The 57,671-nt window shown below is 70.0% G+C and carries 48 protein-coding genes and 3 rRNA genes (1 of these 51 running past the window's edge); 19 read left to right on the forward strand and 32 right to left on the reverse strand.

Going from position 1 to position 57,671, the window contains the following annotated elements; translation table 11 throughout:
• The first annotated feature begins 548 nt into the window (after positions 1–548).
• Together B5557_RS19195 and B5557_RS19200 are read left to right on the forward strand one after the other, a co-directional pair.
• A complete protein-coding gene (locus B5557_RS19195) occupies positions 549–1,364 on the forward strand; it encodes a DUF4253 domain-containing protein (RefSeq protein WP_079660624.1) in 816 nt (271 codons plus the stop codon).
• A gap of 136 nt (positions 1,365–1,500) precedes the next feature.
• A complete protein-coding gene (locus tag B5557_RS19200) occupies positions 1,501–1,749 on the forward strand; it encodes a hypothetical protein (protein WP_079660625.1) in 249 nt (82 codons plus the stop codon).
• On the opposite strand, the gene B5557_RS19205 is transcribed toward B5557_RS19200, so the two are convergent.
• Positions 1,689–3,122, reverse strand: coding sequence for a helix-turn-helix domain-containing protein (locus B5557_RS19205; protein ID WP_173877706.1), 1,434 nt, complete (start codon positions 3,120–3,122; stop codon positions 1,689–1,691). The genes B5557_RS19200 and B5557_RS19205 overlap by 61 nt on opposite strands.
• Before the next feature lie 170 nt (positions 3,123–3,292).
• Here B5557_RS19205 and B5557_RS19210 point away from each other — a divergent pair, with 170 nt between their 5' ends.
• Complete coding sequence (locus tag B5557_RS19210) at positions 3,293–4,030, forward strand: DUF4232 domain-containing protein (protein ID WP_107472610.1); 738 nt, start codon at positions 3,293–3,295, stop codon at positions 4,028–4,030.
• Between the two features lie 11 nt (positions 4,031–4,041).
• On the opposite strand, the gene hemB is transcribed toward B5557_RS19210, so the two are convergent.
• Positions 4,042–5,034 (reverse strand): porphobilinogen synthase, encoded by a 993-nt coding sequence (hemB, locus tag B5557_RS19215; RefSeq protein ID WP_079660627.1) that lies wholly within the window; start codon positions 5,032–5,034, stop codon positions 4,042–4,044.
• 253 nt (positions 5,035–5,287) lie between these two features.
• Between hemB and B5557_RS19220 the strand changes: the two genes are divergently transcribed.
• Entirely contained in the window at positions 5,288–7,570 is a 2,283-nt protein-coding gene (locus B5557_RS19220) for a peptidoglycan recognition protein family protein (RefSeq protein WP_079660628.1), read from the forward strand.
• A 65-nt stretch (positions 7,571–7,635) separates the two neighbouring features.
• Here B5557_RS19220 and B5557_RS19225 read toward each other — a convergent pair whose 3' ends face one another.
• From B5557_RS19225 to B5557_RS19245, 5 genes are all read right to left on the reverse strand, one after another.
• Positions 7,636–9,342, reverse strand: coding sequence for a uroporphyrinogen-III synthase (locus B5557_RS19225; protein ID WP_079660629.1), 1,707 nt, complete (start codon positions 9,340–9,342; stop codon positions 7,636–7,638).
• Entirely contained in the window at positions 9,339–10,313 is a 975-nt protein-coding gene (hemC, locus tag B5557_RS19230; RefSeq protein ID WP_079660630.1) for a hydroxymethylbilane synthase, read from the reverse strand. The genes B5557_RS19225 and hemC overlap by 4 nt, the downstream gene beginning before the upstream one ends.
• Positions 10,314–10,318: 5 nt before the next feature.
• Positions 10,319–12,058, reverse strand: a complete 1,740-nt coding sequence (locus tag B5557_RS19235) for a glutamyl-tRNA reductase (RefSeq protein ID WP_079660631.1) — start codon at positions 12,056–12,058, stop codon at positions 10,319–10,321.
• Positions 12,055–12,819 carry a redox-sensing transcriptional repressor Rex gene (locus B5557_RS19240; RefSeq protein WP_079660632.1) on the reverse strand — a complete coding sequence of 255 codons (765 nt, stop codon included), beginning with the start codon at positions 12,817–12,819 and terminating at the stop codon, positions 12,055–12,057. The genes B5557_RS19235 and B5557_RS19240 overlap by 4 nt, the downstream gene beginning before the upstream one ends.
• 272 nt (positions 12,820–13,091) lie before the next feature.
• Positions 13,092–13,373, reverse strand: coding sequence for a glutaredoxin family protein (locus B5557_RS19245; protein ID WP_079660633.1), 282 nt, complete (start codon positions 13,371–13,373; stop codon positions 13,092–13,094).
• A 93-nt stretch (positions 13,374–13,466) separates the two neighbouring features.
• Here B5557_RS19245 and B5557_RS19250 point away from each other — a divergent pair, with 93 nt between their 5' ends.
• From B5557_RS19250 to B5557_RS19260, 3 genes are all read left to right on the forward strand, one after another.
• The gene (locus B5557_RS19250) at positions 13,467–14,405 is read left to right on the forward strand and encodes an HAD family hydrolase (protein ID WP_079660634.1); all 939 of its coding nucleotides are present in this window, start codon (positions 13,467–13,469) and stop codon (positions 14,403–14,405) included.
• Between the two features lie 359 nt (positions 14,406–14,764).
• Complete coding sequence (locus B5557_RS19255; RefSeq protein ID WP_079660635.1) at positions 14,765–15,544, forward strand: ECF subfamily RNA polymerase sigma factor, BldN family; 780 nt, start codon at positions 14,765–14,767, stop codon at positions 15,542–15,544.
• A 246-nt stretch (positions 15,545–15,790) separates the two neighbouring features.
• A complete protein-coding gene (locus B5557_RS19260) occupies positions 15,791–17,035 on the forward strand; it encodes a DUF5667 domain-containing protein (RefSeq protein WP_079660636.1) in 1,245 nt (414 codons plus the stop codon).
• 80 nt (positions 17,036–17,115) lie between these two features.
• Here the strand turns inward: B5557_RS19260 and B5557_RS19265 are convergent, their stop codons facing one another.
• The 12 genes from B5557_RS19265 to B5557_RS19320 form a co-directional block, all read right to left on the reverse strand.
• Positions 17,116–18,198, reverse strand: a complete 1,083-nt coding sequence (locus B5557_RS19265; RefSeq protein ID WP_079660637.1) for a lysophospholipid acyltransferase family protein — start codon at positions 18,196–18,198, stop codon at positions 17,116–17,118.
• A 14-nt stretch (positions 18,199–18,212) separates the two neighbouring features.
• Positions 18,213–19,286: an NAD-dependent epimerase/dehydratase family protein gene (locus tag B5557_RS19270; protein WP_079660638.1), complete on the reverse strand. Its 1,074-nt coding sequence runs from the start codon at positions 19,284–19,286 to the stop codon at positions 18,213–18,215.
• Between the two features lie 311 nt (positions 19,287–19,597).
• On the reverse strand, positions 19,598–19,696 hold the full coding sequence (locus B5557_RS19275) for a 30S ribosomal protein bS22 (RefSeq protein WP_003948845.1): 99 nt from the start codon (positions 19,694–19,696) through the stop codon (positions 19,598–19,600).
• Positions 19,697–19,851: 155 nt separating this feature from the next.
• The gene (locus B5557_RS19280) at positions 19,852–20,064 is read right to left on the reverse strand and encodes a helix-turn-helix domain-containing protein (RefSeq protein ID WP_004984898.1); all 213 of its coding nucleotides are present in this window, start codon (positions 20,062–20,064) and stop codon (positions 19,852–19,854) included.
• A gap of 145 nt (positions 20,065–20,209) precedes the next feature.
• On the reverse strand, positions 20,210–21,025 hold the full coding sequence (locus B5557_RS19285; RefSeq protein ID WP_079660639.1) for a phosphatase: 816 nt from the start codon (positions 21,023–21,025) through the stop codon (positions 20,210–20,212).
• A 198-nt stretch (positions 21,026–21,223) separates the two neighbouring features.
• Positions 21,224–22,396 carry an acetoin utilization protein AcuC gene (locus B5557_RS19290; protein WP_079664878.1) on the reverse strand — a complete coding sequence of 391 codons (1,173 nt, stop codon included), beginning with the start codon at positions 22,394–22,396 and terminating at the stop codon, positions 21,224–21,226.
• Positions 22,347–23,588 carry an MFS transporter gene (locus tag B5557_RS19295; protein WP_079660640.1) on the reverse strand — a complete coding sequence of 414 codons (1,242 nt, stop codon included), beginning with the start codon at positions 23,586–23,588 and terminating at the stop codon, positions 22,347–22,349. Before B5557_RS19295 ends, B5557_RS19290 begins: the two co-directional genes overlap by 50 nt.
• Positions 23,589–23,693: 105 nt before the next feature.
• The gene (locus B5557_RS19300) at positions 23,694–24,425 is read right to left on the reverse strand and encodes a VC0807 family protein (RefSeq protein WP_079660641.1); all 732 of its coding nucleotides are present in this window, start codon (positions 24,423–24,425) and stop codon (positions 23,694–23,696) included.
• 92 nt (positions 24,426–24,517) lie between these two features.
• Complete coding sequence (locus B5557_RS19305) at positions 24,518–25,162, reverse strand: HAD family hydrolase (RefSeq protein WP_079660642.1); 645 nt, start codon at positions 25,160–25,162, stop codon at positions 24,518–24,520.
• 100 nt (positions 25,163–25,262) lie between these two features.
• A 5S ribosomal RNA gene (gene rrf, locus B5557_RS19310) occupies positions 25,263–25,379 on the reverse strand.
• A 93-nt stretch (positions 25,380–25,472) separates the two neighbouring features.
• Positions 25,473–28,593 (reverse strand): 23S ribosomal RNA (locus tag B5557_RS19315).
• A gap of 303 nt (positions 28,594–28,896) precedes the next feature.
• Positions 28,897–30,422 (reverse strand): 16S ribosomal RNA (locus tag B5557_RS19320).
• The 16S, 23S and 5S rRNA genes sit together here, the layout of an rRNA operon.
• An 862-nt stretch (positions 30,423–31,284) precedes the next feature.
• Between B5557_RS19320 and trpS the strand changes: the two genes are divergently transcribed.
• Complete coding sequence (gene trpS, locus B5557_RS19330) at positions 31,285–32,340, forward strand: tryptophan--tRNA ligase (RefSeq protein WP_079660644.1); 1,056 nt, start codon at positions 31,285–31,287, stop codon at positions 32,338–32,340.
• Here the strand turns inward: trpS and B5557_RS19335 are convergent.
• Positions 32,250–33,278, reverse strand: coding sequence for a GlxA family transcriptional regulator (locus B5557_RS19335; protein ID WP_079664879.1), 1,029 nt, complete (start codon positions 33,276–33,278; stop codon positions 32,250–32,252). The genes trpS and B5557_RS19335 overlap by 91 nt on opposite strands.
• Positions 33,279–33,410: 132 nt before the next feature.
• Between B5557_RS19335 and B5557_RS19340 the strand changes: the two genes are divergently transcribed.
• Entirely contained in the window at positions 33,411–34,001 is a 591-nt protein-coding gene (locus tag B5557_RS19340; protein ID WP_079660645.1) for a cysteine hydrolase family protein, read from the forward strand.
• 100 nt (positions 34,002–34,101) lie between these two features.
• Here B5557_RS19340 and proC read toward each other — a convergent pair whose 3' ends face one another.
• From proC to B5557_RS19355, 3 genes are all read right to left on the reverse strand, one after another.
• Positions 34,102–34,914 carry a pyrroline-5-carboxylate reductase gene (proC, locus tag B5557_RS19345; RefSeq protein ID WP_079660646.1) on the reverse strand — a complete coding sequence of 271 codons (813 nt, stop codon included), beginning with the start codon at positions 34,912–34,914 and terminating at the stop codon, positions 34,102–34,104.
• 119 nt (positions 34,915–35,033) lie between these two features.
• Positions 35,034–35,834: an ABC transporter permease gene (locus B5557_RS19350; RefSeq protein WP_079660647.1), complete on the reverse strand. Its 801-nt coding sequence runs from the start codon at positions 35,832–35,834 to the stop codon at positions 35,034–35,036.
• Positions 35,831–36,652: an ABC transporter ATP-binding protein gene (locus tag B5557_RS19355; RefSeq protein ID WP_079660648.1), complete on the reverse strand. Its 822-nt coding sequence runs from the start codon at positions 36,650–36,652 to the stop codon at positions 35,831–35,833. Before B5557_RS19355 ends, B5557_RS19350 begins: the two co-directional genes overlap by 4 nt.
• Before the next feature lie 379 nt (positions 36,653–37,031).
• Between B5557_RS19355 and B5557_RS19360 the strand changes: the two genes are divergently transcribed.
• Entirely contained in the window at positions 37,032–38,468 is a 1,437-nt protein-coding gene (locus B5557_RS19360) for a SulP family inorganic anion transporter (RefSeq protein ID WP_079660649.1), read from the forward strand.
• On the opposite strand, the gene B5557_RS19365 is transcribed toward B5557_RS19360, so the two are convergent.
• The 3 genes from B5557_RS19365 to B5557_RS19375 all read right to left on the reverse strand — a co-directional run bounded on the left by B5557_RS19365 (position 38,432) and on the right by B5557_RS19375 (position 40,464).
• Complete coding sequence (locus tag B5557_RS19365; RefSeq protein ID WP_079660650.1) at positions 38,432–39,220, reverse strand: class I SAM-dependent methyltransferase; 789 nt, start codon at positions 39,218–39,220, stop codon at positions 38,432–38,434. The genes B5557_RS19360 and B5557_RS19365 overlap by 37 nt on opposite strands.
• Positions 39,221–39,522: 302 nt before the next feature.
• Positions 39,523–40,080: a hypothetical protein gene (locus tag B5557_RS19370; protein ID WP_079660651.1), complete on the reverse strand. Its 558-nt coding sequence runs from the start codon at positions 40,078–40,080 to the stop codon at positions 39,523–39,525.
• A 60-nt stretch (positions 40,081–40,140) separates the two neighbouring features.
• Entirely contained in the window at positions 40,141–40,464 is a 324-nt protein-coding gene (locus B5557_RS19375) for an SH3 domain-containing protein (RefSeq protein WP_079660652.1), read from the reverse strand.
• Between the two features lie 183 nt (positions 40,465–40,647).
• Between B5557_RS19375 and B5557_RS19380 the strand changes: the two genes are divergently transcribed.
• Positions 40,648–42,858 (forward strand): serine/threonine-protein kinase, encoded by a 2,211-nt coding sequence (locus B5557_RS19380; RefSeq protein ID WP_079660653.1) that lies wholly within the window; start codon positions 40,648–40,650, stop codon positions 42,856–42,858.
• Positions 42,859–42,914: 56 nt separating this feature from the next.
• On the opposite strand, the gene ilvD is transcribed toward B5557_RS19380, so the two are convergent.
• From ilvD to B5557_RS19400, 4 genes are all read right to left on the reverse strand, one after another.
• Positions 42,915–44,768 carry a dihydroxy-acid dehydratase gene (gene ilvD / locus B5557_RS19385; RefSeq protein ID WP_079660654.1) on the reverse strand — a complete coding sequence of 618 codons (1,854 nt, stop codon included), beginning with the start codon at positions 44,766–44,768 and terminating at the stop codon, positions 42,915–42,917.
• A 141-nt stretch (positions 44,769–44,909) separates the two neighbouring features.
• Complete coding sequence (locus B5557_RS19390; protein ID WP_079660655.1) at positions 44,910–45,515, reverse strand: TetR/AcrR family transcriptional regulator; 606 nt, start codon at positions 45,513–45,515, stop codon at positions 44,910–44,912.
• Complete coding sequence (locus tag B5557_RS19395; protein WP_079660656.1) at positions 45,512–46,345, reverse strand: sugar phosphate isomerase/epimerase family protein; 834 nt, start codon at positions 46,343–46,345, stop codon at positions 45,512–45,514. The genes B5557_RS19390 and B5557_RS19395 overlap by 4 nt, the downstream gene beginning before the upstream one ends.
• A gap of 125 nt (positions 46,346–46,470) precedes the next feature.
• Positions 46,471–47,403 (reverse strand): Ppx/GppA phosphatase family protein, encoded by a 933-nt coding sequence (locus B5557_RS19400; protein WP_079660657.1) that lies wholly within the window; start codon positions 47,401–47,403, stop codon positions 46,471–46,473.
• A gap of 71 nt (positions 47,404–47,474) precedes the next feature.
• On the opposite strand from B5557_RS19400, the gene B5557_RS19405 reads away from it, so the two are divergent.
• Positions 47,475–48,323, forward strand: a complete 849-nt coding sequence (locus B5557_RS19405; protein WP_079660658.1) for a hypothetical protein — start codon at positions 47,475–47,477, stop codon at positions 48,321–48,323.
• 85 nt (positions 48,324–48,408) lie between these two features.
• On the opposite strand, the gene B5557_RS19410 is transcribed toward B5557_RS19405, so the two are convergent.
• On the reverse strand, positions 48,409–50,202 hold the full coding sequence (locus tag B5557_RS19410) for a hypothetical protein (RefSeq protein WP_079660659.1): 1,794 nt from the start codon (positions 50,200–50,202) through the stop codon (positions 48,409–48,411).
• Between the two features lie 219 nt (positions 50,203–50,421).
• Here B5557_RS19410 and radA point away from each other — a divergent pair, with 219 nt between their 5' ends.
• Positions 50,422–51,831: a DNA repair protein RadA gene (gene radA / locus B5557_RS19415; protein ID WP_079660660.1), complete on the forward strand. Its 1,410-nt coding sequence runs from the start codon at positions 50,422–50,424 to the stop codon at positions 51,829–51,831.
• Positions 51,832–51,911: 80 nt separating this feature from the next.
• Complete coding sequence (disA, locus tag B5557_RS19420; protein ID WP_079660661.1) at positions 51,912–53,036, forward strand: DNA integrity scanning diadenylate cyclase DisA; 1,125 nt, start codon at positions 51,912–51,914, stop codon at positions 53,034–53,036.
• A 59-nt stretch (positions 53,037–53,095) separates the two neighbouring features.
• Here the strand turns inward: disA and B5557_RS19425 are convergent, their stop codons facing one another.
• The gene (locus B5557_RS19425; protein ID WP_079660662.1) at positions 53,096–53,941 is read right to left on the reverse strand and encodes a hypothetical protein; all 846 of its coding nucleotides are present in this window, start codon (positions 53,939–53,941) and stop codon (positions 53,096–53,098) included.
• Positions 53,942–54,198: 257 nt separating this feature from the next.
• On the opposite strand from B5557_RS19425, the gene B5557_RS19430 reads away from it, so the two are divergent.
• The 5 genes from B5557_RS19430 to cseC all read left to right on the forward strand — a co-directional run.
• Positions 54,199–55,137, forward strand: a complete 939-nt coding sequence (locus B5557_RS19430) for an A/G-specific adenine glycosylase (protein ID WP_079660663.1) — start codon at positions 54,199–54,201, stop codon at positions 55,135–55,137.
• Between the two features lie 326 nt (positions 55,138–55,463).
• Complete coding sequence (locus B5557_RS19435) at positions 55,464–56,006, forward strand: SigE family RNA polymerase sigma factor (RefSeq protein WP_079660664.1); 543 nt, start codon at positions 55,464–55,466, stop codon at positions 56,004–56,006.
• Positions 55,991–56,653: a hypothetical protein gene (locus B5557_RS19440; RefSeq protein WP_079660665.1), complete on the forward strand. Its 663-nt coding sequence runs from the start codon at positions 55,991–55,993 to the stop codon at positions 56,651–56,653. The genes B5557_RS19435 and B5557_RS19440 overlap by 16 nt, the downstream gene beginning before the upstream one ends.
• A 272-nt stretch (positions 56,654–56,925) precedes the next feature.
• The gene (cseB, locus tag B5557_RS19445) at positions 56,926–57,627 is read left to right on the forward strand and encodes a two-component system response regulator CseB (protein WP_079660666.1); all 702 of its coding nucleotides are present in this window, start codon (positions 56,926–56,928) and stop codon (positions 57,625–57,627) included.
• A 19-nt stretch (positions 57,628–57,646) separates the two neighbouring features.
• Positions 57,647–57,671, forward strand: partial view of a two-component system sensor histidine kinase CseC gene (gene cseC / locus B5557_RS19450; RefSeq protein WP_079660667.1) — the 5' portion only. It continues 1,319 nt past the right edge of the window; only the first 25 of its 1,344 coding nucleotides appear in the window; the start codon lies at positions 57,647–57,649; the stop codon falls past the right edge of the window.

Genomic DNA, 57,671 nt, shown 5'->3' on the forward strand with positions numbered 1-57,671 from the left:
TTCACCACGTCTCTCCAGTAGAAGCCGACCCGCTCAGCCCCGAATGGCCTTGCTGAGGGGGCACAGGGCCAGCGATGGTGGGCCGGTGCCAGGACAGCGGAAGAGGAAGCGTCAGCAGCAGGACGCGAGTCGGCGGGCCACCGCTCGTACCACTCCCGCCTCAGGCCACTGGGAGGTGCTGTTCGAGACTCAGGACGAGCCGGAGTGGCGTGCTCACCTTCGCCGTCTGCGTTCCGCAGAAAAACCGAACACGAACAGGCTCAGTCGATAGGTAGTTGGCTGCACCAGTCGTCCGCAGAGTGTGTCGATCCGGGTCAGCGCCCAGTCGATACACACGGATCTACAACCCGTCGCGGACGAACACCAACGCCCCGGTGAAAACCGTCCTGGCGGTGGACTGGAACACGGTCAAGACCTGCGGCTGGCGCCGGCGACCCGCTCCCACGCCCACCGAGGCCCGGCCGCCCCCGCGAAGGGGCCGCCGGGCCTCGGCCGTCGCCGCCCGCCCGCACACGGCAATGTCAGTGGCTGCCCCTACAGTCACCTCCATGGCGACTCTTCCCAACCCGCTGCCCAGGCTGGCCACCGACCCGAGCGGCCGTTCCCTGGGGCTGCAACTCCCGCCCGGGAGACTGATCGACACGACCGACGACGGTCCGTGGCACGAGCCGTTGCTGTGGCATGCGGAGAAGGCCGCCTCGCCCGGCACCTGGAAGGCCATCGGCGCGCAGGCCGCCCGCGCGGGTCTGCTCCCGGTCCTCGTGGACGTGGGCGACCCTCAGGGCGGCCCCACGGACTGGGAGTTGATGCCCGACGAGCCGTCCTACCCCGGGGACCACGACGCCGACGACGTCCTCGCGGAGTACTGGGAGGACAACGCCGAGGAGGAACTCGCCGAGGGCGCCGATCCCTTCGGCCCCGACTGGCCCGGCCTCGCGCCCGAAACCTCCCCCACCGCCACCCCGGACGCCCGCGCGGCCGCAATCGCCGACTCGCTGACGGACGGCACCCGGACCTGGCTCAAGGAGCCGCACCTCGCCCTGGTCGCGGCCCGCCGGTCCGCCGACATCCCGGCTGCGATCGGCTGGACCGGCCCCCTGAACCACGAGAACGACGTGGCCCGCCTCTGCGCCGTCCTGCGCTCCTGGGAGGACCGCTTCGGCATACGGGTGGTCGCGCTCGGCTTCGACACTCTTGTCGTGTCGGTCGCGGCCCCGCCGGCCACCCTCGCGGAGGCCGAGGCGGTGGCGGCGGAGCACTTCGCGTTCTGCCCCGACACCATCACCCGGAACGGCCCGGACGCCCTGCGCGCCTACGCCGAGGAGCTGATCGGCGAGCCCGCCTGGTCCTTCTGGTGGGACTGACCCGGGGGAACGGCGTCCCACATCCCGTCCCGACAGGACGCCGTTCTCGCAGGTCAGACATGGTGGGACCGGACCGGCGTCCCGAGTTTCGCCGCGCAGGTGGAAGACGGCGGGCCCTACGCCCCAGGCTTGCCCCATGCCCACTCGCCCCACCCCCCGCACCCGCACCCGCACCCGCACCCGCGTCCGCCTGCTCGCCGCCGCGCTGACGGCCGTCGCCGCGCTCGCCCTCACCGCGTGCAACGACGGCCAGGGCCTGCGCGACGAGGGCCCCTCAAGCGCCGGCACCCTGACAGGCTCCTGCCCTCTGACCGGCTCCGCCTCCTACGACGCAGGAGATGCCCCCGCCCGCTGCCACGCGGAACCGCCGAGCGGGAACTCGTAGTCGGGCCGCCCGTTCGAGCCGCTCGTGCGGAACGGCTTGCCCTCGTCGTCGATCGTCACCGTGCCGTGCCGCGAACCGCTGGACCAGGACAGCTCCAGATACCAGCGCACGTCATAGGCGGAGGCGTCGGCGGTGATGTAGTAGGCCTCCGGGTCGGACTCGCTCACCGTGAACGGGAAGTCCCGGTGCCCCGCCTCGGGCACCAGCGCCGGCCGCGCCGCGTCGAGGGCGACGGAGAAGGCCCGCGTCGGCATCCCGCCACCGCAGCCGACGCCCGGGTAGCCCATGGCGTAGTCGTTCCAGGCGAGCGGCACGCCCTTGCCGACCGTGCGCACGGTCAGCTTGTCCACGACCACGGTCTGCGCACCGGTCCCCTGCACGGTGATCTCCAAGAGCTGCTCCCCCGCCGACACGGCTCCGTGCGCGGACACCCACGCCGGCGCGTCCTGCTCCACGGGCGGCGGCGCGACCTTCTCCGGCCCGCTCCGGATCAGATAGTGCTGGCTGCAGGGGTTCACCCAGGCGTACGGCCGGGTGTTGACCGTCAGCGGTACGGAATCATCCGCCTGCATCCCGGAACCCGCGCCGGGTGCGGCGGCCGACCGGGACGCCGACCCCGAGGCCGAGGCGGAGCCCGACGGCCTCACCGTCGCGGACGCGGAGGCTGAGGCGGACACGGACGCCGACGGCGACGGCGACGGCGACCCGCTCCCCTTTCCCTTCCCCTGCACGGACTCCCCGGCTGCCGCGGCGCCCCCGCCGCCGCCCTCGCCCGATGCGTCGGACGGCAGGGTCAGCGACAGCACCAGCGCGACGGACCCGAGGGCGGCCACGACACCGACACCGGCCAGCACCAGGGAACGCCGCACACGACGCGCGGGGCGGGGAGTTCGCGCAGGCCGGGGAGGACCGATCTCCTCGCCGCTCACACCACCGTCCCCTTCAGGAACCGTTGCCTCACCGCGAACCGTTTCCTCAACGACGGCTTCCAGGCCGCCGGCCTCCACGCCGCCGGTTTCCACGACGCCGGTCTCGACGGCACCGCCCTCCGCCGCACCGCCCTCCGCCGCACCGCCTTCCGCCGCACCGCCTTCCGCCGCGCCCGCCGTCTTCCTCCCGCGCCCCGCGTCCGCCAGCACCCATCGCCGATGCAGATCGACGAGCTCCTGCGGGGACGCCTTGCAGAGCCGGGCCAGCCGCTCCACGGGCGCGTAGTCCGTGGGGATCGCGTCCCCGTTGCAGTAGCGGTGCAGCGTCGACGTACTCATGTGGAGCCGTTTGGCGAGCGTCCCGTAGCTCAGCCCGGACCGCTCCTTAAGCTCCCGCAGCAGCTCGGCGAACTCGCTCGCAGACACCGTTTCCCCACTCTCCATGTCCCATCCCCGCGTTCCAGGGACGGTTTGTTTCCCCTGGTCAAACCCGTTGTGGGCATTCCAGCGTCCCTGATCGACCGCAGGTCATGGCGGCCGGGACGGATCCCCTCACAAGCTTTGGCCATCGAAGCACATCGCTTCAACTCGCCATCCCGGAAGAGGACTTCATCATGCGTATCCGCCGCACCCGCCACCTGCTCGCCCTCACCGCCCTGACCGCCCTGGCGCTCACGGCCTGCGAGAACGGAACCGGCGTGAAGGACGAGGGCGCGTCGCACCCGGCGTCATCGACGGCGGCGGACTCCGCCACCCGGCCGACGCAGTCCGCGACGACGTCGGCAGGCACCTCCGAGGACCCGGCGAAGACCCCCGCGAAGGACACCACGGGTTCGACCGGCACCGGCGCTCACACCGGCAAGGGCACCGGCACCGGTACCGGCAAGGGCAAGGGGACGGGGGCCGGCTCCGACGCCGCCCCGACCCGCGTCCTCTGCAACGGCTCCAACACCAGGGTCACCGCCCAGCCGATGTCCCGCCCGCTCAACCACATGCTGCTCACGGTGACCAACACCGGCTCCAGGACATGCGATCTGACCTACTACCCGATCCTGCGCTTCGACGAGATGCAGTGGGCCCCGCAGGCCGACAAGGAGACGCAGCCGCAGGCGGTGACGACTCTCACCCCCGGCGAGTCCGGCTACGCGGCCGTTCTGTTGTCGGCCGCCGACGGCAGCGGCGACGGCGGCATGACGGCGAAGAAGCTGACCGTCGCCTTCCAGGGCTACACCCCGAACAGCGACGGCGGCGCGTCCGCGATGCCGTCCCTGCCCGCCAAGGGCGTCTACTACGACAGCTCGCTGAAGGTGACGTACTGGCAGCAGAACCGGGACGACGTGCTCGGCTGGTAGGGGCGGGCGGACTACCGCAGTTTCCGGGCCGCTTCGGTGGCCCAGTAGGTGAGGATGTTGCGCGCCCCGGCCCGCTTGATGCCGGTCAGCGCCTCGAAGATCGCCTGGTCGCGGTCGATCCAGCCCTTCTCGGCGGCGGCCTCGACCATCGAGTACTCGCCGGAGATCTGGTAGGCGACGACGGGCACGTGCACCGCGTCCGCCACCCTCGCCAGGATGTCCAGGTAGGGCCCGGCCGGCTTGACCATCACCAGGTCGGCCCCCTCCTCCAGGTCGAGCGCCAGCTCGCGCATCGACTCGCGAACATTGGCGGGGTCCTGCTGATAGGTCTTCCGGTCCCCCTTCAGGGAGGACCCGACCGCCTCCCGGAAGGGCCCGAAGAAGGCCGACGAGTACTTGACGGTGTAGGCGAGGATCGAGACGTCCTCCCGCCCGATCTGGTCCAGAGCGTCCCGGACGACCCCGATCTGCCCGTCCATCATCCCGCTGGGCCCGACGACATGGGCCCCCGCGTCGGCCTGCACCTGCGCCATCTCGGCGTACCGCTCCAGGGTGGCGTCGTTGTCGACGCGCCCCTCGGAGTCGAGCACGCCGCAGTGCCCGTGATCGGTCGTCTCGTCGAGACACAGGTCCGACATGACGAGGAGGTCGTCCCCGACCTCGGCCCGCACGTCCCGGATGGCGACCTGGAGAATCCCGTCCGGATCCGTCCCCGGTGTGCCGAGCGCGTCCTTCTTCGACTCCTCCGGCACCCCGAAGAGCATGATCCCGGAGACCCCGGCCTCCACGGCCTCCAGCGCGGCCTTCTTCAGGCTGTCGCGCGTGTGCTGCACGACCCCGGGCATGGCCTGGATCGGCACCGGCTCGCTCACGCCCTCCCGCACGAACGCGGGCAGGATGAAGTCGGCCGGATGCAGCCGGGTCTCCGCGACCATACGCCGCATGACGGGGGTGGTCCGCAGCCGCCGAGGACGCGAACCGGGGAAAGATCCGTACTTCGTCATGCCCCTACGCTACGCCCGCCCCGGCCCCGCCTTTGCCGACGCGGAGTCGGCCCGCGAGCCCTGCGCCGGCGAGTGATCTACATCATCCCGACCCGGACAGGTGTGACGTTTTTCGGCCAGACAGCGCTCTCTGTACTGGCCACCTGTGTGTCAGGTGCGCCCTATGTGACCAGCGTTTGTGACTACAGGGGTGGATTTCGTCGTGAGTCGACGTCGGCGTCGGGGTGGAACGCGCGCGTACAGACCGCTGAGCATGAAGAGACGGGCCTGGCTGACGCTCGGTGCGGTGGTCCTGGGCGGCGGAGGCGTGGTGACCTACGCCGCCGCCAATCCGTCCCCCGATCACTCGGCACGGCCCAAGCGGCCGGTGAAGGTCTACGACCTCGCGCTGAAGGCGTCCTCGGCCGACCGGCGGGAGATGCCGCGCACGGACACCGAGCGGTTCTCGCTGCTGGGCGTCACCTGGACCGGCGGCGCCAAGCGACTCGTCGGCACCGCGCAGGTGCGCACCCGCAGCGTGGCCACCGGTCAGTGGAGTGCCTGGCACGACCTGGAACTGGACGTCGACCCGCTGGACAGGCCGGGCCCGAAGGTGCGCGGCGCGTCCGAGCCGGTCTGGGTCGGCCCGTCCGACGGTGTCCAGGTGCAGGTGGTCCGCAAGAACGGCACCAGCGCCGCGCTGCCCAAGGGGCTGCAGGTCAACCTGGTCGACCCCGGCGTGGCGACCGCCGCCGAGACGAAGACCGGCGCCGAGCCGGCCGGCTTCGTCATGGACGGCACGCCCGACCCGACGGCGTCCGACACCACGAACCCCGACCCCTCCGCGTCCTCCTCGCCCGGTGACACGGCCTCGGCGTCGCCGTCCGACACGGTCTCCGCCGCGCCCACCGACACCGTCTCCGCGTCGCCGACGGACACCGCGCCCGAGGTCACGGCGAGCGCCTCGACGGGCACCGCGTCCCCGACGACGACCCCGTCGGCCACCGTCGCGCCCCCGCCCACCGCGCCGAAGTCCACCGTGCCCGAGCCGCCGATCCGCTCGCGCGCCGACTGGGGCGCCGACGAGTCGATCAGCCCCGACGCGCCGGAGTACAACAACGACGTCAAGGCGATGTTCGTGCACCACACGGACGGCACCAACGACTACACCTGCGACCAGACCCCGTCGATCATCCGCAGCATCTACGCGTACCACGTGCAGGTCAGCGGCTGGAAGGACATCGGCTACAACTTCCTCGTCGACAAGTGCGGCACCCTGTACGAGGGCCGCAAGGGCGGTGTGGACCTGCCGGTGCTCGGCGCCCACACCTACGGCTGGAACCGCGAGGCCGACGCCGTCGCCGTCATCGGTGACTACACCCAGACCACCGCCACCAACGCCGCGCTGACCTCCATCGCCCGCCTCGCGGCCTGGAAGCTCGGCCAGTACGGCGCCGACCCGGCCGGGACCGTCCAGCTCACCGCGGGCGCCACCCAGACGAACTTCTTCGGCAAGAGCTTCACCTCGGGCAGCCTCTACACCTTCAACCGCATCTCCGGCCACCGCGACGGCTACAACACGCAGTGCCCCGGCGGGCTGCTCTACGACCAGCTGCCGACGATCCGCGCGTGGGCGGCCGGCCCGGTGCAGGGCCTGAAGGTCACCTCGGTGGCCGGTGGCGCGAGCCTGTCCGGCTCGACGTACTACACCAAGGGCGCGCTCACGGTGAACTGGACGGCCACCACGCCCGGCTCGCTGATCTCGAAGTTCGAGCTGCTGGCCGACGGCAAGACCGTGGCCACCACCGCCGGGACCGCGACCTCCGCGAGCGCCACCCTGCCGCTGGGCAGCCACACCGTCGCCGTGCGCGCGGTGCACCAGTCGGGCAGGACGACGACGACCGCCGCGCTGAACGTCGTGGCGGAGACGACGGCGCCGACCTTCACCACCGCGCCGACGCTGTCCCTGCGCACCGGCACCGTCAGCACCACCGCCGTCCCGGTCACCCTGGGCTGGAAGGCCGCCGACGACAAGGCCCTGCGCTCCGTGCAGCTGCTCGCGCCCACTACCGCGACCTTCGGCCCGACCGTCACCAGCTCCGTCCGCACGGCCAAGCCCGGCACTGCCACCACCTGGTCGCTGCGGGCCGACGACTACGCCGGCAACTACCGCACGGCCTCCCTCTCCTCGACCCCGGTGATCCTTCAGGAGACCTCCGCCGTCAAGTCCGGTAGCTGGACCGCCCGTTCCAGCACGAGCTACCTCGGCGGCAAGTCCTACTCCAGCGGCTCCAAGGGCGCAGCCCTGACCTGGACCTTCACCGGTCGCTCCGCCGCCTGGGCAGTCTCCCGCGCGACCACCTCCGGCCAGGCGTACGTCTACGTCGACGGCACGAAGGTCGCGACGGTCGACCTGAAGTCGGCCACCACGCTGTACCGCCAGGCGATCTGGACCAAGACCTGGTCGAGCAGCGCCAAGCACACGATCAAGATCGTGGTCGTGGGCACCAGCGGCCGCCCCACCGTCACCACCGACGGTCTGGTCTACATCAAGTAGTCCCCGAAAACAGGAAGTGGCCTTCACGATCACAAGCGATCGTGAAGGCCACTTCCTTTTCGAACTCAGGTGGCGCGGCGCCGCCGGGCCCCCGGCCTGCGCTCGCTGGGCCGGCTGACCTGGTCGCCCGCCTCCTGGGCGGCGGCGCGACGCCGCAGCCCGAAGTCGGCCAGCGCCTCCGCCAGCGCCTGCACGGACGGCTCCGGAGCCATCACATCGACCCGCAGCCCGTGCTCCTCGGCGGTCTTCGCCGTGGCGGGGCCGATACACGCGATCACCGTCACGTTGTGCGGCTTGCCCGCGATGCCCACCAGGTTCCGCACGGTGGACGACGACGTGAAGAGAACGGCGTCGAAGCCACCCCCCTTGATCGCCTCGCGGGTCTCCGCCGGCGGCGGCGAGGCCCGCACGGTCCGGTAGGCGGTGACGTCGTCGACCTCCCAGCCCAGCTCGATCAGCCCGGCGACCAGCGTCTCGGTGGCGATGTCGGCACGCGGCAGGAACACCCGGTCGATCGGATCGAACACCGGGTCGTACGGCGGCCAGTCCTCCAGCAGCCCGGCAGCGGACTGCTCGCCGCTCGGCACGAGATCCGGCTTCACGCCGAACGCGACCAGCGCCTTGGCCGTCTGCTCGCCCACCGCCGCGACCTTGATCCCGGCGAAGGCCCGCGCGTCGAGCCCGTACTCCTCGAACTTCTCCCGCACCGCCTTGACGGCGTTGACGGACGTGAAGGCGATCCACTCGTAGCGCCCGGTGACGAGGCCCTTCACGGCCCGCTCCATCTGCTGCGGGGTCCGCGGCGGCTCGACGGCGATCGTCGGCACCTCGTGCGGCACGGCCCCGTACGACCGCAGCTGGTCGGAGAGCGACACCGCCTGCTCCTTCGTGCGCGGCACGAGGACCTTCCAGCCGAACAACGGCTTGGACTCGAACCAGGCCAGCTGGTCGCGCTGGGCAGGGGCGGAACGCTCGCCGACCACGACTATGACCGGCCGGCCGCCCTCGGGCGAGGGCAGCGCCTTCGCCTGCTTCAGCGTCTGCGCGATGGTCCCGAGGGTCGCGCTCCACGTCCGCTGCCGGGTCGTCGTACCGGCCACCGTCACCGTCATCGGCGTATCGGGCTTGCGGCCCGCCGACACCAGCTCACCGGCGGCGGAGGCGACGGAGTCGAGCGTCGTCGAGACGACCACGGTCCCGTCCGACGCCCCGACCTCGGTCCAGCAACGGTCCGAAGCCGTGCGCGCGTCCACGAACCGGACGTCCGCGCCCTGCGCGTCGCGCAGCGGCACCCCGGCGTAGGCGGGCACGCCGACGGCGGCCGCGACACCGGGTACGACCTCGAAGGGAACGCCGGCCGCCGCGCACGCGAGCATTTCCTCCGCCGCGTACGTATCCAGTCCCGGGTCCCCGGACACCGCACGGACGACCCGCCTGCCGCCCCGCGCGGCCTCCATGACAAGATGTGCGGCATCGCGCACAGCGGGTACCTCAGCGGTTGTTGACGTGCCGTCAACGACCGTCGGGAGGGGCGCGCCCGTGCCCGGAAGAGGGTCCGACGAAGGACCCGCTTCCGCGTGTACGACGGCGACGCCCGGCCTCGCGTGCGACCGTACGACGTCGAGCACCTCGTGCTCGGCGACGAGGACGTCCGCGTGCGCCAGCGCCTCCACGGCGCGCAGAGTCAGTAGTCCCGGATCCCCGGGTCCGGCACCCAGGAAGGTGACGTGCCCGTGTTCAGGACCAGCGGCTGGAAGAGTGGTGGGGCTCACTGTGCTCGCTCCCCCATCAGACCGGCCGCGCCCTGGGCAAGCATCTCGGCGGCGAGTTCGCGACCGAGCGTCATTGCCTGGTCATGCGTCTCGGGCACGGGACCGGTGGTGGACAGCTGCACCATCCGGGTGCCGTCGGTGGTGCCGACGACGCCCCGCAGGCGCATTTCCTTGACAATCTGCCCGTCGGCCAGCAGGTCGGCCAGCGCGCCCACAGGGGCGCTGCAACCGGCCTCCAGGGCGGCGAGCAGTGACCGTTCAGCGGTCACGGCGACCCGGGTGAAGGGGTCGTCGAGCTCTCCTAGCGCGGCGATGAGGTCCGCGTTGTCCGCGGCGCACTCGATCGCCAGTGCTCCCTGGCCGGGAGCCGGCAGAACCGTGTCTATCGACAGGAAGTCGGTGACCTCGTCGAGGCGGCCTATGCGGCTGAGGCCGGCCGCTGCCAGCACCACCGCGTCCAGCTCGCCGTCCTGCACGTACCGGATCCTCGTGTCGACGTTCCCGCGGATCGGCACCGTCTCGACGTCCAGCCCGTGGGTGCGGGCGTACGCGTTCAGCTGGGCCATGCGGCGCGGCGAACCGGTCCCGATGCGTGCGACCCCGTTCGGGGAGGACGCGGCCAGGTCGGTGAACTTCAGCGCGTCCCGGGCGACGATCACGTCGCGGGGGTCCTCGCGCACCGGTACGGCGGCCAGGACCAGGTCCTCGGGCTGCGTGGTCGGCAGGTCCTTCAGCGAGTGAACCGCGAAGTCGACCTCGCCCCCCGCCAGCGCGTCCCGCAGCGCGGTGACGAAGACACCGGTGCCGCCGATCTGCGCGAGGTGCTCGCGGGAGACATCGCCGTAGGTGGTGATCTCCACAAGCTCGACGGGCCGGCCGGTCACCTGGCTCACGGCTTCCGCGACCTGCCCGGACTGGGCCTTGGCGAGGGTGCTTCGCCTGGTCCCCAGTCTCAGTGCTCTCGTACTCATGCCGCTCATGCCGGCCCTCGGTTCTCTGCGTTCTTCTCGGTGCTGTCCTCGGCCCGGGACACGGCGGCCACCGTCTCCGGGTCGAGGTCGAACAGGGTCCGCAGCGCGTCCGCGTACCCGGCGCCGCCGGGCTCGGCCGCGAGCTGCTTGACCCGTACGGTCGGCGCGTGCAGCAGCTTGTCGACGACCCGCTTCACGGTCTGCGCGATCTCGGCGCGGTGCTTGTCGTCCAGGCCGGGCAGCCGCCCGTCGAGCCGGGCGATCTCGCCGGCGACGACGTCGGCGGCCATGGCGCGCAGGGCGACCACGGTCGGTGTGATGTGCGCGGCCCGCTGCGCGGCGCCGAACGCGGCGACCTCGTCGGCGACGATCCGCCGCACCTGGTCGACGTCGGCGGCCATCGGCGCGTCGGCGGAGGCCTCCGCGAGCGCCTCGATGTCGACGAGCCGTACCCCGGCGAGCCGGTGCGCGGCCGCGTCGACATCGCGCGGCATCGCCAGGTCGAGCAGGAAGAGGACCGGCTCGGGCCGCACCGGCGTGGCGACGGGCTCGGGCCTGCGGCGCTCGGGGATGCGGCCGACAGTGGCGGCGAGCGCGGCGAGCGCGCTGATCAGCTCGGCGTCGGCCTCGGGGCTGCGGCGGGTGGCGAGGCGCCGGTCCACGGTCGCGTTGTCGACCCAGGCGGCGTGCTGCTCCAACGTCGCCGCGTCCAGGCCGGCCACGGCGGCCTCCCCCATCACCGAGAACCCGGACTGCTGCACGGGAGCCTGCGGTACGGCGGCCTGCGGTGCGGGGGCCAGGTCGAGCGGGCAGTTCTCGTCGGCGCCGACGGAGGTCGGCGGCAGCGGCCGTACGTCCCCGCCCGTGGTCACGGCGTCCTCGGCGAAGGCGACGGGCGCGCCCGTGCGGCCCTCGACGGCCGTCGCGACCGCTTCCGCGGTCAGGACCAGGCCCGTCGCCCCGGTACAGGAGACGGCCACATCAGCACGTGTCAGCTCGGCCGGCACCGATTCCATCGGTACCGCGCGGGCGGACACGTCCGTGCCGTCCGCCTCGGTGAGTATCTGGGCGAGCCGCTCGGCCCGGTCCAGGGTGCGGTTGGCGACGACGACCTCGGCGACCCCGGCGCGCGCGAGGGTGGCGGCGGCCAGCGAGGACATGGAACCCGCGCCGATGACGAGGGCCCGCTTGCCGCGCGCCCAGTCCCGCACGTCCGCACCCGCGGCGAGCTGCTCCAGGCCGAAGGTGACCAGGGACTGCCCGGCGCGGTCGATACCGGTCTCGGAGTGGGCGCGCTTGCCGACCCGCAGGGCCTGCTGGAACAGGTCGTTCAGCAGCCGTCCGGCGGTGTGCAGCTCCTGCGCCCGGGCCAGCGCGTCCTTGATCTGCCCGAGGATCTGGCCCTCGCCGACGACCATGGAGTCCAGGCCGCAGGCCACCGAGAAGAAGTGGTGGACGGCGCGGTCCTCGTAGTGCACGTAGAGATAAGGAGTGAGCTCCTCCAGGCCGACCCCGCTGTGCTGGGCGAGCAGCGTGGACAGCTCGGCGACGCCCGCGTGGAACTTGTCCACGTCGGCGTACAGCTCGATGCGGTTGCAGGTGGCGAGGACGGCGGCCTCGGCGGCCGGTTCGGCGGCGACCGTGTCCTGGAGCAGCTTGAGCTGGGCGTCCGCAGACAGCGAGGCCCGCTCCAGCACGCTCACGGGGGCGCTGCGATGGCTCAGTCCGACGACGAGGAGACTCATGCCGGCATCACGGCGGGTACGTCCCCGTCGGGCCCCTGGTCGGTGGTGTCGTCGCGGCTGACGGCGGTGGGTACGACGCCGTCGCCCGCCGCGGCCTCCTCGCCGGCCTTGCGCTGCTCGTGGAAGGCGAGGATCTGCAGCTCGATGGAGAGGTCGACCTTGCGCACGTCCACGCCGTCCGGGACGGTCAGCACGGTCGGCGCGAAGTTCAGGATGGAGGTGACGCCGGCGGCCACGAGCCGGTCGCAGACCTGCTGGGCGACGGACGGCGGGGTGGTGATGACGCCGATGGAGACGCCGTTGTCGGAGATGATCTTCTCCAGGCCGTCGCTGTGCTGTACGGCGATCCCGGCGACCTGCTTCCCGGCCATCGCCGGGTCGGCGTCGATGAGGGCCGCGACCCGGAAGCCGCGCGAGGCGAACCCGCCGTAGTTGGCGAGCGCCGCGCCGAGGTTTCCGATGCCGACGATCACGACCGGCCAGTCCTGGGTGAGGCCCAGCTCGCGGGAGATCTGGTAGACGAGATACTCGACGTCGTAGCCGACACCCCGTGTTCCGTAAGAACCCAGGTAAGAAAAGTCCTTGCGCAGCTTCGCGGAGTTGACCCCCGCGGCGGCGGCGAGCTCCTCGGAGGAGACCGTGGGCACCGAGCGCTCCGACAGTCCGGTCAGCGCGCGGAGGTACAGCGGAAGCCGGGCGACGGTGGCCTCGGGAATCCCTCGGCTACGGGTCGCCGGTCGGTGAGTTCGGCCAGTTGCCACGGTGCTCCTGCGGGTAGAGCGGGGCTGTAGGCGGTCACACGTACCCAGACCGCCCCGTCGACAGCAGGCTATGTCTTTGTGAACGCGTGCACAAAGATGGTGTCCGTTTTGCCCGGCCAACGTGACCGGGGTCACGCACATCATTCCAGGGGGCAAAACCGCCACTCTCCTCGTGAATCCCGCCCCCGAGACAAAACCGCCATCGATCCTAAGCGACGTTCGGTCCGCCCTTGTACTGCTCGGTCAGTTGCCACGCGCCTCGCCCGCGCCTCCTACCCGGCCAGCTCCTTGCGCAGGCGGTCCTCGTCGACTCGCCAGAAGGTGTGTTGTCTGCCGTCCACCAGGACGACGGGGATCTGCTCCCAGTACTCGTCGTACAGCCGGCGGTCCTCGGCGATGTCCTTCTGTTCCCAGGGCACGCCGAGTTCCGTGCAGACCTTCTCGATCACGCGCTCCGCGTCGTCGCACAGATGACAACCGGACTTGCGGATGAGGGTGACCACCCGCTCGTGCGGGGCTGCCTTACGTCGAAAGAGGGGACTCATGTGGGCCATTCTCGCGCTCTTTAACTGCGCGGTCGCGGAGTGTTCACACCCTTCAAACCTCTCGACTCCGGAACCACCGAACAGACTGGCTATGCTCACGCCATGGCCGCTCTAGGATGGCTCACTCCCCGTAGGCGCTCCGCCACGGCGCGGAGCGTGTTGGCAGGCGAGGCCTCGGCGGAGGCAGCCCGCAAGTCGACCCAGGAAGCCCTGGAGTCCCAGGAAGCCCTGGACACCGCCGACCGGGAACCGCAGTTCCCGGTGCACGGCGACACGATGGCCGCCGCCTTCTTCGACCTCGACAACACCGTGATGCAGGGCGCGGCGCTCTTCCACTTCGGCCGCGGTCTGCACAAACGGAAGTTCTTCGAGACCCGCGACCTGGTCCGCTTCGCCTGGCAGCAGGCGTGGTTCCGGCTGGCCGGCGTCGAGGACCCCGAACACATGCAGGAGGCCCGCGACTCGGCCCTGTCGATCGTGCAGGGCCACCGCGTCGCCGAGCTGATGTCGATCGGCGAGGAGATCTACGACGAGTACATGGCCGAGCGCATCTGGCCGGGCACCCGGGCGCTGGCCCAGGCCCACCTGGACGCGGGCCAGAAGGTGTGGCTGGTCACCGCCGCCCCGGTGGAGATCGCCCAGGTGATCGCCCGCCGCCTCGGTCTCACCGGCGCGCTGGGCACGGTCGCCGAGTCGGTCGACGGCGTGTACACGGGCAAGCTGGTCGGCGAGCCCCTGCACGGCCCGGCCAAGGCGGAGGCGGTGCGCGCGCTGGCCGCGGCGGAGAACCTGGACCTCTCCCGCTGCGCCGCCTACAGCGACTCGCACAACGACATCCCGATGCTCTCCCTGGTCGGCCACCCCTACGCCATCAACCCCGACACCAAGCTCCGCAAACACGCCCACAACCTCGACTGGCGGCTGCGCGACTACCGCACGGGCCGCAAGGCGGCGAAGGTCGGCATCCCGGCGGCGGCCGGCGTGGGCGCGGTGGCGGGCGGCACGGCGGCGGCGATCGCCCTGCACCGGCGCCGGCGGTAACGAGGGGCCACTGCGCGCGGGCGCCCGTACCCATACCGCCACCCATCCCGTACCAGCGCCAATAGACGGTCGTACCCCCCAGGGCGGCCGTCTATTCGCATTGTCCGCGCACAGCCACAACACGCCCCAGACCGCCTCGAAACTCGATCCTTTCCGATCAACAACCGCTCACTCCCCGCGACTTGATGTGGCATCAATCAACCACAGAAGCGACGTAATCGAAGTTTTGAGCAACTCGGTGTAGCAGGGCCTGCACGAAGCGTTATTCTCCTCAGACGCAATCCGGTACCCCTCCTGTCGCTACGACGGGTGAAAGGTTCCGCACTGCACGTGATGGAAGCTCTGCCTCTGGGAGTCCCGTGTACCCACACGTCGGGGTTGACACCTCGGGCCTGGCTACGCTGCGCGCAACGGTCGCTACGGTCCAGGACCTGTTGCGCGGCTTCGTCCCCACCGCGTACGCCGTCCCCGCCTTCGCCGCCGCCGCGCCCGTCGGCCCGTGCTATGCACTGGCCGACGGCACCGCCGCGGTCGGCAGACGGGGACGTGCGACCGGCACGGCCACCGCCCGTCGGCCGGCCGCCGACAGCGACAGCGCCCGGATGATGGACCTCGTCGAACGCGCCCAGGCCGGCGAGGCCGACGCGTTCGGGCGCCTGTACGACCAGTACAGCGACACGGTCTACCGCTACATCTACTACCGGGTGGGCGGCAAGGCGACCGCCGAGGACCTCACCAGCGAGACGTTCCTGCGCGCCCTGCGCCGCATCGGGACGTTCACCTGGCAGGGCCGCGACTTCGGCGCCTGGCTGGTCACCATCGCCCGCAACCTCGTCGCCGACCACTTCAAGTCGAGCCGCTTCCGGCTCGAGGTGACCACCGGCGAGATGCTCGACGCCAACGAGGTCGAGCGCTCACCCGAGGACTCCGTCCTGGAGTCCCTCTCCAACGCCGCGCTCCTGGACGCCGTACGGCGGCTCAACCCGCAGCAGCAGGAGTGCGTGACGCTGCGCTTCCTGCAGGGCCTCTCCGTCGCCGAGACCGCGCGCGTGATGGGTAAGAACGAGGGCGCCATCAAGACGCTCCAGTACCGGGCCGTCCGCACCCTCGCCCGGCTCCTGCCCGAAGACGCCCGCTGACCGGACCGGCCCGGAGTCCACTGCCGGTCATCCCCAACTCACCTTCAGTGAAAGTCCGTTGCCTTCCCGAGCCGATCATCAGCCGTCCGTAACCCAAGTGCCACGCCAGTCGTTGTGCGGGATACAGGCTCCCTGTGGTCACGTCCCGGCCAACCCCGATCACTCGATCGTGTGGAATCGGCCCGGGGCGTGCAACCCTCAGGACCCCAAGGGAGTCGACCGTCATGACGAGAGGAGGTGCCGCCAGTGATCGCGAACGTATCGGCGCACCGGCGGGCGAACGCCTTCGCCCAGGCTTTGGAGGAGCAGTCCGACTGTTCCTCCGAGGGCACGGCGGCCGAGCAGACCGAAGGACCACCGCCGGCACCGGCCGCTGCGGACCAGACCGGACAGGGCCGTCTCCTGGCCCTCGCCACGAGTCTCGCCGAGCTGCCCAAGCCGACACTCGATCCCGAGGTCAAGGTCGTCCAGCGGGCCCAGTTGGTCGCCGCTATGGAGGCCATGCTGCAGGCGGGCACCGCGGGAGGCGAGGCGGCGGACCCTTCGGTGCCGGAGCAACGCTCCCACCGGGCGAGGGGCACGCACCGGGCCAGTCCATTGGGCAAGTTCCGACCGCGTTCCCGCCTCGCCAAGGGCCTCACCGCGGGCGGCCTCAGCGTCGGCGTCGCGGCGGGCGCCTTCGGCGGGGTCGCCGCCGCGAGCTCCGACGCCCTCCCCGGTGACGGGCTCTACGGGCTGAAGCGCGGCATCGAGGACTTCAAACTCAACTACCTGGCCGACGGCGACGACGAACGCGGGCGCACCTACCTCGACCAGGCCTCCACCCGGCTGAGCGAGGCCCGCCGGCTCATGGAACGCGGCCGCAGCGGCGACCTCGACCACGAGTCCCTCGGCGAGGTCCGCCGCGCCCTGAACGGCATGCAGCACGACGCGACGGAAGGCCACCGCCTCCTCCACGAGGCGTATGAACGCGACCCGAACTCCCTGGGCCCCATCCAGGCCCTCGACGCGTTCTCCCGCTCGCACCGCGAGGCCTGGGGCGCCCTCCGCGACCGCCTGCCGGTCCAGCTCGGGGACGTCAGTCAGCAGGTCTCGTCGGCGTTCGAAGCCATAGACGAAGAGGTCGCCCCGCTGCAGTCCCTGCTCCCGCAGCCCCCCGCCCAAGGCGGCGGCACCCGCCACGGCTCGGGCTCGACAGCCCCCGGCACCTCCGACACCGGCCACTCGACCACCCCCGGCAGCACCGGCCAGGGCACCTCCGACAGCACCGGCGGCACCACCTCCGGCAGCCCCAGCAAGCCGGCCACCTCCGGCACGACCGATGACGGCCTCCTCGGCGGCAACACCGGCGGCCTCCTCGATCCCCCGAAGGATCCCCGCACCACCGCCCCGACCCCGGCCCTCCCCAGCACCCAACCCGACGTCACCCTCCCACCCCTCCTCCCCGGCCTCCTCCCAGGCCTGGGCATCGACAGCGAGGACGCGGAGTAAACCCGTCCATTACGGCGGTGGGGGCGCCCCTCTGGAGAGGGGCGCCCCCACCGCCGTAACAACGAAAAACACCGGACCCGTCAAAAGAACACCGACCGCCGCTGCACCAGCAGTTTGTAGAGGGTGTGCTGGATCTGTTCGCGGACCTGGTCCGTCAGGTTGAACATCAGCATCGGGTCCTCCGCCGCCTCCGGCGGATAGCCGTCCGTCGGGATCGGCTCGCCGAACTGGATCGTCCACTTCGTCGGCAGCGGGACGGCGCCCAGCGGGCCCAGCCACGGGAAGGTCGGCGTCAGCGGGAAGTACGGGAAGCCCAGGACCCGGGCGAGGGTCTTGGCGTTACCGATCATCGGGTAGATCTCCTCCGCCCCGACGATCGAGCACGGGATGATCGGAGCGCCCTGGCGCAGGGCCGTGGAGACGAAGCCGCCCCGGCCGAACCGCTGGAGCTTGTACCGCTCGCTGAAGGGCTTGCCGATGCCCTTGAAGCCCTCCGGCATCACCCCGACCAGTTCGCCCTGACCCAGCAGCCGTTCGGCGTCCTCCGCGCACGCGAGGGTGTGCCCGAGCTTGCGGGCCAGCTCGTTGACGACCGGCAGCACGAAGACGAGGTCGGCGGCCAGCAGCCGCAGATGCCGGTCCGCCGGGTGATGGTCGTGGACGGCGACCTGCATCATCAGGCCGTCCAACGGCAGCGTCCCGGAATGGTTGGCGACGATCAGCGCGCCCCCCTCTGCCGGGATGTTCTCGATGCCCTTCACCTCGACCCGGAAGTACTTGTCGTACACCGGCCGCAGCAGGGACATCAGGACCTGGTCGGTCAGTTCCTCGTCGTAGCCGAAGTCGTCGACCTCGTAGTCGCCCGTGAGACGCCGGCGCAGGAACGACAGCCCGCCCGCGATCCGCCGCTCCAGGCCCCCGCCCGCGCCCTCGCGCGCCCGTTCCTCACCCGTCACAGAAACATCATCCTGCCCAACCGCCCTGGTGGGCAGGGGCTGGACCTCACCGACCTCACCGGCCTGGCCGATCTCGCCGATCTCCCGGACCGGCGCGGGCTCACCGTTCTTGCGCCGGCTCCCCACACCCCGGCGCCGCGGCGGCCGCGCCACGGCGCTTCCCCGGGTCCGGTCGTCGTCGAACGGAATGACCTTGGCGTCCGCCATCGTTGATGCGCTCCTCAGTTGGCGCTCGGCGTCGGGGGGTGAGCCGGGGCGCGCCCGCCGCCCGGCAGCGGCAGGGCGGCGATCCGGTCCACAGCCCCGGCGACGGCCTCGGGCGGCAGGAGCCCGGGGCCGTGACTGCGCGCGAAGTCAGCGAAGGTCTCGGCCGTCGTGTACCGCGGCATGAACCCCAGCGTCTCGCGCATCTGGTCCGTCGACACGACCCGGCCGTGGGTGAGCAGCCGGATCTGCTCGGGCGAGAAGTCCGTCATGCCCAGCGTACGCACCAGGGACCCCGCCCAGGTGACGGCGGGCAGCAGCAGCGGCACGGTAGGCCGCCCCAGCCGCCGCGAGCACTGCGACAGCAACAGCACCCCGTCCCCGGCGATGTTGAACGTGCCGCTGTTGAGCGTGCCGCGCTCCGGCTCGTGCGAGGCGATCCGCAGCACGTCGATCACGTCGTCCTCGTGCGCGAACTGCAGCCGCGGGTCATAGCCGAACACGGTGGGCAGCACGGGCAGCGAGAAGTACGAGGCGAGCGGTGTCTCGGCGGTCGGCCCCAGGATGTTGGCGAACCGCAGCACGCACACGGCGACATCGGGCCGCCGCCGGGCGAACCCGCGCACATACCCCTCGACCTCGACGGCGTCCTTGGCGAAGCCGCCGCTGGGCAGCGACTTGGGCGGGGTCGTCTCGGTGAACACGGCCGGATCACGCGGCGCGGACCCGTACACGTTGGTGGAGGACTTGACGACCAGTCGCTTCACACTCGGCGACTTCTGACACGCCCCCAGCAGCTGCATGGTGCCGATGACGTTGGTCTCCTTGACCGTGGTCCGGCTGCCACTGCCCAGCGCCGTCGCCGTCACGTCCAGGTGGACGACCGTGTCGGCGCCGGTCTCGGCGAGAACCCGCGCGATGGTGGGCTGCCGGATGTCGGCCTCGATGAAGTCGGCGCCCCCGAGATGGTGCTCGGGCCGCACGGCGTCCACGGCGATCACCCGGTCGACCCGTGGGTCACGCTGGATCCGTCGTACGAACCGGCCCCCCAGCTGACGGGCCACTCCGGTAACGAGCACGACCTTCCCCAAGATCAGCGCCTTCCTTCCGTCCTGGAACCGCCCTCGAACCATCCTGGTACTGCTCGGCCACCCTGCCGTGTTCCCCGCCCGCGGGCCAACTTAGCGGGTCGATGTTGCGCCGTGATGACCACCCGACGCACGACGTCACCACAACCTTCGGTCGTACGACCAGATCAGCCATGGTGCCAGTCCAGGCATACGCACGGCGTTCAACCGGCCGCACGACACCCGGACATACGTGTGGCCCCCCACCGACAACACGGTGGGGGGCCACACCACGCCTACGCGGCTCGCGTCGGCGAAGAAGTAAGGACGTGCGCTTACTTCTTGTTGCGACGCTGAACGCGCGTGCGCTTGAGCAGCTTGCGGTGCTTCTTCTTGGCCATCCGCTTGCGCCGCTTCTTGATAACAGAGCCCACGACTACCCTCGCTCACTTCTCATCACTCGGTGCTGGGCGCCATGGGCCCATACGACCTACGAGGGGCTAGCCTACCCGCCCGAGCGCTGAGGTCGTAATCGAGGCGGATCGGGGAGATCCGGAAGAGCCCTGAGGATCCCCCCGGCCCACTGCCGTCAGGCTGTTTCCACCCCCACATAGCTCTCGCGGAGGTACTCGTGAACCGCTTGCTCGGGGACGCGGAAGGACCGCCCCACCCGGATCGCGGGCAGATGACCACTGTGCACCAGCCGGTACACGGTCATCTTCGACACTCGCATCACCGAGGCGACTTCCGCCACGGTAAGGAACTGAACCTCGTTCAGAGGCCTCTCGCCAGCTGCAGCCATGACACACCTGAACCTTCCGCACTCGACTCGACGGCCACCGGCTTCCCCTTCCGGTGACTCTTCGTCGCTGCGTGCTCACTCCCCAATGTAGGGGCGGGTGATGCGAGTGGGGAAGAGGTGCACCCATCGCATACCTATCGCAGGCCTACTGTGACAGACACGCTCGATTGAGTACGTAGCGGGTAAGCGGCCTGTAGTAATCCGACCGCACACCGTCATCAAGTGGAACGGCCACGGAGACGACCCCCTCGGCCTCCCCGACGAACAGCGCGGGGTCGTCGGTGTCGGCCGGCCCGATGGCCTCGAACCCCAGCTGACCTGCCCCGCAGACCCACCCGTGGTCCCCGATGACGAGCTCGGGCAGCCGCCCCGCGCCCTCGGCCGCCGCGTCGAGAGCCACCCGAACCGGCAGCGGCGAATGACTGTGCACACCCGTCGCACAACCGGCGCGTTCACCCCCCGCCTCCCGGACGACCGCGACTCCCCGTACGTAGTCCAGGGTGTGCGTGCGTAGACCGAACCGGGTCGTTATGTCGACACAGTGACCCTGCGCCGGGGTGAGGACTTCACATCCCGCCGCCGACAAAGCGTCCGCAAGAGCGGCGTAGAACCCCAGCAGCCGATGCGGATGCCCGGTGCCGAGCAGCACGGCAGCACCACGCTGGGCTACCGAGGCGAGCCGATCCGCGAACGCGTCGAGCGCGGCCACCGTCCGCTCGGGGTCGATCACATCATGCCCGGACACGCATCGAGGATCGGCCGAAACCCCGCACTTGTCCGCCATCAACGCGATCAGATCCCGCTGCCCCCAGCTCCGTTCGGGATCAAGCCCGATCAGCACCCGAGGATCCCGGGCGGCGAAGAGCCGATAACTCCGCAGACTCTCCTCCCGAGAGGTAGCCACCACCCCGGCCAGCCGCGCAGCCAGCAGATGCGCCCGAATCCCCCCAGAACTCAACACGCCAGCGATGCTGACGGACGGAAGCGGGGACCGGGACGGAAACGGGGGAACACCGCACAGTTGGCGTAAGCACTCCAGCCCGTTGGGGGTCCCCCCGCTGGGGGAGTTTGAGGACGAGGCCCTCAGGGGCCGAAAGCGGGGGTCTGGGGGCGCAGCCCCCAGGGGATGGGAACGGGTAGGGGCGGCGGGGGCGAAAAACTAGGCCAACAGCCCCCGCAGCGGAAACACGGCCCGCCGAGCAGCCAGCACAGCCTGATCCAGCCGATCCGCGGGGTCGTACCCCGCCTCCCACCCGGCCCACCGCACCGGCCACCGCCCATCAGTCATCCGCGCCGGCCCCAACTGCCGCGTACGAGCGAAGACCTCCTGCCGCCACCCCTCAGGAATCACCGTCTCCGGAGCCACCGGCACCCCCGCCGCCACCCCCACCAGGTGCGTCCACGACCGCGGCACCACCTCCACCACCGCGTATCCACCGCCGCCCAACGCGACCCACTTCCCCCCGGCGTACTCGTGCGCCAGCTCATGACAGGCCACCTGCACAGCCCGCTGCGCATCGAGCGACACCGCGAGATGAGCCAGCGGATCCTCGAAGTGCGTGTCGGCCCCGTGCTGGGTCACCAGCACATCGGGCCGGAAATCGGCGATCAGCTCCGGCACCACCGAGTGAAACGCCCGCAGCCACCCCGCGTCCCCGGTCCCCGCCGGCAGAGCGACGTTCACCGCGGACCCCTCCGCCCCCTCCCCACCGGTCTCCTCCGGCCACCCGGTCTGCGGGAACAACGTACGGGGATGCTCGTGCAACGAGATCGTCAGCACCCGCGGGTCCTCCCAGAACGCCGCCTGCACCCCGTCCCCGTGGTGGACGTCCACATCCACGTACGCGACCCGCTCGGCCCCCAGCTCCAGCAGCCGGGCGATCGCCAATGACGCGTCGTTGTAGATGCAGAACCCCGACGCGCCCCCCGGCATGGCATGGTGCAGCCCGCCCGCGAAGTTCACCGCGTGCAGCACCTCCCCCCGCCACACGCTCTCCGCGGCCCCCACCGACAGCCCTGCGATGAGAGCGGACACCTCGTGCATCCCCGCGAAGGCCGGATCGTCCATCGTCCCCAGACCGTACGACTGGTCCGCCGCCCCCGGATCCGCCGACGCCGCCTTCACGGCCTCGACGTAGTCCTGCCGGTGCACGAGCCGCAACGTCGACTCCCCGGCGGGCTTCGCCGAGACGACCTCCACCTCCCGGTCGAGCCCCAGGGCGCCGACCAGCCTCCGGGTCAGATCCAGCCGGACCGGATCCATCGGATGCTCGGGCCCGAAGTCATAGCCCGTTACTGCCTCGTCCCACATCAGCTGTGCGCGGCCGCTCATGCCCGCCACCGTATCGGTCCGGTTGAGCCTCGAACGACCGGGCGTACACCAACGTCACCAGCACCAACACCATCGGCACCACCATCGCCCCCCGATAGGTCCAGGCGTCCCCCAACGCCCCCACCAACGGCGAACCGATCAAAAACCCGACGTAGTTGAAAATATTCAGGCGCGCGATCGCCGCATCCGAAGCCCCGGGGAACAACCGCCCCGCCGCCGCGAACGTCTGCGGCACCAGCACACACAGCCCCAGCCCGACGAGCGTGAACCCGAGCATTCCCACCCAGGCCCCGGGCGCGCCCGCCACCACCGCGAACCCGCCGGCCGCCACCAGCGCCCCCACCCGCACCACGGCCGCCGCCCCGAACCGCCGCACCCCGAAGTCCCCGATGGCCCGCCCCAGCAGCGTGGTCACCATGTACACGTTGTACGGGACGGTCGCCAACTGCTCCGAGCTCCCCAGCACGTCCTGCAGATACTTCGCACTCCAGTTGGAGACGGTCGAGTCCCCGATATAGGCGAACGACATCACCAGACACAACGGCAGCAGAAGCTTGAAGACGACACCCGTACCGCCACTCCCCGCACTGCCCTCATCGACAGCCCCGGCCGCACCCCCCTCGCCGACCCCGTCCACCCCGTCGACATACCACCGGCTCCCCACCAGTGCGGCCGGCAACAGCACACCCACCACCGGCAGATACGACACCCACAACGCGAGATGCCAGTGCGCCCCCACCCACGCCAGCGAGGCCCCCACGATCCCGCCCAGGCTGTACACGGCATGGAAACTGAGCATGATGCTCCGCCCGTACGCCCGCTGCAGACTCACCCCCAGCATGTTCATCGACGCGTCCAGCGCCCCCACGGCGAGCCCGAACGCCGCCAGGGCCACCCCCAGCTCGACCATCCCGCGCCCCGCCCCGACGCCGAGCAGCGCCAGCAGCACGACCGGCTGGGACCAGCGCAGCAGCCGGCTGGGCGGTATCCGCTTCACCAACTGCTCGGTCGTCACGCTCCCGACCCCGGCCAGGACGGGCACCGCGGCGAGGAAGACGGGCAGCAGCCCGTCCGACACCCCGTACCTGTCCTGGATGGCCGGGATCCTCGTCACGAGCAGCGCAAAGGCGGCCCCCTGCGCGAAGAAGCTGAACGCCAAAGAGGCCCTACCGCGCCGCAGCACTTCTGTCATGGCGGCGAGCGTAGGGCCCCTGCGTACTCATGGGTAGATCCAGCCAAAGATGAATTCTCTTCAGCTTTCCCGGAGTCGGCGGCGTCTCCGGCGGCGGCACCGGAGTTACCGGGCGAGGACGACCTCGGACATCTCGACCTGGGCTGCGGCCCCTGCCTCCCCGGACTCCCCCGTCTCCCCGGTCTTCACCTCGGAACGGAGCATCGCCTCCATCGGCCCGGCGCCGAGCGCCCCGCCGACCACGATCCCCATGCCGATCGCCACGACCATCACCACGGACCCCAGCCACACCATGGTGTCCACCGGCACCGTGTACGCCCCCACAACCCGCAGCACGCACTCGGCGAGCAGCACCACACCCCACACGACGGAGAAGGCGCGCTCCCGACGCCGGAAGTCCGCCGACGCCGCCGCCACACCACTCTCCAGCCGCTCCCACGCGGCCTCCCTGACCGCGTCGCCCTTCACCAGGAACGGCTTGAGCCCGGCGGTCATCATCGGCCGCCCCAGCGCCACGGAGACCAGGATCCCGATCCCGACCGTGCTGCTGACCCCGCTGTCCTTGGCCAGCATCAGCCGCGGATCCCCGGAGACGAAGCTGAGCGCCAGCCCGACGACGTTGACGACGAGGATGAGCCCGGCCAGCCCGTTGAGCGTGCGCTCCCTGACCGCACTCCACACGGTCCGCCCGGCCGGCACGACGCTGCTCCAGGCGAGAGCGGCGAAGGTGCTCATCCCGAACGCGCCCTTGAACAGGTAGTACGACCCGAGCGGCACCGCCACGTCCAGGAGGAGCGGAGCGAAGGCGTTCTGCTTCTTGTGCTGGTTCGTCGTCATGCCCTCAGCTTCGCCGCCGGGAGGGGTCCCCCAGTAGAAACGAACGTCCGGAGCTACGCATGACAAATGTCAGCCCGCCACCCGATCGTCCGTCAGATCAGCAGGTCAGCCAACTCGCCCATGTCGGAGAAGAGTTGAGTGGCTCCCGCAAGCTTCGCGGCCGGCGTCATCGCCGTGAACCCGAGTACGTCCATCCCGGCCGCCACGGCCGCCTGCACGCCCAGCGGGCTGTCCTCCACGACCACACAGCGCCCCGGTGCCACTCCCATCCGCTGGGCCGCGTACAGGAACAGATCCGGCGCCGGCTTCCCCTTGCCCACGTCCTGCGAGCTGAAGATGCGGGCGTCCTCGAACCACCGGTCCAGCCCGGTCGTCCGATGCCCCACCCGAATCCGCTCATGGCTCCCCGAGGAGGCCACGCAGTACGGCACCCCGTCCGCGGACAGCTTCGCGAGGACGTCCACAGCACCCGCCACGGGCTCGAGCTCCCGCTCGAAAGCCGCGAACACCCGCCGGTGGAACGTGTCGTCGAACTCCGCCGGCAAGCGTTCCCCCGTGCGCTCCTCGACCAGGTCGTGGATCCGGTGCATTGCGGATCCCATGTAGTCCCGGATGGAGTCCTCGTAGGAGGTGGGGTGCCCGAGCTCGGTCAGATAGGCGGCCAACAGCCGGTTCGAGATCGGCTCGCTGTCCACGAGGACACCGTCGTTGTCGAAGATCACCAAGTCGTAGCGCATGACTCGACCCTAAACGAGTCCTCAAAACAGGTCCCCGAACGCAAGTCCCGAACGCAGAAAACCCCCGTGCCGAACGGCACGGGGGTTTTCTTCAATATTTGTTCGGCGGTGTCCTACTCTCCCACAGGGTCCCCCCTGCAGTACCATCGGCGCTGTAAGGCTTAGCTTCCGGGTTCGGAATGTAACCGGGCGTTTCCCTCACGCTATGACCACCGAAACACTATGAAACTGTTTCAGCCGCACCACACCCGTGACCATGGGCATGGGGCCGTTCGTGGTTTCAGAACCAACACAGTGGACGCGAGCAACTGAGGACAAGCCCTCGGCCTATTAGTACCAGTCAGCTTCACCCATTACTGGGCTTCCACATCCGGCCTATCAACCCAGTCGTCTACTGGGAGCCTTACCCTCTCAAGGAGGTGGGAACACTCATCTCGAAGCAGGCTTCCCGCTTAGATGCTTTCAGCGGTTATCCCTCCCGAACGTAGCCAACCAGCCATGCCCTTGGCAGAACAACTGGCACACCAGAGGTTCGTCCGTCCCGGTCCTCTCGTACTAGGGACAGCCCTTCTCAATGTTCCTGCGCGCGCAGCGGATAGGGACCGAACTGTCTCACGACGTTCTAAACCCAGCTCGCGTACCGCTTTAATGGGCGAACAGCCCAACCCTTGGGACCGACTCCAGCCCCAGGATGCGACGAGCCGACATCGAGGTGCCAAACCATCCCGTCGATATGGACTCTTGGGGAAGATCAGCCTGTTATCCCCGGGGTACCTTTTATCCGTTGAGCGACGGCGCTTCCACAAGCCACCGCCGGATCACTAGTCCCGACTTTCGTCCCTGCTCGACCCGTCGGTCTCACAGTCAAGCTCCCTTGTGCACTTACACTCAACACCTGATTGCCAACCAGGCTGAGGGAACCTTTGGGCGCCTCCGTTACTCTTTAGGAGGCAACCGCCCCAGTTAAACTACCCATCAGACACTGTCCCTGATCCGGATCACGGACCCAGGTTAGACATCCAGCACGACCAGAGTGGTATTTCAACGACGACTCCACCTGAACTGGCGTCCAAGCTTCACAGTCTCCCACCTATCCTACACAAGCCGAACCGAACACCAATATCAAACTGTAGTAAAGGTCCCGGGGTCTTTCCGTCCTGCTGCGCGAAACGAGCATCTTTACTCGTAGTGCAATTTCACCGGGCCTATGGTTGAGACAGTCGAGAAGTCGTTACGCCATTCGTGCAGGTCGGAACTTACCCGACAAGGAATTTCGCTACCTTAGGATGGTTATAGTTACCACCGCCGTTTACTGGCGCTTAAGTTCTCAGCTTCGCCACACCGAAATGTGACTAACCGGTCCCCTTAACGTTCCAGCACCGGGCAGGCGTCAGTCCGTATACATCGCCTTACGGCTTCGCACGGACCTGTGTTTTTAGTAAACAGTCGCTTCTCGCTGGTCTCTGCGGCCACCCCCAGCTCGAGCAGCAAGTGCTCTCACCAAGCGTGGCCCCCCTTCTCCCGAAGTTACGGGGGCATTTTGCCGAGTTCCTTAACCATAGTTCACCCGAACGCCTCGGTATTCTCTACCTGACCACCTGAGTCGGTTTAGGGTACGGGCCGCCATGAAACTCGCTAGAGGCTTTTCTCGACAGCATAGGATCATCCACTTCGCCACAATCGGCTCGGCATCAGGTCTCAGACTATATGAACGGCGGATTTGCCTACCATTCGCCCTACACCCTTACCCCGGGACAACCACCGCCCGGGATGGACTACCTTCCTGCGTCACCCCATCACTCACCTACTACAAGTCTGGTCCGTCGGCTCCACCACTTTCCATTCCCCGAAGGGTCCGGAACGGCTTCACGGACTTAGCATCGCCTGATTCAATGTTTGACGCTTCACAGCGGGTACCGGAATATCAACCGGTTATCCATCGACTACGCCTGTCGGCCTCGCCTTAGGTCCCGACTTACCCTGGGCAGATCAGCTTGACCCAGGAACCCTTAGTCAATCGGCGCACACGTTTCTCACGTGTGAATCGCTACTCATGCCTGCATTCTCACTCGTGAACCGTCCACAACTACCTTCCGGTGCTGCTTCACCCGGCACACGACGCTCCCCTACCCATCACAGCCGCCGTTGGGCGTATTGCTGCAATGACACGACTTCGGCGGTACGCTTGAGCCCCGCTACATTGTCGGCGCGGAATCACTAGACCAGTGAGCTATTACGCACTCTTTCAAGGGTGGCTGCTTCTAAGCCAACCTCCTGGTTGTCTCTGCGACTCCACATCCTTTCCCACTTAGCGTACGCTTAGGGGCCTTAGTCGATGCTCTGGGCTGTTTCCCTCTCGACCATGGAGCTTATCCCCCACAGTCTCACTGCCGCGCTCTCACTTACCGGCATTCGGAGTTTGGCTAAGGTCAGTAACCCGGTAGGGCCCATCGCCTATCCAGTGCTCTACCTCCGGCAAGAAACACACGACGCTGCACCTAAATGCATTTCGGGGAGAACCAGCTATCACGGAGTTTGATTGGCCTTTCACCCCTAACCACAGGTCATCCCCCAGGTTTTCAACCCTGGTGGGTTCGGTCCTCCACGAAGTCTTACCTCCGCTTCAACCTGCCCATGGCTAGATCACTCCGCTTCGGGTCTTGAGCGTGCTACTGAAACGCCCTGTTCGGACTCGCTTTCGCTACGGCTACCCCACCCGGGTTAACCTCGCAACACACCGCAAACTCGCAGGCTCATTCTTCAAAAGGCACGCAGTCACGAGATATATGCAAGCACATATCCGACGCTCCCACGGCTTGTAGGCACACGGTTTCAGGTACTATTTCACTCCGCTCCCGCGGTACTTTTCACCATTCCCTCACGGTACTATCCGCTATCGGTCACCAGGGAATATTTAGGCTTAGCGGGTGGTCCCGCCAGATTCACACGGGATTTCTCGGGCCCCGTGCTACTTGGGTGTCTCTCAAACGAGCCGCTGACGTTTCGACTACGGGGGTCTTACCCTCTACGCCGGACCTTTCGCATGTCCTTCGCCTACATCAACGGTTTCTGACTCGTCCTGTCGCCGGCAGACGACAGAAGAGAGATCCCACAACCCCCACGACGCAACCCCTGCCGGGTCTCACACGTCGTAGGTTTGGCCTCATCCGGTTTCGCTCGCCACTACTCCCGGAATCACGGTTGTTTTCTCTTCCTGCGGGTACTGAGATGTTTCACTTCCCCGCGTTCCCTCCACATACCCTATGTGTTCAGGTATGGGTGACAGCCCATGACGACTGCCGGGTTTCCCCATTCGGAAACCCCCGGATCAAAGCCTGGTTGACGACTCCCCGGGGACTATCGTGGCCTCCCACGTCCTTCATCGGTTCCTGGTGCCAAGGCATCCACCGTGCGCCCTTAAAAACTTGGCCACAGATGCTCGCGTCCACTGTGCAGTTCTCAAACAACGACCAGCCACCCATCACCCCCAACCAACAGGCTGGAGTTCACTGGGGCCGGCAACTGAGGGGTTCATTCCCTCAGACACCCAACAGCGTGCCCGGCACCCCCGCCACTCGTGATCAGCTTTCCACGCTCCGAAGAGCAGTACTTACAGCCCGAGATGACTGAGAATGCCGAATAATCAACGTTCCACCCATGAGCAACCAGCATCGGACGTACGCCGATGTACTGGCCTCTGGACAACCTTGCGGCTGCCTAGAAGTGCTCCTTAGAAAGGAGGTGATCCAGCCGCACCTTCCGGTACGGCTACCTTGTTACGACTTCGTCCCAATCGCCAGTCCCACCTTCGACAGCTCCCTCCCACAAGGGGTTGGGCCACCGGCTTCGGGTGTTACCGACTTTCGTGACGTGACGGGCGGTGTGTACAAGGCCCGGGAACGTATTCACCGCAGCAATGCTGATCTGCGATTACTAGCAACTCCGACTTCATGGGGTCGAGTTGCAGACCCCAATCCGAACTGAGACCGGCTTTTTGAGATTCGCTCCACCTCACGGTTTCGCAGCTCTTTGTACCGGCCATTGTAGCACGTGTGCAGCCCAAGACATAAGGGGCATGATGACTTGACGTCGTCCCCACCTTCCTCCGAGTTGACCCCGGCAGTCTCCTGTGAGTCCCCATCACCCCGAAGGGCATGCTGGCAACACAGAACAAGGGTTGCGCTCGTTGCGGGACTTAACCCAACATCTCACGACACGAGCTGACGACAGCCATGCACCACCTGTACACCGACCACAAGGGGGCGACCATCTCTGGCCGTTTCCGGTGTATGTCAAGCCTTGGTAAGGTTCTTCGCGTTGCGTCGAATTAAGCCACATGCTCCGCTGCTTGTGCGGGCCCCCGTCAATTCCTTTGAGTTTTAGCCTTGCGGCCGTACTCCCCAGGCGGGGAACTTAATGCGTTAGCTGCGGCACCGACGACGTGGAATGTCGCCAACACCTAGTTCCCACCGTTTACGGCGTGGACTACCAGGGTATCTAATCCTGTTCGCTCCCCACGCTTTCGCTCCTCAGCGTCAGTAATGGCCCAGAGATCCGCCTTCGCCACCGGTGTTCCTCCTGATATCTGCGCATTTCACCGCTACACCAGGAATTCCGATCTCCCCTACCACACTCTAGTCTGCCCGTATCGAATGCAGACCCGGGGTTAAGCCCCGGGCTTTCACATCCGACGCGACAGACCGCCTACGAGCTCTTTACGCCCAATAATTCCGGACAACGCTTGCGCCCTACGTATTACCGCGGCTGCTGGCACGTAGTTAGCCGGCGCTTCTTCTGCAGGTACCGTCACTTTCGCTTCTTCCCTGCTGAAAGAGGTTTACAACCCGAAGGCCGTCATCCCTCACGCGGCGTCGCTGCATCAGGCTTTCGCCCATTGTGCAATATTCCCCACTGCTGCCTCCCGTAGGAGTCTGGGCCGTGTCTCAGTCCCAGTGTGGCCGGTCGCCCTCTCAGGCCGGCTACCCGTCGTCGCCTTGGTGAGCCATTACCTCACCAACAAGCTGATAGGCCGCGGGCTCATCCTTCACCGCCGGAGCTTTCAACCCCCACCCATGCGAGTGGAAGTGATATCCGGTATTAGACCCCGTTTCCAGGGCTTGTCCCAGAGTGAAGGGCAGATTGCCCACGTGTTACTCACCCGTTCGCCACTAATCCCCACCGAAGTGGTTCATCGTTCGACTTGCATGTGTTAAGCACGCCGCCAGCGTTCGTCCTGAGCCAGGATCAAACTCTCCGTGAATGTTTACCGGTAATCCGGTGCACACACACGAGAGCGGAACAGCCAGGCGGAATAAGCCCGGCCGTTCACAGCGTCCTCGCTGTGTTTTTTCAAAGGAACCTCATCCTCGGCTATCACTGCCGGGGACGGGGTATCAACATATCTGGCGTTGATTTTTGGCACGCTGTTGAGTTCTCAAGGAACGGACGCTTCCTTTGTACTCACCCAAGAGACTCTCTCAGGCTTTCCTCCGGGCGCTTCCCTTCGGTCTTGCGTTTCCGACTCTATCAGATCCTTTTCCGATCCGATTTCCGCGGTGCTTTCCAGGTTCTCCGCGTTTTTCGTTTCGCGGTTTCCCTTTCCGGCGGTTCCGACTCTATCAGATCCTTTCGGTCCTGATTCCCAGTCAGCGGGGGCTTGTCTTCGCGGCTGTTTGGGCCGTTCCGACGAGTGAGACTTTAGCGGATTCCCTGCTCCCGAAGCCAATCGGGGCTGCGTCCTTTCGAACGCGGATTCCTCATTTCGCGAATACGCACGCCAATGACGCGACGGCAGCCGGATCGACTGCGCGTCGAGAAGGGGTTGGTACCTGCGGAATGGCTGTCCGGGGACCGACCGGAGTCGGCGCTCACGTCGGACAACTCGGAGAACACTACGTATCCGTACGTGGCTGTGTCAACTCGTGCCCTGGAGGCACCCCCTGAGGCGTACGCTGACGGGCATGACTACGCGTACGTGCACCCAGCTGTGGTGGGCCGCCTGACGGCGGCCGTGTTCACGTATGCGCTCAACGGCCGCCGCTTCGGCGGCCGTTCTTGTTTCTCCCACCAGGTTCCAGGGGGTCGGCCGGCCGGGACGACGGCCTCGACCAGGAGGTGGAGAGATGAAGCGGGTCTTCAGCGGGATCAAGCCGACCGGGCACCTGACGCTGGGGAACTACCTGGGAGCACTGCGGCAGTGGGCCGAGGTCGACCAGCATCGGGCGGACTCGTTGTTCTGCGTCGTGGATCTGCACGCTCTGACCGTGGAGCACGACCCGGCGCGGGTACGTCGGCTGAGTCGGCAGGCAGCGACGCTGCTGCTGGCGGCGGGACTGGATCCACAGCTGTGCACCGTGTTCGTACAGAGTCATGTGGACGAGCACGCCCGGCTCTCGTATCTGCTGGAGTGCGTGGCCACGGACGGCGAGATGCGGCGGATGATCCAGTACAAGGAGAAGTCGGCGCGGGAGCGGGAGCGCGACGGGAGTGTGCGGCTGTCGTTGCTGACGTATCCCGTGTTGATGGCGGCCGACATCCTGGCCTACGGGACCGACGAGGTGCCGGTGGGAGACGACCAGACGCAGCATGTGGAGCTGGCGCGGGATCTGGCGGTGCGGTTCAACCAGCGGTACGGGCACACGTTCGTCGTCCCGAAGGCCACGCATCCGGCGGTCGCGGCACGGGTGATGAACCTGCAGGAGCCGGCGTCGAAAATGGGCAAGAGCGACGACTTCGGGCCCGGGATCGTCTATCTGCTGGATGAGCCCGAGGTGGTGCGTAAGAAGGTCATGCGGGCTGTCACCGACAGCGGGCGGGAGGTCGTGTACGACCGGGAGGGGCGGCCCGGGGTCGCGAACCTGCTGGAGATCCTCGCCGCCTGCACGGGTGGGAACCCGGAGATCCTGGCGGGCGTTTACGAGTCGTACGGCGCTTTGAAGAAGGACACCGCGGACGCGGTCGTCGAGGTGCTGAAGCCCGTGCAGGTCAGGCACAAGGAGTTGTGCGCTGATCCCGTCTACGTCGAGGGGGTGCTGCGGGATGGTGCGGAGAAGGCTCGCGGGATGGCCCGGCCGGTCGTGGATACCGCTTATCGCGCGATCGGGTTGCTTCCGCCCGTGACGGAGCCCGCCGGTGCGTCGGCGTCGGTGGCGAGCGGGGTGCTGAACGCGGCCCGGTAGGCGCGGGGGCTGGTGGCGAGGCGTGATGCGAAGTGCTGGCGCATGGTGACCTCGCTGCCGAAGCCTGCGCGCCGGGCGACCTCGGGCATGGGGAGGTCGGTGCGTTCGAGGAGTTTCTGGGCTGCGGCGATGCGCTGGTCGAGAAGCCAGCGGAGGGGGGTGACACCGGTCGCCGCCGTGAAGTGACGGGCGAAGCTGCGCGGGGACATGCCGGCGTGCCCCGCCAGCTCGGCGACGGTGAGTGGTTCGTGCAGATGACGAAGGGCGTGTTCGCGTACGGCGGCGAGGGTGTCGGCGTCCCGGTCCGCGCGGGGCGTGGGGTGTTCGATGAACTGGGCCTGGGTGCCGGTGCGGAAGGGGGCGGTGACCATGGCGCGGGCGATGGTCGCGGCCGTTTCGGCTCCGTGGGAGCGGCGGACCAGATGGAGGCAGAGGTCGATGCCGGCTGCCGTGCCGGCGGCGGTCCAGATGTTGTCGTCCTCGATGAAGAGGGCGTCGGGGACGACGGTGATCCGGGGGTGGTGCGTGCGCAGGAGGTCGATCAGGTTCCAGTGGGTGATCGCTCGGCGGCCGTCGAGGAGGCCGGCCTGGGCGAGGGTGAAGGCTCCGCCGCAGAGGGCGGCGAGGGTGGTGCCGCGGGCGTGGGCGCGGCGCAGTGCCTCCAGGACGGGGGCGGGCGCGGGGGTGAGGTAGTCGTCCAGACCGGGGACGAGGATCAGGTCGGCTCGGGAGAGCCAGGTGAGGGCGCGGTCGGGGAGGAGGGCCAGGCCGCCGCGCATGGGGATGGGGGTGGTGGTGTCGGCGGCGACGCGGTGCAGGTCGAAAGGGGGAACGCCGCGGTCAGTGCGGTCGTTGCCCCACACCTCGGTGACGACGGAGACGTCGAAGGCGCGGATGCCGGGGAAGGCGACCAGGGCGACGCGGTAGGTGCCGCCCATGGCCTCTGCGTGCCCCGTGACGTGTGTGGCTTCCATGGTCTTCACGGCGTTCTGCATGGGTGGCAGTAAACCATCGATCGATGACTTCGGTGCTTCTGGAGCGAGGGTGCTCGCAACGGCAGGATCGGGGGCATGGACATCGCAGAGAACGCAGCGCTGGTGGTCATCGACGTACAGAAGGGCTTCGAGGAGCTGGACTACTGGGGGCCGCGGAACAACCCGGGGGCCGATGACAACATCGCCGTGCTCATCGAGCTGTGGCAGGAGACGGGGCGGCCGGTCGTCTTCGTGCGGCATGACTCCCCGAATCCGCAGTCGCCGTTGCGGCCGGGGTACGAGGGCAACGATCTCAAGGCGTACGTGCAGGAGCGGCGCGGGAAGGGGGCGGGGCCGGAGCTGTTCATCACGAAGACCGTGAACTCGGCCTTCCTCGGGACGCCGGATCTGGGCTCGTGGCTGAGGGCGGAGGGGGTCTCGCAGCTCGTGGTGGCGGGGATCCAGACCAACATGTGTGTGGAGACGACCGCGCGGATGGGCGGGAACCTGGGGTACGAGGTCGTGCTCGCGTACGACGCGACGCACACCTTCGACCTGGAGGGGCCGTTCGGGTGGCGGCGGACCGCGGAGGAGCTCGCGCAGGCGTCGGCGGTGTCGCTGCACGGGGGCGGGTTCGCACGAGTGGTGACCACGAAGGAGATCGTGGGGAGCGCTTCAGGCAGATGACCATCAGGCAGGTGACCACCCCCGCTTGTTCGTGCGGCGGGGGCGGGGCGGGGTGCTTCTGCTGTCGGTACTGCTGTCGGTGCTGCTGACAGGTCTTCCGTCAGTCCTTCTTGCCTGAGGCCAGCTCGCGGCTGCGGTCGCGGGCGGCTTCGAGGGCGGCGATGAGGGCGGCTCGTACGCCGTGGTTCTCGAGTTCGCGGATGGCGCTGATGGTCGTGCCCGCGGGAGACGTGACGTTCTCGCGGAGCTTGACCGGGTGTTCGCCGCTGTCGCGGAGCATCGTGGCGGCGCCGATCGCGGACTGGACGATCAGGTCATGGGCCTTGTCACGGGGCAGGCCGAGGAGGATGCCGGCGTCCGTCATGGCTTCGACCAGGTAGAAGAAGTACGCGGGGCCGGAGCCGGAGAGGGCCGTGCAGGCGTCCTGCTGGGACTCCGGGACGCGGAGGGTCTTGCCGACGGAGCCGAAGATCTCCTCGGCGTGGGCGAGGTGGTCGACGGTGGCGTGGGTGCCGGCGGAGATGACGGACATGGCCTCGTCGACCAGGGCGGGGGTGTTCGTCATGACGCGGACGACCGGGGTGCCGGTGGCGAGGCGCTCCTCGATGGAGGCGGTGGTGATGCCGGCGGCTCCGCTGATGACCAGGCGGTCGGCGGGGACGTGCGGGGCGAGTTCGTCGAGGAGGGCGCCCATGTCCTGCGGTTTGACCGTGAGGATCAGGGTGTCTGCGGTCTTGGCGGCCTCGGCGTTGCTGACCGGGGTGACTCCGTAGCGGGTACGGAGTTCTTCGGCTCGTTCCGGGCGGCGGGCGGTGACGAGGAGGTCGGCGGGGGGCCAGCCGCCTCGGATCATGCCGCTGAGGAGAGCTTCGCCGATTTTGCCGGTGCCGAGGACTGCGACTTTCTGGGTCATGGCTGAGGGTCCTCCGGGGGTTGCGTCGTCCGGGATCATCCTCGCATCGGGGGTGGGGGTGGGGCGCTGGTGTCCGGTGGGCGGACTTCGGTTTTTCGGCCCCGCCACCCCTTCGCCCGTCACGCTGTCCGGCGTCGTAGCGTTGCCGCGCCCAGGCCCAGGACCAGCAGGGCGCAGCCCGCCACGATCAGGACGTCTCGTACGAAGGTCGCTGTCATGTCGGTGTGGGTGAGGACCTCGTTCATGCCGTCCACGGCGTAGGACATGGGGAGGGCGTCGGAGACGGCTTCCAGGGCGGGGTGCATGGCGTCCCTGGGGGTGAAGAGGCCGCAGAGGAGGAGTTGGGGGAAGATCACCGCCGGCATGAACTGGACCGCCTGGAACTCGGTGGCAGCGAAGGCCGAGACGAAGAGGCCGAGGGCTGTGCCGAGCAGGGCGTCGAGGAGGGCGACCAGGAGGAGGAGCCAGGGGCTGCCGGTGACGTCCAGGTCGAGGAACCAGACCGCCAGGCCGGTGGCCAGGGCCGACTGGACGATCGCGAGGGCGCCGAAGGCGAGGGCGTAGCCGGCGATCAGGTCTCCTTTGCCGAGGGGCATGGCGAGGAGGCGTTCGAGGGTGCCCGAGGTGCGTTCGCGCAGGGTGGCGATGGAGGTCACCAGGAACATCGTGATCAGGGGGAAGATCCCGAGGAGGGACGCGCCGATGCTGTCGAAGGTGCGCGGGCTGCCGTCGAAGACGTAGCGGAGCAGGAACAGCATCACGCAGGGGATGAGGATCAGCAGCGCGATCGTGCGGGGGTCGTGGCGCAGTTGGCGCAGGACGCGGGCCGCGGTGGCGGTGGTGCGGAAGGCGTTCAGGATGCCGGTGGGCGTGGGGGCGGTCGTCGTTGCCGTCGTGGTGGTCGTGGTCGTTGTGGTCATCGTGCTGACTCCTTGGCTCGGCCGGCCGCGGCCGCTTCGTCCACGAGGTGCAGGAAGGCCGACTCGACCGTGTCCGTGCCGGTACGGGTGCGCAGGGCGTCGGGGGCGGCGTCGGCGAGGATCTCGCCCTCACGCATGAGGAGCAGGCGGTGGCAGCGCTCGGCCTCGTCCATGACATGGGAGGAGATGAGGAGGGTGGCGCCCCGGGTCGCCGCGATGTCGTGGAAGAGGTTCCACAGGTCGCGGCGGAGGACGGGGTCGAGGCCGACAGTCGGTTCGTCGAGGACGAGAAGTTCGGGGGTGCCCAGGAGGGCGACAGCCAGGGAGACGCGGTTGCGCTGGCCGCCGGAGAGGTTGCCGGCGAGGGCGTGGGCGTGGGTGGTGAGGTCCACGTCGGCGATGGCTCGGGTGACGTTCTCGTGGCGTCGGTCCGCCGCGCCCCGGCCGGGGTCGAGGATCGCGGCGAAGTAGTCCAGGTTCTGGCGGATCGTCAGGTCGTCGTAGACGGAGGGGGCCTGGGTGACGTAGCCGATGCGGGTGCGGAGGGTGGGGTGGCCTGCGGGGCGGCCCAGGACGTCGAGGGTGCCGGTGACCTTGGCCTGGGTTCCGACGATCGCGCGCATGAGGGTCGACTTGCCGCAGCCGGAGGGCCCCAGCAGGCCGGTGATCTGGCCGCGGGGGACGGTGAAGTCGAGGGAGTGGAGAACCGTGCGCGGGCCGCGGACCACGGTGAGGTGTTCGGCGACGACGGCAGGGGACGTGTCGGGCAGGTCCGGCGGCTCGGGTGGGCCAGGTGACTCGATCCTGGAATTCATCATGTGATGAATAATCCTCGTGGCGCCGGGCGTCGTCAAGCGGTCCGGCGGGTGGGGGGCGCGTGCGACGGCAGGGCGCATGCGATGGGGAGCGCGTGCGATGGCGGGCGAGCGGTGGTGGGGGCGCACGGTGGAGGGGTGCGCGGTGGCGCAGGCGCGTGGCGGTGGGATTGGAAGCGGAGGTTCCTGTTCGTCCGCTTCCGTGTTCACCGGGTCGGCACAGGAAACCGTCGTCCTGGCGGCAGCGTCAACCGATAATGGAATTCATGCGCGTTGCGCGGGCGGGGCTTCGGTCCCGGCCGCGTCCGCGCATGGCCGTCGTCGCGCCCTCCCCCGGTGCGGCGCGCCCACGCATCTCCCGTTCCCTACCGGAGGTGCCGCCATGTTGCGCCGTGGTGTCCGCAAGGCCGATCTGTTCGCTTCCCTCGTCGTCTTTCTCGTCGCGCTCCCCCTGTGTGTGGGCGTCGCCATGGCCTCCGGCGTGCCCGCCGAGCTGGGGCTGGTCACCGGCATCGTCGGCGGGCTGGTCGTCGGGGTGCTGCCCGGCAGCAGCCTGCAGGTGAGCGGGCCGGCGGCGGGGCTCACCGTGCTCGTCCACGAAGCCGTGCAGCGGTACGGCGTCCAGGCGCTCGGGGTGCTCGTGCTGGCCGCCGGGCTGGTGCAGCTCGGGCTGGGCGCGCTGCGGCTCGGGCGGTGGTTCCGGGCCGTGTCCGTGGCCGTCGTGCACGGGATGCTCGCCGGGATCGGGCTGGTGCTGGTCTCCGGGCAGGTGTACGCCCTCGGGGACGCGGGAGCGCCGGAGGGCGGGCTCGGGAAGCTCGCCGGGCTGGTGTCGCTGCCCGGGCGGGTGGATCCGGTGGCGTTGTCAGTGGGGGGTGCCACCATGGTCGTGCTGGTGGTGTGGGGGCGGTGGCGCGGCGGTGCGCGGCTGGTTCCCGCACCGTTGGTCGCGGTGGCGTTGGCGGCGGGCGGCACGTGGGTGTTCGACCTGGATGTGCGGCGGGTCCGGGTGCAGGGTCTGCTGGATGCCGTACGGGTGCCGGAGGCAGCGGATTTCGGACGGCTGACGGAAGTGGGGGTTATCGGGACGGTCGTGGCGTTCGCGCTGATCGCGTCGGCGGAGTCGTTGTTCAGCGCGGCGGCGGTGGACCGGCTGCACGACGGACGGCGGACGGACTACGACCGGGAGTTGATGGCGCAGGGCGCGGGCAACGCCGTGTGCGGGGTGCTGGGCGCGCTGCCGCTGACGGCGGTCATCGTGCGCAGTGCGGCGAACCTGCGGGCGGGTGCGCGGACGAAGGCGTCGCGGGTGCTGCACGGGGTGTGGCTGCTGCTGTTCGCGGCCGTCGTGCCCGGGGTGCTGGGGCTGATTCCGGTCGCGGCGCTGGCGGGGCTGCTGGTGCACGCCGGCTGCAAGCTCGTACCCGTGCGGGAGGTGCGGAAGCTGTGGCGCGGGCATCGGGGGGAGGTCGTCGTGCTCGGGGTCACGGCGGGGGCGATCGTCGTGGGGAACCTGTTCGAGGGGGTGTTGGTCGGGCTGGCGCTGGCCGTGGCGAAGACGGCCTGGGAGATCAGCCATGTGCACGTAGAGACGGAGGACCGGGGCGACGCCGGGCTCGTCGTACGGGTGCTGGGGCATGCGACGTTTCTGCGGCTGCCGAAGCTGCTGGACGCGTTGGAGGCGCTGCCGCACGACCGTGAGGTGCGGCTGGAGTTGGGCGGGCTGCGGCATGTGGACCACGCGTGTGCGGCGGCCCTGGAGGGGTGGGCCGCCGCGCGCGGTCAGGGTCTGGTCGCGAGCAGCAGTTCGACGTCGTAGGTCTCCTCTACGGTGCCGTCCGGGAACGCGGCGAGGAGGTGGCGGCGTTCCTCGGCGAGGAAGGCGGCCGTGCTCTCCTCGCCGTGGACCAGGAAGATCGAGTGGCTGCCGATGTTGGCCAGGTGGAGATCGAGGGGGACGCGGCGGCTCCAGCGGACCGTGCGGTGGGCGAAGTCGAGCCGGCCGGTCGGGTCGGTGCGGGCGGCACGGCTGCCGTCACCGTTCCTCTGCACGACGTGGTCGACGCCGAAGTGGCGCTCCATGCGGTGGGCCTGGGCGTCGATCCACGGTACGTCCACGGCGCTGGTGTTCCACCACAGCGCCAGCGCGCCGCCCGGGCGCAAGGCGCGCAGGGCCTCCGGGACCGAGTGGGCCGGGTCGGTCCAGTGCCAGGACTGGGCGTAGGTCAGGAAGTCGACGGAGGCGTCGGCCAGCGGAAGGTGGTTGCCGTCGCCCCGGACGATCGGCACGTCGGGGAGAACGCGGCGGAACTGCGCGGCCATGCCGTCCCCGGGTTCGACGGCGATGACGTCCGCCCCGCGGGCGTGCAGGAGGGCCGTCGCTATGCCGGTGCCGGCGCCGATGTCCGCGACCCGCGCGCCGCTCAGGGGGTGGCCTGCGAGGTCCTCGATCGCGTCCAGGAGGGCGGTCGGGTAGGAGGGGCGGTTGGCGGCGTACTGGGCCGCGGCCGAGTTGAAGGAGCGGGCTCGGGTGACGTGGGAGGGGGTGGGGGCGGGGAAGGGCGACGTCATGGGGTCATGGTGGCCGGTGGGAGGTGGTCGGGGAAGACCCGGACCCGGTGGCGGCAGGGCACGGCGAGGTGGCGGGCCGGGGGGAGGCGGAAGCGGCGGGGTGGCATGGCCGGGGGGAGCGGTTGGGTGGCGGGGCGGGGTGAAGCGGCGGGATGGCGTGGCCGGGGAGGAAGCGGCGGAGTGGCATGGCCAGGGGGCGGTTGGGTGGCGTGGCGGGGTGAAACGGCGGGGTGGCGTGGCGGGGTGAAACGGCGGGGTGGCGTGGCCGGGGAGGAAGCGGCCGCCTCCGGGGCGGTTTGGCGTCAGGGGTGGCGGCGCTTCTTCGATGGGTTGCCTGTGCGGCGGGTGGTGCGGCGTTCGTGTTGTTGGCGGGCCGTGTCGTACTCCTCGCGGTGGAGTTTCTCGCCGGGTGCCTCGGTGAGGGTGCGGAAGAAGTAGGCGAGCAGTGAGCCGACGAAGCCGATGGCCAGCAGGCCGCGCAGGGAGGCCTGGCGGTCGGGGTCGGGGCGCCGGGAGAAGCCGTCCCAGGTGTGGCGGAAGGCGAGCGCGCTGCAGACCGCGAACATCACGACGATCAGGAGCGTCACGAAGCCGCCGAGGTCGGCGATCGCGATGCCCTCGTAGGCGAAGCGGAGGACGAGGCAGGAGACGGTCACGGCGACGAGGGTGCCGATGGCCACGGCGACGCGGCGGGCCGCGTATCCCTGGACGCCGGAGTCGTGGTCCACCCACGTGGTGCCGAAGAAACGCAGCGGCTCCGGACGGGGGCCCGCGCCGGCCCGACCTGCCTGCTCGGCGGGACTGCCCGGGGTGCCCGGGGAGCCCGCCGCCGTGTCCGGGGTGCCGTTTTCGTCGCTCACGGGACGATTATGGCTCCGGACGGGGGCGGACTCCCCGGGCGGGTTGCCCGGAGGCCGGGATCAGGCGCAGCGCGGGGCTATGTAGCCGTCGCTGCCCGTCCTGACGTACGCGTCCGAGACGAACTGGCTGTCGGCGATGTTGTCCCAGATGTTCGTCGTGCCGTACGGGCCGCTCACCGTGGTGCCCGGGGTCTGGCAGAAGATCGGGACCTTCGTGCCCTCGTTCAGGACCTTGACGACCGGGTAGCTGGTGCCGGGGCCGCTGCGCACGTTCAGCCGGACGCCCGGGGCGATCGGGTAGTAGGTGAGAGCCGCCGTCGTGACGGCCGCCGCCGCATCGGCGCTCTCGGCCTGGTCCACCTCTTCCACGCGGTCAACAGACATGAAAAAACCTCCCCCGTCGGACCCCATGACTGCCATGGGGCCACGTTGATTCCCCTAAAACACGCCATGAAACACATGTACGCAATTCGTACGCGAAGGCTAGCAAGCCGCCTCTGTCCCGTACGAGTCATCGACTAGGCTCCGTGCGTCGCGCGCGCGGACGAACAGCACGGGGGGTGGTCCATGACGCCACAGCGCAACACCGGGGCGGGCGCGGAAGCGGAACTTCCGCAGTACGCCGGTCACTACCGCCTTGAGGAGCGCCTGGGCTCCGGCGGCATGGGCGTGGTGCACCTGGCCCGGAGCACTTCCGGGATGAAGGTCGCGGTGAAGGTCGTCCATGCCCAGTTCGCCCGGGATCCCGAGTTCAGGGGGCGCTTTCGGCAGGAGGTGGCGGCCGCCCGGCGGGTCAGCGGGGCGTTCACCGCGCCCGTCGTCGACGCCGACCCGGAGGCCGAACGGCCCTGGATGGCCACTCTGTTCATTCCCGGCTCGACGCTCGCCGAGCAGGTGAAGCGGAACGGGCCCATGAATCCGGGCGAGTTGCGGCGGCTGATGGCGGGGCTCGCGGAGGCGCTGCGCGACATCCACCGGGTCGGGGTGGTGCACCGGGATCTGAAGCCGAGCAACGTGCTGCTCGCCGAGGACGGTCCGAAAGTCATCGACTTCGGGATCTCGCGGCCGAAGGACAGCGAACTGCGGACCGAGACGGGCAAGTTGATCGGCACTCCGCCGTTCATGGCGCCGGAGCAGTTCCGGCGGCCGCGGGAGGTCGGGCCGGCCGCCGACATCTTCGCGCTCGGGTCCGTGATGGTGCACGCGGCGACGGGACGCGGGCCGTTCGACTCCGACAGCCCGTATGTCGTCGCCTACCAGGTCGTCCACGACGAGCCGGACCTGACCGGCGTACCCGCGAATCTCGCGCCGCTGGTGACGCGGTGTCTCGCCAAGGAGCCCGAGGACCGGCCCACGCCGGACGAGTTGATGCGGGAACTGCGGTCGGAGGCGGCCTCGTGGGACACGCAGGCGTTCATACCGTCGCAGCGGGTGCTGGACGAGCCCCAGACGGGCCCGGCGGGTTCGATGGGCCCGGCGGGTTCGACGGGCCAGGCGGATCAGGGGGATCCGCAGCCCGGGGCAAAGGCGGGGCCGGCGGGAGTGAAGCGTCGGCGCGGGCGGGTCGCTCTGGCGGCCGGCGCCCTGGTCGTCGTCCTCTCGGGTGGTGGGCTGGCCGCCGCGCAGTTGCTCGGCGACGACGGCACGGGCCGGGACGCGCGGGGCACGGCGGGCGCGTCGGGGGCCGCGTCGGCCAACTTCGCTCCCTGGAGCGCGCGCCCGGCGCACAGCGGCGCGGGCGGGGAGACGGGCACCGGGACCGGCGCGGGCGGCATGCCGCAGTGCGCGTACGACGCGAAGCGGCTGCTGTGCGCACAGTCCGGGCTGGTGTCCGCGCTGGACGCGTCCGACGGCCGGGTGCTGTGGCGGCACGCGCTCGCCGGAGACGACCGGCCGGGTGAGGCGCCGGTGCTCGCGGGCGGGCTCGCGCTGGTGGTCACGCACTCGGGCAAGCGGGTGGAGGCCCTCGATCCGGCGTCGGGCGCCACGCGCTGGCAGCGGAACGTGTCGGCGTACCGGGGTGTCCGCACCGTCGGCGGCACGCTGCTGCTGACTGCCGCCGACGGCAAGGTGACCGGCGTGGACGCGGCGACGGGGCAGACGGCCTGGAGCCGGCGCATCCCGGGGCTCGGCGAGCCGTACTTCCTGTCGTTCCCCAAGGATCCGCTGGCGTACGTGTCCAGCACCTCGGGCTCGGGCGACGGGCGCACCCGGATCACGGCCGTGGACCCCGCGACCGGGCAGGTGAAGTGGGAGGAGCGGCTCAGCGGCGCGCTGACGCTCGTGGGCACCGCGGGCGACAGCCTGGTGCTGCTGTCGCAGGGCGACGCGTACGGGTCGGTCGACGCCGTGGTCCGCTACTACCGGGCGGACAAGGTGTCGCTGCGGGTGAGGCTGGGTGTGCCGCTGCAGTTGCAGCAGGCGCGCGCGGCCGTGCAGGGCGACCGGGTCTACCTGCTGGGCTTCGACGGGACGCTGGTGGCGGTCGACACGGTGGCGGGGAAGCAGGTGTGGTCCCTGCAGACAGCCGTGAGCCGCGGTTCGGTGCCGTCCGCCGACGGCGAGCATGTGTACTTCAGCGCCCCCGACGGACGTCTCCTCGCCGTGGACGCCGACCGGGGGAAGCTCGTCGGGCAGACGGAGCTGCGGCTCGGCGCGAACTCCGACGAAGTGGTGACGGCGCTGCCCGCGCCCGCGGCGGTCGGCGGCCGTGTCTACGCCGGCGCCCCCGACGGGACCGTGTTCGCGGTCGCCGGGCAGGATCCGGCGGGCTGGTGAGACGCGCCGGGGGCCGCCTCCCTGGGAAGCGGCCCCCGGTCACGCGCTGATGGGTGTCAGCCCAGCTTCGACACGTCCCGCACGGCGCCCTTGTCGGCGCTCGTCGCCATCGCGGCGTAGGCGCGCAGGGCTGCGGACACCTTGCGCTCGCGGTTCTTCGGGGCGTACACGCCGTCGAGGGCGGCCTCGCGGCGCGCCAGCTCGGCGTCGTCGACGAGGAGCTCGATGGTGCGGTTCGGGATGTCGATGCGGATGCGGTCGCCGTCCTCGACGAGCGCGATGGTGCCGCCGGAGGCCGCCTCGGGGGAGGCGTGGCCGATCGACAGGCCCGAGGTTCCGCCGGAGAAGCGGCCGTCGGTGATCAGGGCGCAGGTCTTGCCGAGGCCGCGGCCCTTGAGGAAGGACGTCGGGTAGAGCATCTCCTGCATGCCCGGGCCGCCCTTGGGGCCCTCGTAGCGGATGACGACGACGTCGCCGTGTGTCACCTGCTTGTTGAGGATCTTCTCGACGGCCTCCTCCTGCGACTCGCAGACGACGGCCGGGCCCTCGAAGCTCCAGATCGACTCGTCCACGCCGGCCGTCTTGACGACGCAGCCGTCGACGGCGAGGTTGCCGCGCAGGACGGCGAGGCCGCCGTCCTTGCTGTAGGCGTGCTCGGCGGACCGGATGCAGCCGCCCTCGGCGTCCTCGTCCAGGGCCTCCCAGCGCTCGGACTGGGAGAAGGCCTCGGCGGAGCGGACGCAGCCGGGGGCCGCGTGCCAGAGTTCCAGGGCCTCGGGGGACGGCGAGCCGGCGCGGACGTCCCACGTCTTCAGCCAGTCCCCCAGGGACGGGCTGTGGACGGCGTGCACGTCCTCGTTGAGCAGACCCGCGCGGTGCAGTTCGCCGAGGAGGGCGGGGATGCCGCCGGCGCGGTGCACGTCCTCCATGTAGTACGTGCGGTCCTTCGCGACGTTCGGCGCGACCTTCGCGAGGCAGGGCACGCGGCGCGAGACCTCGTTGATCTCCTCCAGGCCGAACGGGACGCCCGCCTCCTGGGCGGCGGCCAGGAGGTGCAGGATCGTGTTGGTGGAGCCGCCCATCGCGATGTCGAGGGCCATCGCGTTCTGGAAGGCCGCGAAGGTCGCCACGTTGCGCGGCAGGACCGTCTCGTCGTCCTGCTCGTAGTAGCGGCGGGTGATGTCCATGACCGTACGCGCGGCGTCGACGTACAGCTGCTTGCGGGCCGTGTGGGTGGCCAGGACCGAGCCGTTGCCGGGGAGGGAGAGGCCGATGGCCTCGGTCAGGCAGTTCATCGAGTTGGCGGTGAACATGCCGGAACAGCTGCCGCAGGTCGGACAGGCGTTCTCCTCGATACGGAGGATGTCCTCGTCGGAGATCTTGTCGTTGACGGCGTCGGAGATCGCGTCGACCAGGTCGAGCGTGCGGACCGTGCCGTCGACGAGCGTGGCGCGGCCGGACTCCATCGGGCCGCCGGAGACGAAGACGGTCGGGATGTTCAGCCGCAGGGCCGCGTTCAGCATCCCCGGGGTGATCTTGTCGCAGTTGGAGATGCAGATCAGCGCGTCCGCGCAGTGCGCCTCGACCATGTACTCGACCGAGTCCGCGATCAGGTCGCGGGAGGGGAGGCTGTACAGCATGCCGCCGTGGCCCATCGCGATGCCGTCGTCGACGGCGATGGTGTTGAACTCGCGCGGGATGCCGCCGGCCTCGGTGATCGCCTCGCTGACGATCCGGCCGACCGGCTGGAGGTGCGTGTGCCCGGGCACGAACTCGGTGAAGCTGTTCGCCACCGCGATGATCGGCTTCCGGCCGATGTCCGCACCGGGTACACCGGAGGCGCGCATAAGGGCGCGTGCGCCCGCCATGTTGCGACCGTGGGTGACTGTGCGGGACCTCAGCTCGGGCATCGTCGCTCGCTCCTTGTGACTGCTAGGGCTGCTATCAGACAGATAGGGCTGCTAACGAGCGTACGCCGGTCATCCAGGGGGCGGGACAAGGTGTCCGGAATGCGGGACGCATGTCTCGTCCTCAGGTATGACCCGGCGCGCTCAGGGGGCCGTGAGGTGTACCTGTACGACGGGTGCCACGCGCGCGATGATCTGTTCCAGGTCCGCCGAGGCCAGCGGCTCCAGCTTGACCACGTACCGCAACATGGCGCAGCCCACCAGCTGTGCCGCCGCCAGTTCGGCGCGCAGTTCGGCGTCCGGCAAGTCGAGCTGGGCGGCGAGCCGGCGCAGCAGCTGCGAGGCGACCAGACGGCGGAAGACGGCGGCCGCGGTGTCGTTGTTCACGGCGGAGCGGAGGATCGCCAGCAGCGGCTTGCGGGTGGTGGGGTTCTCCCACACGCCGAAGACGAAGCGGGCGAACCGCTCCCCGACCTGGTCCAACGGGCCGTCGGCGACCGCTTCCGGTGCGCTCAGCGCGGGTGCGAAGGCGACCTCGACGGCCGCCTCGAAGACCTGCTCCTTGGTGCCGAAGTAGTGGTGCACCAGCGCCGGGTCCACACCGGCCGCCTTCGCGATGCCGCGGACGGACGTCTTCTCGTAGCCCCGCTCGGAGAACTCCTCGCGGGCGGCCGTCAGGATGCGGTCGCGGGTGTCCGCCGACTCCGTACGAGGGGGGCGGCCGCGTCTGCGGGCGCCGACGCCGGTCATCGGCGGGGCGCCGAGGGGGTGGACGTGGCCGAGGCCAGGTGCAGGCGGGTGAAGGCCAGGGCCTCCGCGAGGTCGGCCTCACGTTCGGCGCCGGACATCGCGCGCCGGGTGTTGACCTCGATGACGACGTGGCCGTCGAAGCCGGTCAGCGCGAGCCGCTCCAGCAGTTCGGCGCAGGGCTGGGAGCCGCGGCCGGGGACGAGGTGCTCGTCCTTCGCCGACCCGTTTCCGTCGGCGAGGTGGACGTGGCCCAGGCGGTCGGCCATGCGGTCGATCATCTGCATCGCGTCCGCGCGGGCCGTCGAGGCGTGGCTGAGGTCGATCGTGAAGTGCCGGTAGTCGTCCTTCGTGACGTCCCAGTCCGGTGCGTACGCGAGCATCTCGCGGTCGCGGTAGCGCCACGGGTACATGTTCTCGACGGCGAACCGTACGTCCGTCTCGTCGGCCATCCGCCAGATGCCCGTGACGAAGTCGCGCGCGTACTGGCGCTGCCAGCGGAACGGCGGATGGACGACGACCGTGCTCGCGCCGAGCTTCTCCGCCGCCGCGCGGGCCCGCTGGAGCTTGGTCCACGGGTCCGTCGACCACACCCGCTGCGTGATGAGCAGGCAGGGGGCGTGGACGGCGAGGATCGGGATCCGGTGGTAGTCGCTGAGCCTGCGCAGCGCGTCGATGTCCTGGCTGACGGGGTCGTTCCAGACCATGACCTCGACGCCGTCGTACCCGAGGCGTGCGGCGATCTCGAAGGCCGTCGCCGTCGACTCCGGGTAGACCGAGGCAGTCGACAGGGCGATCTTCGCATCCGGGATCCGCACGACTGGCTCTGCCATGGGGGACAGGTTACGGGGTGTCGTTGCCCCGGTGCGGGGTGCCTGCTCGCCGTTGTGGGGTACGCCACGGGCAGGTACGCGTGGAGGGTGATGGCTCGCGCACCCGCCCGTGCCCCTGTACGCGACTAAAGCGAACCCATGTGATCGAGTCTGCGCAGAATGACGCCCTCTCTGAGCGCCCACGGGCATATCTCCAGCGTCTCGACGCCGAAGAGATCCATCGCGCCTTCGGCGACCAGCGCGCCCGCGAGGAGCTGGTTGGCGCGGCCTTCCGAGACGCCCGGGAGGGCTGCGCGCTGGGCCGTGGTCATCGCGGCCAGGCGGGGCACCCAGGCCTCCAGGGACTCGCGCTTGAGCTGGCGCTGGGTGTAGGGGCCGTCGGCCGAGCGGGCGGCGCCGGCGATGCGGGCGAGCTGCCGGAACGTCTTCGATGTGGCGACGACGTGGTCGGGGGTGCCGAACCGGCTGAACTCCCCCACCGTGCGGGCGATCTGCGCGCGGGCGTGTCGGCGCAGTGACCGTATGTCCTCGGGGTCGGGCGGATCGCCGGGCAGCCAGCCGGCGGTGAGCCGGCCGGCGCCGAGCGGCAGCGAGACGGCCGCGTCGGGCTCCTCGTCGATGCCGTAGGCGATCTCCAGGGAGCCGCCGCCGATGTCCAGGACCAGCAGCTTTCCGGCCGACCAGCCGAACCAGCGGCGGGCGGCGAGGAAGGTGAGCCGGGCCTCCTCGGCGCCGGAGAGAACCTGCAGCTCGACGCCCGTCTCGGCCTGCACGCGCGCGAGGACGTCGTCGGCGTTGCTGGCCTCGCGCACGGCGGAGGTCGCGAACGGCAGCAGGTCCTCGACGCCCTTGTCCTCGGCGGCCTGGAGCGACTCGTGGACGACCGTGATCAGTTTGTCGACGCCCTCGGGGCCGATCGCGCCGTCCCCGTCGAGGAGTTGGGCAAGGCGTAGTTCGGCCTTGTGCGAGTGCGCGGGCAGGGGGCACGCGCCCGGGTGTGCGTCCACCACCAGCAGATGCACCGTGTTCGATCCCACGTCGAGGACACCGAGTCTCATGTAGGGAACGCTACTGCCCGCGAGGCCGTGGACCGTCCCCGAAGCGGCTCCTGGCGACTTACCCTGGACGAGTGCCAAAGACGAACAAGGCGAAGGCCGACAAATCCACCGGCGGTTCTTCGCAGGCGAAGCCGCTGAAGTCACCGAAGAAGTCCAAGAAGGCCCTGGCAGCGGACGAGAAGGGCCTCGACTTCGCGCGGGCGTGGGTGGAGTTCCCTGATCCGGCGGACGACGAGCAGGTCTTCCGCTGCGATCTGACATGGCTGACCTCTCGCTGGAACTGCATCTTCGGCAGCGGCTGTCAGGGCATCCAGGCGGGCCGCGCGGACGACGGGTGCTGCACGCTGGGCGCCCACTTCTCCGACGAGGACGACGAGAAGCGCGTCGCCGAGCATGTGGCGAGGCTCACGCCCGAGATCTGGCAGCACCACGACGAGGGCACCCGGGGCGGCTGGATCTCGGAGGACGACGAGGGCTCCCGCCAGACCCGTCCGTTCAACGGCTCGTGCATCTTCCAGAACCGTCCGGGCTTCGCGGGCGGCGCGGGCTGCTCGCTGCACATCCTGGCCGTCAAGGAGGGCCGCGAGCCGCTGGAGACCAAGCCGGACGTCTGCTGGCAGCTTCCCGTGCGGCGCACCTACGACTGGATCGACCGGCCCGACGACACCCGCGTGCTGCAGGTGTCGATCGGCGAGTACGACCGGCGGGGCTGGGGTCCGGGCGGCCACGACCTGCACTGGTGGTGCACGTCGGCGACCTCGGCGCACGGCGCGGGCGACCCGGTGTACGTGTCCTACCGCCCGGAGCTGACCGAGCTGATGGGCAAGGCCGGCTACGACCGCCTGGCCGAGCTGTGCGAGGAGCGGCTGGCCTCGCAGCTGCCGCTCCTGGCGCCGCATCCGGCGGACCCGACCGCCTGAGGTCCTTGCGGATCGCTTCGAGGGACCACCCGGCTCGGGCACGGCCCACGGCCCGGGACGCCTGCGGCTGCGGCTACGGCTACGGCTACGACGTCGACGGGGCCGGGGTGCTGGGGTCGGCGGGCGGCGGTGGCGAGGATTCCGGGGTGGACGGGGTCGGGGTGGTGGGGGTCGGGGTGGGGTCCGGGGCGGAGGACGAGGGCGGGTCGGTGGGCGTGGGGTCCGGCGAAGGCGGGGGTGTGGGGGTCGGTTGCGGGTCCGACGACGCGGGCGGGTTGCCGGGACGCGGGGCCGGGCCCTCGCCGGGCACCGGGGGGCCGGGGGCCGTGCCGTAGCCCTCGATGGAGACGACGGCGCCCGCCGGGGCGATCGCCACGCGCGCGTGCCAGCGCCCGGAGGGCTCCCGCAGGGGGTCGACGTACACCTTGATCGTCACCGACTCGCCGGGCCTAAGGGCGCCCGTGGAGCGGCTCAGATAGAGCCAGGAGGCCGGTGTGGCCGCCGACCAGCGGACCGGGCCGTCGCCGTCCGGGGGTGCGGTGAGGGTGACGAGGGTGATGTCGCCGCTGGTGACCGCCGTCACGGAGAGCCGGCCGGAGGCGCTCCGGCCGAGTCCCGTGACGCTGATGACCTCCACGGAGACGTCCGGTCCGTCGTCCTTGAGGGAGCCGGCGCCGGGGCGCGTGCTGGCGTTTCCGGCGTTCTCGTAACCGCCGGCCGTCTCACCCGCGAGTCCCTCGGGGCCGTGCGCCTCGCCGGCGCTGACGGAGCGGCCCTCGGCGTCCCCCGTCGGCGTGCTCCGGTAGGCCGCCCACAGGGCGAGCACGGGCGCGGCGACGACGGTGGCGACCACGGTCGTGGTGACGGCACGCGCGCGTAGGCGCTCCCGACGGGCGGCGCGGTCCTTGGGGTCCATCGGGAACCCGCGCCGGTCGTAGCGCGGCGCGGCGGTGCCCCGCGCGCGCGGGGGGTGCGCCAGGGCGACGTGCAGCCGTGCGCGCGGCGCCTCCAGGACGGGCAGCTCGGCGGGGGTGACACCGGCGCCGGGCCAACGGCCGGGGACGGCGCGTTCGGCGACGCGACGGCAGCGCGGGCAGTCGTCGACGTGCCGGACGAGTTCACGGCGCAGGGCGGCGCTGAGCACGACCTGGTTCTCGCCTGTGAGGCGGGACACACCGGGACAGCTGCCGGTCTCGACGACGGCGAGCGCCGCGCGCGTGCGCTCGACCTCGCAGGCGGCGGCGGAGAGCAGTTCGCGGGCGGCGGCGAGGTCCTTGCCGAGGACGGCGGCGATCTCGTGGGCGGCCAGGTGGTGCCGTACCGCGAGTTCGAGCGCCTCACGCTGCTCGGGGGTGGTGCCGGCCGCCTCCGGCCAGGCCAGCAGGGCGAGTTCCCGCCGCCGTCGCTCCTGGTCCTCGTCGGGATCGGTGGAGTCGGCAGGATCGGCGGGGTCGGCAGGATCGGCAGGATCGGCGGAGGAGGCGGAATCCGGGGCTGCGGCGGGCTTCGCGCCCGGCGGCCGTCGGGTGCCGTTGCGGGCCGCCGCGTGCGTGCCCTGACGTTTCTGCTTGGCCTCGGTGAGCTTACGCAGGCAGGCCCAGCGGGCCAGCGCGTACAGCCAGGCCCGGCGGTCGCCCGCGGCGGTCGGACCACGCTGGCCGCGCCGCTCGGCGAACGTGATGACGTCACCGAGGGCGGCGGTGGCCGCGTCGTGGTCGCACAGAACGGACAGGCAGTAGGTGAACAGGCCGTCCAGGTACGGCTCGTAGCGCGCGGGCGGCCGCTGCGCGAGTGTGCGCGCCGCAGCGGCGTCGCGCGCCTCGCGGTGCGCCCGGTGCGCGCCGGTCGTGCGGGTCGAGATTTCCGGGCTGCTGCTCATCACCCGTGCGACCGTAGGCGGCGCGGAACTAGGTCTTCTTGTCCCTTGAGTCCTTTTAATCCGTATGGGTGAAACGATCCCTCATAAGGGGACAGCGAAGAGAGCAACCGTGGCTCGTTCGTGACAGGGCGTGGCCGATTCAGCAGATTGCGGGCCTCCGGGGAGCCCGGTTGTCCACAGGCACGTCCGGCTGTCAGTGGCGGCGGCTACGGTTTCCCCATGGCTGCCCGTACGAAGACCACCAAGGACCGTCCGTCCTACCGCTGCACCGAATGCGGCTGGCAGACGGCCAAGTGGCTCGGCCGCTGCCCCGAGTGCCAGGCCTGGGGGACGGTCGAGGAGTACGGCGCGCCCGCGGTCCGTACGACGGCGCCGGGCCGCGTCACCACCTCCGCCGTGCCCATCGGCGAGGTCGACGGCCGTCAGGCCACCGCCCGCCCCACCGGCGTGCCCGAGTTGGACCGCGTCCTCGGCGGCGGTCTCGTGCCCGGCGCGGTCGTGCTGCTGGCCGGCGAGCCGGGCGTCGGCAAGTCGACCCTCCTGCTGGACGTGGCGGCCAAGTCGGCGAGCGACGAACACCGCACCCTGTATGTGACCGGTGAGGAGTCGGCCTCCCAGGTCCGCCTGCGCGCCGACCGCATCGGCGCCATCGACGACCACCTCTACCTCGCCGCCGAGACGGACCTGGCGGCGGTCCTCGGCCACCTGGACGCGGTGAAGCCGTCCCTGCTGGTCATGGACTCCGTACAGACCGTGGCCTCCCCGGAGATCGACGGGGCGCCCGGTGGCATGGCCCAGGTCCGCGAGGTCGCGGGCGCCCTGATCCGCGCCTCCAAGGAGCGCGGCATGTCCACGCTCCTGGTGGGCCATGTCACGAAGGACGGCTCGATCGCCGGCCCCCGCCTCCTCGAACACCTCGTGGACGTCGTGCTGAGCTTCGAGGGCGACCGGCACGCGCGCCTGCGTCTGGTGCGGGGCGTCAAGAACCGCTACGGCGCCACCGACGAGGTCGGCTGCTTCGAACTGCACGACGAGGGCATCACGGGCCTCGCCGACCCCAGCGGGCTCTTCCTGACCCGGCGTGACGAACCGGTCCCGGGGACATGTCTGACGGTCACGCTGGAGGGCCGTCGCCCCCTGGTCGCCGAGGTGCAGGCCCTCACCGTCGACTCCCAGATCCCCTCGCCCCGCCGTACGACGTCCGGTCTGGAGACGTCCCGGGTCTCGATGATGCTGGCCGTCCTGGAGCAGCGGGGCCGGATCAGCGCGCTCGGCAAGCGGGACATCTACTCGGCGACGGTCGGCGGAGTGAAGCTCTCGGAGCCCGCGGCCGACCTCGCGATCGCCCTCGCCCTGGCCTCCGCCGCGAGCGACACCCCGCTGCCAAAGAACCTCGTCGCGATCGGTGAGGTGGGCCTCGCGGGCGAGGTCAGACGGGTCACGGGCGTGCAGCGCAGACTCGCGGAGGCCCACCGTCTGGGCTTCACGCACGCGCTCGTGCCGGGCGATCCCGGCAAGATCCCGGCGGGTATGAAGGTCCTGGAAGTCGCCGACATGGGGGACGCTCTGCGGGTCCTGCCGCGCTCACGTCGCCGAGAGGCCCCACGGGAGGCGGAGGACCGCCGGTAGACTTTGCCCAGGTCTCGCCCGTCCGTACGAAACGAGTGCGCGAAACGGGAACCCCCAGACCCTGTGACCGGAGGAGTGCAGTGGCAGCCAACGACCGGGCGGCAGCTCCCGGAAAGTCCGGTGGGAGTTCCGGTGCCGACGGCCTGATGCGCGCCGCGCTGAGCGCGGTCGCCCCCGGCACAGCCCTGCGCGACGGCCTGGAACGGGTGCTGCGCGGCAACACCGGCGGACTCATCGTGCTGGGCTCCGACAAGACGGTCGAGGCGATGTGCACCGGCGGCTTCATCCTGGACGTGGAGTTCGCGGCGACGCGCCTGCGTGAGCTGTGCAAGCTCGACGGCGGCATCGTGGTCTCCTCCGACCTGTCGAAGATCCTCCGGGCCGGCGTCCAGCTGGTGCCGGACCCCACTATCCCCACGGAGGAGACAGGCACCCGGCACCGCACGGCGGACCGGGTCAGCAAGCAGGTCGGCTTCCCGGTCGTCTCGGTCTCCCAGTCCATGCGCCTGATCGCCCTGTACGTCGACGGCCAGCGCCGCGTCCTGGAGGACTCCGCGGCGATCCTGTCCCGCGCGAACCAGGCCCTGGCGACCCTGGAGCGCTACAAGCTCCGGCTGGACGAGGTCGCGGGAACGTTGTCAGCGCTGGAGATCGAGGACCTGGTGACGGTCCGGGACGTCTCCGCGGTGGCCCAGCGCCTGGAGATGGTCCGTCGCATCGCCACCGAAATCGCCGAATACGTGGTCGAACTGGGCACGGACGGGCGTCTGCTCGCCCTCCAGCTCGACGAGTTGATCGCGGGCGTGGAACCGGAGCGCGAGCTGGTGGTCCGGGACTACGTGCCCGAGCCCACCGCCAAGCGCTCCCGCACGGTCGACGAGGCGCTGTACGAGCTGGACGCCCTCACCCACGCCGAGCTCCTCGAACTGTCCACGGTGGCCCGCGCGTTGGGCTACACCGGCTCCCCCGAGGCCCTCGACTCGGCGGTCTCCCCGCGCGGTTTCCGGCTCCTGGCGAAGGTGCCGCGCCTGCCCGGCGCGATCATCGACCGCCTGGTGGAGCACTTCGGCAGCCTGCAGAAGCTCCTCGCCGCCAGCGTCGACGACCTCCAGACGGTGGACGGCGTGGGCGAGGCGAGGGCGCGCAGCGTCCGCGAGGGCCTGTCACGCCTGGCGGAGTCGTCGATCCTGGAGCGGTACGTCTAGGTCGGTCCAGCCGTATCCAGGCGTCAGCTCTATCCAGGCGTCAGCTCTCGTCGTCTGGTCTAGTCGTCCTTCAGCACGAACGACGTCTGTGCCTTCGCGAACCCCGGAGCCTTGGCCTCCACCAGGTACGTCCCCGCTCCGGCCGTGCCCGCCGGAGGCGTCGCGCACTCCGGGGCGCTCGGCTTGCGGTCCCACTTCAGGGTGTACGTGAAGCTGTCCCCGGCCGGCACCCGGTACAGCAGGCTCCCGGACGCCTTGGGGCAGTCCGCGGACGACCAGTAGTCGTCGTCGGCGCCCGCCTTGGTGATCGTCAACACCGCGGTCTTCGGGCCGAGATCGACCTTGCAGTCACTTCCTGAGCTGTTCTTCGCGATCAGCTGGAACGTGGGCGTCCGGTCCGGCGAGTACACGTTCTGGACGCTGCGCAGGCTCAACGTGACCACGCCGGCGGTGCAGTTGGGCAGTGTCGTCCCGGCCGGCAGCGTCGTCGCCGTACCGCTGCCGCCGCCGGCCCCGCCGCTGCCGTTGGAGCCGTCGCCGTTGGCGCCGTCGTCGTCGGCACCGGAGCCCGCCGAGCCGCCGTCCGAGCCACCGGAGCCGGCGCCGCCCCCGGAGCCCGCGTCCGATCCCGAGCCGGTCCCGCTGGTGGTGCCTTCGCTCGACTCGTCGCGCCCGCCCGGGTTTTGGCTGATCGCAGGCCCGGATCCGGAGGGCCCCGGCGTGATGGAGGACGCGGGATTCTTGCCGCCGCCCCCGTCGGCGCCGTTCTTGCCGCCGCCACCGCCCGACGTGACCATCCACAGGATCAGCAGCGCCAACAGGGCGAACACGGACAGCAGTACGACCCTCCGACGCCAGTAGATGGAGGAGGGAAGCGGCCCGACCGGATTGCGCAGAGATCCCACGGCGCAAACTGTACGAGAGATCGACGCGTTCGCTGGCCCCACCCGCCGCCGCGACGACAACTTTTCCGGATCATCATCCCGGAAACCACGGCCCCCCACCCGACTTCGTCCCGTGCGCCCGGCCCCCCTTGGCGATCGCACCGTCACACCTCTGGCCATGGCTACGGCACGCGCGCGTGCCTCCCTCCCGGCGCCCGGCCCGGGCGAGTGGCGGTACGCGCGCGTGCCCCGGTGCACATGGCAGGATCGGAAGGGCCATGACTGCGCCCACGAAGCCCCCGCACAGCAGCCCCGCCCGCGCCGACGCCGACGCCGACGCCCCCGGAGCGGACCTGCACTCCCCGGTGATCGACTGGTTCGACGACAACGCCCGCGACCTGCCCTGGCGGCGCCCAGAGGCCGGTGCGTGGGGTGTGATGGTCAGCGAGTTCATGCTCCAGCAGACGCCGGTCAGCCGCGTCCTGCCGGTCTACGAGCAGTGGCTCGCCCGCTGGCCGCGCCCCGCCGACCTGGCCGCCGACGCGCCCGGCGAGGCCGTACGCGCGTGGGGGCGGCTCGGCTACCCGCGCCGCGCCCTGCGGCTGCACGGCGCCGCGGTGGCGATAACGGAACGGCACGGCGGCGACGTACCGTCGGACCACGCGCAACTCCTCGCGCTGCCCGGCATCGGCGAGTACACGGCCGCGGCCGTCGCCTCCTTCGCGTACGGGCAGCGGCACGCCGTCCTGGACACCAACGTCCGCCGGGTCTTCGCGCGAGCCGTCACGGGCGTGCAGTACCCGCCCAACGCCACGACGGCCGCCGAGCGCAAGCTGGCCCGTGCCCTGCTGCCCGACGACGAGCCGACCGCCGCGCGCTGGGCCGCCGCGTCCATGGAGCTCGGGGCGCTCGTCTGCACGGCGAAGAACGAGACCTGCGGGCGCTGCCCGATCGCCGCGCGGTGCGCCTGGCGGCTCGCGGGCAAGCCGGAGCACGACGGCCCGCCGCGCCGCGGCCAGACGTACGCGGGCACCGACCGTCAGGTCAGGGGCAAGCTGCTCGCCGTGCTGCGCGCCGCGCACGCGCCCGTGTCGCAGTCGGCGCTCGACCGGGTGTGGCACGAGCCGGTGCAACGCGCGCGTGCGCTCGACGGCCTCGTCGCGGACGGACTGGTGGAGCCGCTCCCGGGCGGGCTGTACCGCCTGCCGCTGACCTGACACGGGCCTCGCACACAGGTCTGACACACGGTCATTTCACAGACAAGCGGCTTCGTTACGGCCGACGACAAGCCTTTGTCACACTCACTCGCCGGATAAATCGACCCATATCCACATCATTCACCCCGCCCCTTTACCCCGAACCTCTCGCCGTTACACAACCGACGGACAGCTGAGCGCTAGCCGAAGGCTGCTCCGCACAGCGCCGTGACAACACCTCCGTAGCTTCAGTTGCGTAGTCGGCAGGGACACGGCGGGCTACAGACCAGAAGCAGTGAACCGGCGGCGGACAGTCCGTCGGAACGGGGAATCGGAGGCGGTTGACCATGACGCAGGGCGAGGTGCTCGAGTTCGAGGAGTATGTCCGCACCCGGCAGGACGCGCTGCTGCGCAGCGCCCGCCGGCTGGTCCCGGACCCGGTTGACGCTCAGGACCTCCTGCAGACCGCCCTCGCCCGGACGTACGGCCGCTGGGACGGCATCGCGGACAAGCGGCTCGCGGACGCCTACCTGCGCCGGGTCATGATCAACACGCGGACCGAGTGGTGGCGGGCCCGCAAACTCGAGGAGGTCCCCACCGAGCAGCTCCCGGACGCCTGTGTGGACGACTCCACCCAGCAGCACGCGGACCGCGCACTGCTGATGGACGCGATGAAGGTGCTCGCTCCGAAGCAGCGCAGCGTCGTCGTGCTGCGACACTGGGAGCAGATGTCCACGGAGGAGACGGCCGCCGCCCTCGGCATGTCGGCGGGAACGGTCAAGAGCACGCTGCACCGAGCGCTCGCCCGGCTCCGCGAGGAGCTGGAAGCCCGCGATCTGGACGCACGCGCGCTGGAGCGTGAGGAGCGGGAGCGTTGCGCGGCGGCCTGACCGAGGCCGGGCCCACACCGGCCCGAGGCACCATCCAGGCGGCGATCACGGCGATGTCCGTGCTCGCCGCCCTCGCCCTTTTCGTCTCCGCCTGCGCCACCGGCGGCACCGGTGCCCGTGACGAGGGTCCGGCCCACGCCGACGCCGTGGCGGGCGCCAAGGCCTCGCCTTCGGCCGCCCCCACCGCCACCCCCGACCGGGCGGAGGCCGTTCAGCTCATCAAGGACGACCCGGCGGTCTCGGCAGAGGTCAAGCGCGAGCTGAAGCCCTGCGTCGGCGACGAGTACCCGGTCGACGTCTCCTACGGCAACCTCACCGGCGGCTCCGGCGACGACCTCATCATCAACGTCGTCACCTGCGGCGACAACGTTGGCCTCGGCTCGTATGTGTACCGGGAGAACGACGACGGCTATGAGAACGTGTTCAAGGCCGAGGATCCCCCGGTCTACGCGGAGATCGACCGGGGCGACCTGGTGGTGAGCAAGCAGGTGTACGAGAAGGGCGACCCGGTCTCCAGCCCGTCCGGCGAGAACGTGATCACCTACCGCTGGGCCGCGGGCCGCTTCATGAAAGAGTTCAGCTGGCACAACGACTACAGCGGCGCCGGCGCCGGAGAACCGACGGTGATGGCGTCGAAGGCCGGCTGACCTGCCCGGGATCGGCCGGCCGAAAAAATCTTCCGGCAGCGTGAACCGATCGGGCCGCTCGTTCCGATCAATGGATGTGGGGCGAGGCGGGCCGCGCGAAAAATGAACGCTCGTCGCGCTACGGGCGTCCATTCAAGGGGCACCCAGGACACCGGCAGCTTGACGGACCGCAGACTGGCAGCACACGGACTGACGGGCCTCAGACCGACGGCCGACCCGCGCACCACAACGCATACGCATCGCATACTCATACGAGAACTGAGAGCACCGGGATGGCAGACCAGACACACGTCCTGTTCGTCGAGGACGACGACGTCATCCGCGAAGCCACCCAGCTCGCCCTGGAGCGGGACGGCTTCGCGGTCACCGCGATGCCCGACGGCCTGTCGGGTCTGGAGGCGTTCCGTGCCGACCGCCCCGACATCGCGCTCTTGGACGTCATGGTGCCCGGCCTGGACGGCGTGAGCCTGTGCCGGCGCATCCGGGACGAGTCCACCGTGCCGGTGATCATGCTGTCGGCGCGCGCCGACTCCATCGACGTCGTCCTCGGCCTGGAGGCCGGCGCCGACGACTATGTGACCAAGCCCTTCGACGGCGCCGTGCTGGTCGCCCGGATCCGCGCCGTGCTGCGCCGCTTCGGCCACGCGGGCGGCGGCGACCGCACCGAGCCCGCCGCCTCAGCCGCCGGTGGCGTGCTGACCTTCGGCGACCTGGAGGTCGACACGGAGGGCATGGAGGTGCGCCGGGCCGGACAGCCGGTGGCGCTGACCCCCACCGAGATGCGCCTGCTGCTGGAGTTCTCCTCCGCTCCGGGCACGGTCCTCTCGCGCGACAAACTGCTGGAGCGGGTGTGGGACTACGGCTGGGGCGGCGACACCCGGGTCGTCGACGTCCATGTGCAGCGGCTGCGAACGAAGATCGGACAGGACCGTATCGAGACGGTCCGCGGCTTCGGCTACAAGCTGAAGGCCTGAGCGGGGCAGGGGCGGGAGTATGCGGGGGATGATCCGGCACCTGG

The sequence above is a fragment of the Streptomyces sp. 3214.6 genome (genome assembly GCF_900129855.1).
GTDB lineage: Bacteria > Actinomycetota > Actinomycetes > Streptomycetales > Streptomycetaceae > Streptomyces > Streptomyces soliscabiei.

Excerpts from the sequence above, each read along its gene's own strand:
- trpS (WP_079660644.1), top strand. The coding sequence starts at position 31,285 with ATGAAGCGGGTCTTCAGCGGGATCAAGCCGACCGGGCACCTGACGCTG.
- hemC (WP_079660630.1), bottom strand. The coding sequence starts at position 10,313 with ATGAGTACGAGAGCACTGAGACTGGGGACCAGGCGAAGCACCCTCGCC.
- B5557_RS19265 (WP_079660637.1), bottom strand. The coding sequence starts at position 18,198 with ATGGCGGACGCCAAGGTCATTCCGTTCGACGACGACCGGACCCGGGGA.
- B5557_RS19355 (WP_079660648.1), bottom strand. The coding sequence starts at position 36,652 with ATGATGAATTCCAGGATCGAGTCACCTGGCCCACCCGAGCCGCCGGAC.
- B5557_RS19210 (WP_107472610.1), top strand. The coding sequence starts at position 3,293 with ATGCGTATCCGCCGCACCCGCCACCTGCTCGCCCTCACCGCCCTGACC.
- B5557_RS19290 (WP_079664878.1), bottom strand. The coding sequence starts at position 22,396 with ATGAGCGGCCGCGCACAGCTGATGTGGGACGAGGCAGTAACGGGCTAT.
- B5557_RS19280 (WP_004984898.1), bottom strand. The coding sequence starts at position 20,064 with ATGGCTGCAGCTGGCGAGAGGCCTCTGAACGAGGTTCAGTTCCTTACC.
- B5557_RS19380 (WP_079660653.1), top strand. The coding sequence starts at position 40,648 with ATGACGCCACAGCGCAACACCGGGGCGGGCGCGGAAGCGGAACTTCCG.
- cseB (WP_079660666.1), top strand. The coding sequence starts at position 56,926 with ATGGCAGACCAGACACACGTCCTGTTCGTCGAGGACGACGACGTCATC.
- B5557_RS19235 (WP_079660631.1), bottom strand. The coding sequence starts at position 12,058 with ATGAGTCTCCTCGTCGTCGGACTGAGCCATCGCAGCGCCCCCGTGAGC.
- B5557_RS19300 (WP_079660641.1), bottom strand. The coding sequence starts at position 24,425 with ATGACGACGAACCAGCACAAGAAGCAGAACGCCTTCGCTCCGCTCCTC.
- radA (WP_079660660.1), top strand. The coding sequence starts at position 50,422 with ATGGCTGCCCGTACGAAGACCACCAAGGACCGTCCGTCCTACCGCTGC.
- proC (WP_079660646.1), bottom strand. The coding sequence starts at position 34,914 with ATGACCCAGAAAGTCGCAGTCCTCGGCACCGGCAAAATCGGCGAAGCT.
- B5557_RS19200 (WP_079660625.1), top strand. The coding sequence starts at position 1,501 with ATGCCCACTCGCCCCACCCCCCGCACCCGCACCCGCACCCGCACCCGC.
- B5557_RS19195 (WP_079660624.1), top strand. The coding sequence starts at position 549 with ATGGCGACTCTTCCCAACCCGCTGCCCAGGCTGGCCACCGACCCGAGC.
- B5557_RS19350 (WP_079660647.1), bottom strand. The coding sequence starts at position 35,834 with ATGACCACAACGACCACGACCACCACGACGGCAACGACGACCGCCCCC.
- B5557_RS19360 (WP_079660649.1), top strand. The coding sequence starts at position 37,032 with ATGTTGCGCCGTGGTGTCCGCAAGGCCGATCTGTTCGCTTCCCTCGTC.
- B5557_RS19395 (WP_079660656.1), bottom strand. The coding sequence starts at position 46,345 with ATGGCAGAGCCAGTCGTGCGGATCCCGGATGCGAAGATCGCCCTGTCG.
- B5557_RS19435 (WP_079660664.1), top strand. The coding sequence starts at position 55,464 with ATGACGCAGGGCGAGGTGCTCGAGTTCGAGGAGTATGTCCGCACCCGG.
- B5557_RS19390 (WP_079660655.1), bottom strand. The coding sequence starts at position 45,515 with ATGACCGGCGTCGGCGCCCGCAGACGCGGCCGCCCCCCTCGTACGGAG.
- ilvD (WP_079660654.1), bottom strand. The coding sequence starts at position 44,768 with ATGCCCGAGCTGAGGTCCCGCACAGTCACCCACGGTCGCAACATGGCG.
- B5557_RS19220 (WP_079660628.1), top strand. The coding sequence starts at position 5,288 with ATGAAGAGACGGGCCTGGCTGACGCTCGGTGCGGTGGTCCTGGGCGGC.
- B5557_RS19335 (WP_079664879.1), bottom strand. The coding sequence starts at position 33,278 with ATGGGCGGCACCTACCGCGTCGCCCTGGTCGCCTTCCCCGGCATCCGC.
- B5557_RS19410 (WP_079660659.1), bottom strand. The coding sequence starts at position 50,202 with ATGAGCAGCAGCCCGGAAATCTCGACCCGCACGACCGGCGCGCACCGG.
- hemB (WP_079660627.1), bottom strand. The coding sequence starts at position 5,034 with ATGACGAAGTACGGATCTTTCCCCGGTTCGCGTCCTCGGCGGCTGCGG.
- B5557_RS19245 (WP_079660633.1), bottom strand. The coding sequence starts at position 13,373 with ATGGCCCACATGAGTCCCCTCTTTCGACGTAAGGCAGCCCCGCACGAG.
- B5557_RS19430 (WP_079660663.1), top strand. The coding sequence starts at position 54,199 with ATGACTGCGCCCACGAAGCCCCCGCACAGCAGCCCCGCCCGCGCCGAC.
- B5557_RS19295 (WP_079660640.1), bottom strand. The coding sequence starts at position 23,588 with ATGACAGAAGTGCTGCGGCGCGGTAGGGCCTCTTTGGCGTTCAGCTTC.
- B5557_RS19205 (WP_173877706.1), bottom strand. The coding sequence starts at position 3,122 with ATGGAGAGTGGGGAAACGGTGTCTGCGAGCGAGTTCGCCGAGCTGCTG.
- B5557_RS19250 (WP_079660634.1), top strand. The coding sequence starts at position 13,467 with ATGGCCGCTCTAGGATGGCTCACTCCCCGTAGGCGCTCCGCCACGGCG.
- B5557_RS19365 (WP_079660650.1), bottom strand. The coding sequence starts at position 39,220 with ATGACGTCGCCCTTCCCCGCCCCCACCCCCTCCCACGTCACCCGAGCC.
- B5557_RS19340 (WP_079660645.1), top strand. The coding sequence starts at position 33,411 with ATGGACATCGCAGAGAACGCAGCGCTGGTGGTCATCGACGTACAGAAG.
- B5557_RS19305 (WP_079660642.1), bottom strand. The coding sequence starts at position 25,162 with ATGCGCTACGACTTGGTGATCTTCGACAACGACGGTGTCCTCGTGGAC.
- B5557_RS19375 (WP_079660652.1), bottom strand. The coding sequence starts at position 40,464 with ATGTCTGTTGACCGCGTGGAAGAGGTGGACCAGGCCGAGAGCGCCGAT.
- B5557_RS19400 (WP_079660657.1), bottom strand. The coding sequence starts at position 47,403 with ATGAGACTCGGTGTCCTCGACGTGGGATCGAACACGGTGCATCTGCTG.